This window comes from Gemmatimonadaceae bacterium (genome assembly GCA_035606695.1).
GTDB lineage: Bacteria > Gemmatimonadota > Gemmatimonadetes > Gemmatimonadales > Gemmatimonadaceae > JAQBQB01.
This window is the reverse complement of the sequence record DATNEW010000009.1, coordinates 173,015-218,532: the sequence shown is the minus strand read 5'-3', so window position 1 is coordinate 218,532 and position 45,518 is coordinate 173,015. Positions and strand designations below refer to the sequence as shown.

The 45,518-nt window shown below is 63.5% G+C and carries 36 protein-coding genes and 1 tRNA gene (1 of these 37 cut by a window edge); 27 read left to right on the top strand and 10 right to left on the bottom strand.

Annotated features, from left to right (window positions below; translation table 11 throughout):
* Positions 1-422: 422 nt before the first annotated feature.
* The 7 genes from VN706_03375 to VN706_03345 all read left to right on the top strand — a co-directional run bounded on the left by VN706_03375 (position 423) and on the right by VN706_03345 (position 6,352).
* Positions 423-1,196: a lipoate--protein ligase family protein gene (locus VN706_03375; protein HXT14640.1), complete on the top strand. Its 774-nt coding sequence runs from the start codon at positions 423-425 to the stop codon at positions 1,194-1,196.
* A gap of 55 nt (positions 1,197-1,251) precedes the next feature.
* The gene (locus tag VN706_03370) at positions 1,252-2,940 is read left to right on the top strand and encodes a peptide ABC transporter substrate-binding protein (protein ID HXT14639.1); all 1,689 of its coding nucleotides are present in this window, start codon (positions 1,252-1,254) and stop codon (positions 2,938-2,940) included.
* Positions 2,856-3,929 carry an ABC transporter permease gene (locus VN706_03365; GenBank protein HXT14638.1) on the top strand — a complete coding sequence of 358 codons (1,074 nt, stop codon included), beginning with the start codon at positions 2,856-2,858 and terminating at the stop codon, positions 3,927-3,929. Before VN706_03370 ends, VN706_03365 begins: the two co-directional genes overlap by 85 nt.
* A gap of 3 nt (positions 3,930-3,932) precedes the next feature.
* Positions 3,933-4,814, top strand: coding sequence for an ABC transporter permease (locus VN706_03360; protein HXT14637.1), 882 nt, complete (start codon positions 3,933-3,935; stop codon positions 4,812-4,814).
* Between the two features lie 166 nt (positions 4,815-4,980).
* On the top strand, positions 4,981-5,424 hold the full coding sequence (locus VN706_03355; GenBank protein HXT14636.1) for an ATP-binding cassette domain-containing protein: 444 nt from the start codon (positions 4,981-4,983) through the stop codon (positions 5,422-5,424).
* A 435-nt stretch (positions 5,425-5,859) separates the two neighbouring features.
* Positions 5,860-6,081, top strand: coding sequence for a helix-turn-helix transcriptional regulator (locus tag VN706_03350; protein HXT14635.1), 222 nt, complete (start codon positions 5,860-5,862; stop codon positions 6,079-6,081).
* A gap of 199 nt (positions 6,082-6,280) precedes the next feature.
* Positions 6,281-6,352 (top strand) — tRNA-Ser (locus tag VN706_03345).
* Between the two features lie 761 nt (positions 6,353-7,113).
* On the opposite strand, the gene VN706_03340 is transcribed toward VN706_03345, so the two are convergent.
* The gene (locus tag VN706_03340) at positions 7,114-8,550 is read right to left on the bottom strand and encodes a UvrD-helicase domain-containing protein (protein ID HXT14634.1); all 1,437 of its coding nucleotides are present in this window, start codon (positions 8,548-8,550) and stop codon (positions 7,114-7,116) included.
* A complete protein-coding gene (locus VN706_03335) occupies positions 8,543-10,114 on the bottom strand; it encodes an AAA family ATPase (protein ID HXT14633.1) in 1,572 nt (523 codons plus the stop codon). The genes VN706_03340 and VN706_03335 overlap by 8 nt, the downstream gene beginning before the upstream one ends.
* A gap of 461 nt (positions 10,115-10,575) precedes the next feature.
* Here VN706_03335 and VN706_03330 point away from each other — a divergent pair, with 461 nt between their 5' ends.
* The 3 genes from VN706_03330 to VN706_03320 are packed head-to-tail and all read left to right on the top strand — an operon-like array spanning position 10,576 to position 14,263.
* Complete coding sequence (locus VN706_03330; GenBank protein ID HXT14632.1) at positions 10,576-11,580, top strand: ABC transporter ATP-binding protein; 1,005 nt, start codon at positions 10,576-10,578, stop codon at positions 11,578-11,580.
* A complete protein-coding gene (locus VN706_03325; GenBank protein ID HXT14631.1) occupies positions 11,577-12,653 on the top strand; it encodes a dipeptide ABC transporter ATP-binding protein in 1,077 nt (358 codons plus the stop codon). The genes VN706_03330 and VN706_03325 overlap by 4 nt, the downstream gene beginning before the upstream one ends.
* A gap of 26 nt (positions 12,654-12,679) precedes the next feature.
* A complete protein-coding gene (locus tag VN706_03320; protein ID HXT14630.1) occupies positions 12,680-14,263 on the top strand; it encodes a peptide MFS transporter in 1,584 nt (527 codons plus the stop codon).
* A gap of 77 nt (positions 14,264-14,340) precedes the next feature.
* On the opposite strand, the gene VN706_03315 is transcribed toward VN706_03320, so the two are convergent.
* Together VN706_03315 and VN706_03310 are read right to left on the bottom strand one after the other, a co-directional pair.
* Positions 14,341-16,029: a hypothetical protein gene (locus VN706_03315; GenBank protein HXT14629.1), complete on the bottom strand. Its 1,689-nt coding sequence runs from the start codon at positions 16,027-16,029 to the stop codon at positions 14,341-14,343.
* Positions 16,030-16,063: 34 nt separating this feature from the next.
* Entirely contained in the window at positions 16,064-16,615 is a 552-nt protein-coding gene (locus tag VN706_03310) for a hypothetical protein (protein ID HXT14628.1), read from the bottom strand.
* 90 nt (positions 16,616-16,705) lie between these two features.
* Here VN706_03310 and VN706_03305 point away from each other — a divergent pair, with 90 nt between their 5' ends.
* The gene (locus VN706_03305; GenBank protein ID HXT14627.1) at positions 16,706-17,437 is read left to right on the top strand and encodes a gamma-glutamyl-gamma-aminobutyrate hydrolase family protein; all 732 of its coding nucleotides are present in this window, start codon (positions 16,706-16,708) and stop codon (positions 17,435-17,437) included.
* A 24-nt stretch (positions 17,438-17,461) separates the two neighbouring features.
* On the opposite strand, the gene VN706_03300 is transcribed toward VN706_03305, so the two are convergent.
* A complete protein-coding gene (locus VN706_03300) occupies positions 17,462-18,190 on the bottom strand; it encodes a hypothetical protein (GenBank protein HXT14626.1) in 729 nt (242 codons plus the stop codon).
* Between the two features lie 237 nt (positions 18,191-18,427).
* On the opposite strand from VN706_03300, the gene VN706_03295 reads away from it, so the two are divergent.
* The 3 genes from VN706_03295 (at position 18,428) to VN706_03285 (ending at position 21,047) form a co-directional block, all read left to right on the top strand.
* Positions 18,428-19,174, top strand: coding sequence for a glycosyltransferase family 2 protein (locus VN706_03295; protein HXT14625.1), 747 nt, complete (start codon positions 18,428-18,430; stop codon positions 19,172-19,174).
* The gene (locus tag VN706_03290) at positions 19,171-20,031 is read left to right on the top strand and encodes a DUF3108 domain-containing protein (GenBank protein ID HXT14624.1); all 861 of its coding nucleotides are present in this window, start codon (positions 19,171-19,173) and stop codon (positions 20,029-20,031) included. The genes VN706_03295 and VN706_03290 overlap by 4 nt, the downstream gene beginning before the upstream one ends.
* Positions 20,032-20,162: 131 nt before the next feature.
* Positions 20,163-21,047, top strand: coding sequence for a hypothetical protein (locus tag VN706_03285; protein ID HXT14623.1), 885 nt, complete (start codon positions 20,163-20,165; stop codon positions 21,045-21,047).
* Between the two features lie 63 nt (positions 21,048-21,110).
* On the opposite strand, the gene VN706_03280 is transcribed toward VN706_03285, so the two are convergent.
* Complete coding sequence (locus VN706_03280) at positions 21,111-21,335, bottom strand: hypothetical protein (protein ID HXT14622.1); 225 nt, start codon at positions 21,333-21,335, stop codon at positions 21,111-21,113.
* A gap of 62 nt (positions 21,336-21,397) precedes the next feature.
* Here VN706_03280 and VN706_03275 point away from each other — a divergent pair, with 62 nt between their 5' ends.
* From VN706_03275 to VN706_03255, 5 genes are all read left to right on the top strand, one after another.
* The gene (locus tag VN706_03275; protein HXT14621.1) at positions 21,398-22,387 is read left to right on the top strand and encodes an FAD-dependent oxidoreductase; all 990 of its coding nucleotides are present in this window, start codon (positions 21,398-21,400) and stop codon (positions 22,385-22,387) included.
* Positions 22,388-22,547: 160 nt separating this feature from the next.
* The gene (gene lipA / locus VN706_03270; GenBank protein ID HXT14620.1) at positions 22,548-23,456 is read left to right on the top strand and encodes a lipoyl synthase; all 909 of its coding nucleotides are present in this window, start codon (positions 22,548-22,550) and stop codon (positions 23,454-23,456) included.
* A 105-nt stretch (positions 23,457-23,561) separates the two neighbouring features.
* Positions 23,562-24,629, top strand: a complete 1,068-nt coding sequence (gene pdhA, locus VN706_03265) for a pyruvate dehydrogenase (acetyl-transferring) E1 component subunit alpha (protein HXT14619.1) — start codon at positions 23,562-23,564, stop codon at positions 24,627-24,629.
* A gap of 58 nt (positions 24,630-24,687) precedes the next feature.
* Positions 24,688-25,668 carry a pyruvate dehydrogenase complex E1 component subunit beta gene (locus VN706_03260; GenBank protein ID HXT14618.1) on the top strand — a complete coding sequence of 327 codons (981 nt, stop codon included), beginning with the start codon at positions 24,688-24,690 and terminating at the stop codon, positions 25,666-25,668.
* A 92-nt stretch (positions 25,669-25,760) separates the two neighbouring features.
* Entirely contained in the window at positions 25,761-27,104 is a 1,344-nt protein-coding gene (locus VN706_03255) for a dihydrolipoamide acetyltransferase family protein (GenBank protein ID HXT14617.1), read from the top strand.
* Positions 27,105-27,227: 123 nt separating this feature from the next.
* Here the strand turns inward: VN706_03255 and VN706_03250 are convergent, their stop codons facing one another.
* A complete protein-coding gene (locus VN706_03250; GenBank protein ID HXT14616.1) occupies positions 27,228-28,022 on the bottom strand; it encodes a carboxypeptidase regulatory-like domain-containing protein in 795 nt (264 codons plus the stop codon).
* 219 nt (positions 28,023-28,241) lie between these two features.
* Between VN706_03250 and lpdA the strand changes: the two genes are divergently transcribed.
* The 3 genes from lpdA to VN706_03235 all read left to right on the top strand — a co-directional run bounded on the left by lpdA (position 28,242) and on the right by VN706_03235 (position 30,921).
* Positions 28,242-29,645, top strand: a complete 1,404-nt coding sequence (lpdA, locus tag VN706_03245) for a dihydrolipoyl dehydrogenase (GenBank protein HXT14615.1) — start codon at positions 28,242-28,244, stop codon at positions 29,643-29,645.
* Between the two features lie 51 nt (positions 29,646-29,696).
* Positions 29,697-30,407 (top strand): lipoyl(octanoyl) transferase LipB, encoded by a 711-nt coding sequence (lipB, locus tag VN706_03240; GenBank protein HXT14614.1) that lies wholly within the window; start codon positions 29,697-29,699, stop codon positions 30,405-30,407.
* Between the two features lie 100 nt (positions 30,408-30,507).
* Positions 30,508-30,921: a hypothetical protein gene (locus VN706_03235; protein ID HXT14613.1), complete on the top strand. Its 414-nt coding sequence runs from the start codon at positions 30,508-30,510 to the stop codon at positions 30,919-30,921.
* A gap of 169 nt (positions 30,922-31,090) precedes the next feature.
* Here the strand turns inward: VN706_03235 and VN706_03230 are convergent, their stop codons facing one another.
* A complete protein-coding gene (locus VN706_03230; protein ID HXT14612.1) occupies positions 31,091-34,237 on the bottom strand; it encodes an Ig-like domain-containing protein in 3,147 nt (1,048 codons plus the stop codon).
* A 709-nt stretch (positions 34,238-34,946) separates the two neighbouring features.
* Between VN706_03230 and VN706_03225 the strand changes: the two genes are divergently transcribed.
* Positions 34,947-37,076: an ATP-dependent helicase gene (locus VN706_03225; GenBank protein ID HXT14611.1), complete on the top strand. Its 2,130-nt coding sequence runs from the start codon at positions 34,947-34,949 to the stop codon at positions 37,074-37,076.
* 29 nt (positions 37,077-37,105) lie between these two features.
* Here the strand turns inward: VN706_03225 and VN706_03220 are convergent, their stop codons facing one another.
* On the bottom strand, positions 37,106-37,480 hold the full coding sequence (locus VN706_03220) for a YciI family protein (GenBank protein HXT14610.1): 375 nt from the start codon (positions 37,478-37,480) through the stop codon (positions 37,106-37,108).
* A gap of 40 nt (positions 37,481-37,520) precedes the next feature.
* Positions 37,521-38,648 carry an aminopeptidase gene (locus tag VN706_03215; protein ID HXT14609.1) on the bottom strand — a complete coding sequence of 376 codons (1,128 nt, stop codon included), beginning with the start codon at positions 38,646-38,648 and terminating at the stop codon, positions 37,521-37,523.
* 155 nt (positions 38,649-38,803) lie between these two features.
* Here VN706_03215 and dnaE point away from each other — a divergent pair, with 155 nt between their 5' ends.
* The 4 genes from dnaE to VN706_03195 form a co-directional block, all read left to right on the top strand.
* Entirely contained in the window at positions 38,804-42,292 is a 3,489-nt protein-coding gene (gene dnaE, locus VN706_03210; protein ID HXT14608.1) for a DNA polymerase III subunit alpha, read from the top strand.
* A 1-nt stretch (position 42,293) separates the two neighbouring features.
* On the top strand, positions 42,294-43,262 hold the full coding sequence (locus tag VN706_03205; protein HXT14607.1) for an acetyl-CoA carboxylase carboxyltransferase subunit alpha: 969 nt from the start codon (positions 42,294-42,296) through the stop codon (positions 43,260-43,262).
* A 79-nt stretch (positions 43,263-43,341) separates the two neighbouring features.
* Positions 43,342-44,529: a regulatory iron-sulfur-containing complex subunit RicT gene (ricT, locus tag VN706_03200; protein ID HXT14606.1), complete on the top strand. Its 1,188-nt coding sequence runs from the start codon at positions 43,342-43,344 to the stop codon at positions 44,527-44,529.
* Positions 44,530-45,518 carry the 5' portion of a methionine--tRNA ligase gene (locus VN706_03195; GenBank protein HXT14605.1) on the top strand. The gene runs 562 nt beyond the window's last position, so 989 of the gene's 1,551 nt are visible here — the first part of the coding sequence; the start codon lies at positions 44,530-44,532; the stop codon falls past the right edge of the window. It begins immediately after the preceding gene.

Sequence of the window (45,518 nt, the reverse complement as noted above, 5' to 3'; positions counted from 1 at the left end):
CGCGTATCAGACGGGGCGATCACATCTCGTCACGGCCGATGCGAGTGGGCAGGAGCGCACGAGTGTCGTCGAGTTCGTTGTCATCTGGAAAAGACAGCCGGGGGGAGGGCTGAGGATGACGATGGATCTCTATTGATGGAACGGCGAACCGAAACGGCGAACCGAAACGGCGAACCGAAACGGCGAACCGAAACGGCGAACCGAGACGGCGAACCGAGACGGCGAACCGAAACAGCGAATGAAAACGACGACAGAAGACGAGCGGGCGAGTGGTAGTCGGATACACATTTGTCATTCCGAGCCGAAGCGCAGCGCAGGCGAGGAATCTTTCGTCCCGATAGAGCGGCACGCCCCTCTACCGTGACAGCAGATTCCTCGCTCCGCTCGGAATGACACGCCTTTTCACCACGCCCCGCCCCCCCATGCCCCCCTGGCGCACCCTCCTCACTCCCCCGGCCACTGGCGCCGAGAATATGGCGCTCGATGAAGCGCTCATGGAACGCGCCCGCGAAACCGGAGAGTGGGTCCTTCGCATTTATGCCTGGTCCAGCCCGACCCTGTCGCTGGGGCGCAACCAGACCGCGCTCGGCCGCTATGACCTTGATGAGATTCGCCGCCGGAAGTACGACGTCGTCCGGCGGCCAACGGGAGGACGCGCCATCCTGCACCACCGCGAGATCACCTACAGCGTCACGGCGCCCGCGGCGCATGCCGGCGATCTTCGCGAGTCGTACGAACGCATCAACGCGCTTCTGATGCATGGCCTCCGCTCCCTCGGAGTCGGCGCCCAAGTCGCCGCGCCCGCCGCACGCGCCGCGGCACCAGGCATCGCTCCATGCTTCGATGCGCCATCGGCCGGCGAGTTGATGCTCGGCGGCCGCAAGCTGGCGGGCAGCGCACAATGGCGCGCCGACGATGCGCTGCTGCAGCACGGCTCGATTCTGCTGGAGGACGACCAGAGCGACTTGGCGGCGCTGACGACCGGAGCGCATCGTGACATTCCGGCACCGGCCACCTTGAGAGAGGCCATGGGCCGCGTGCCGTCGTCGTCTGAGGTCGCCGCCGCGCTCGAGATGAGCGTTCGCGCCCTCGAGGACCTGCACGTGACACCCCTTGCCGTCGACGACGCACTCCGTGCCCGAGCCGTGGCTCTCGTCGTCCGATACTTAGACGAAGGCTGGACCTGGCGACGCTAGTTGGATTGGGTCGTCCAACGAACTCGCACTCCTCCCACCGTTCCAACCAACGCCCATGCGCACACACGCTCTGCTGCTCACCACTTCGGTTGTCGCTCTCGCCGCATGCTCTGCATGCTCGTCGAAGGAATCCGCGACGGGTGGCTCCGCGGGCGCGTACGGCGGCACCTTCATCTACGCCCAGATTGGCGACGTCTCGGACGCGTTTCCGCCATACATCGAAGACCAGAACGGCCGCATGGTCGCCGATCTCGTCTTCGACCGCCTCGCGCAAATCAACGCGACCCTGGGGACGGTCGGAGACAAGGCATTCGACCCGCGTCTCGCGAAGAGTTGGGACTGGGCCAAGGATTCGATGTCGATCGCGTTTCATCTCGATCCTCGCGCCCGGTGGCACGACGGGAAGCCGGTGACCGCGTCCGACGTGAAGTATTCGTTCAAGGTCCACAGCGATCCAAAGGCCGGCGCCGTGACGGTTCCCTTGTTGACCAACATCGACTCGGTGCAGGTGCGCGACTCGGCGACCGCCGTCGTGTGGTACAAGAAGCACACGCCGACGGAATTTTACGACTTCGTGTATCAAATCATGATCCTGCCCGAGCACGTCTACGGTTCGATTCCGCTCGAGCAGCTGCATACGTCGCCACAAACGAAACAGCTCGTGGGAAGCGGCCGGTTTCGGTTAGCGAAGTGGCAGCCGGGCGTCCGAATGGATCTCGTCGCCGACACCGCGAACTATCGCGGTCGTCCGAAGCTCGATCGCATCGTCATCACGCCCATCGCGGACGCGAACGCGGGCATGGCGCAGGTCCTGACCGGCCAATCGGATTTCATGCAGGCGTTTCCGGTGGACCAGTCGGATAAGCTCGACAGCAGCAAGGTCGCGCGGCGGATCGATTTCCCCACGATCGGCTACGCGTGGCTCGGCTTCAATCTCTTCCCGCCGAAGGCCAAGAGCGGAACCAATACTTTCTTCGGCGATGTTCGCGTGCGCCGCGCGCTCTCGATGGCCGTCGACCGGAAAGCGATGTTGAACAACGTCTTTGGTCCGTCCGCGACCAACATCGGATACGGGCCGTTCCCGGCCGCGGTCGCATACGCCGATTCAAATCTCAAACTACCGCCGTTCGACGCGGCGGCGGCGAGCGCGCTGCTCGATTCGGCGGGATGGCGCATGGGCCCGAATGGCCTTCGCGTGAAGAACGGCGTGCCATTAAAGTTTACTATACTGTCGACGACGACGAGCCTCTTCCGGAGGCGCTACTCGGTGCTGCTCCAGGACGCGCTCAAGCGCATCGGGGCGCAGGCCGACATCGACGCCGTGGACGCGGGAACGTTCATCAGCCGGCTCAACGGCGGCGACTTCGATGCGGTACTCGGAACGTTCAATCCGGATCCGGACGTCGGCGGCGCGTTGCAGTCGTGGGGCACGAAGTCGATCGGCAGCAGCAACTGGATGCACTACTCCAATCGCACGGTGGATGCGCTGCTCGACAGCGCGTCGGCGTCGTTCGACCCGGCCAAGTCGAAGTCGTATTCGTCGCGCGCGTTTCAGCAAATCGCTGACGATGCCCCCGCCATCTGGTTGTACGACGTCACCTTGATCAACGGTATGAACCGCCGGATCGAGCCCGCGAGACCAATCAGCCCAATCGGCTGGTGGCTGAATCTGTCGGATTGGTCGATTCCGGCCGACAAGCGCATCGATCGCGATCGAATCGGGCTGTCGCAGCCGAACCCGTAAAACCCGTAACGCCCCTGAAACCGCACTCCCTGCGGCGGCAGCTCGCCGCGCGGTTGCTCCAGTCGCTGATCGTCGTGTTCCTCGTCACGACGATCAGCTTCTTCGTCATCCGCTCCGCGCCGGGCGATCCTTTCTCGTACGAGTCGAGCAACATCTCGCTCGCCGTGCGCAACCATTGGCGCGACCAGTTCGGCTACAACCGGCCGCTCGTCGAGCAATACGCGCGTTACGTGATCAGCGTGCTGCACGGCCAGTTCGGCTACTCGTTCGGCATGCGGTCGTCCGTCGCCGAGGCATTGTCCATCGCCGTTCCCCGCACGCTGCTGCTCACCATGCTGTCGCTCGGCTTGAGCTTCGCGATCGGCATGCTCGTCGGCGCCGTGCAAGCCGCGCGGCGCGGCAGCTGGTTCGATCGCATCTCGAGCGGTGTGCTCGTTGTCTTCTACTCCCTGCCGGACTTCTGGGGAGCGCTGATGGCGCTCCTCATCTTCACCTTCTGGTGGCCGGTGCTGCCGAGCGGCGGCATCGTCGACGCGATGCACGATTTCATGTCGCCGAGTCAGGCGGCGTGGGACCGCATTAGACATCTCATATTGCCCGTCGGCTCGCTCACGCTGCTCACCGTCGCCGCGATCGCGCGCTACCAGCGTTCGGCCATGCTCGAGATTCTGCCGTCGGACTACATTCGCACGGCGCGGGCGAAAGGAGTTCCGGAACGCACCATCCTCATGCGCCACGCGCTCCGCACCGCGCTGACGCCGATGATCACGCTCGCCGGACTGTTCTTCCCCGCCCTGCTCGGCGGCGCGGTGTTCGTCGAGAAGGTGTTCGGCTGGCCCGGCATGGGCTTGCTCGCCACGGGCGCGATCGCCGGACGCGACTACGATCTCGTGACCGCGACCGTGATCGTCGGATCGGTGATGGTGGTCATCGGAAACCTCGCGGCCGATCTGCTGCAAATGGCGATCGATCCGCGGGTGCGGGAGTAGCGCGTGGGCAACGACCGCTCTCGATGGCATCGGCTGTTCACGCATCGCTCGGCGCGATGGGCGCTCGCGGTCATCGCGCTGCTCATCGTCGCCGCGATCGTCGGCCCGATGCTCGTGCCGTACCCGTGCAACGCGCAGCTCGACATCATTCGGATGAAGAACCAGCCGCCGTCGTGGTCGCACTGGCTCGGCACCGATCAATACAGCCGCGATCTGTTCGCGCGCGTGCTGTGCGGCGCGCGCATCTCGCTCGCGGTCTCCGTGCTCGCGGTGATTCTTTCGATCACACTTGGCACCGCGGTTGGCGTCACGGCCGGCTATCTCGGCGGCCGTGTCGATACCGTGCTGATGCGGCTGCTCGACGCATTCCTCTCCATTCCGCGCGTGTTGCTGCTGGTCGCCGTGCTCACGCTATTCACCCCCGTGCCGCTGACGGGGCTGATCCTTCTGCTCGGCGCGACGGGCTGGTTCGGCGTCTCGCGACTCGTGCGCGCCGAGACATTGGCGACGCGCGGCGAGCCGTACGTGGAGGCGGCGCGGGCGCTTGGCGCGTCGAATCGCGAGATCATTCTGCGTCACGTGCTGCCGAACGTGTTGTCGCCGGTGATCGTCGCCGCGACGCTCGGTGTCGGCAACGTCATCACGCTGGAAGCAGGATTGTCGTTTCTGGGCGTCGGCGCGCACGAGCCGACGGCGAGCTGGGGCTCGATCTTTCTCGACGCGGTCGACTTCTACGCGGGGAACTGGTGGGCGGTGTTCTTCCCGGGCGTCGCGATCGTGGTGACGGTGCTGGCGTTCAACGTGCTCGGCGACGCCTTGCGCGACGTCCTCGATCCTCGGCAGGTTCACGTGGCCCGGGCGTTGCCGAATGCCAAGGAAGCGTGAAGCACGGTTATCGATTGTCATCCCGAGCAAGCGGAGTGAGTCGAGGGACCCCCGTCCCGACGGAGGAGCCGTATGCAATGCTCCGCTGAGAAGGGGGTCCCTCGACTCCGGCGCTCCGCGCCTTCGCTCGAGATGACACCCGGGCGCCAAATGAGTAAAGGAGATCATGCCTGACCCGCTGCTGAGCGTTCGCGATCTGCGCACCTATTTCTACACGGAAGGCGGGGTCGCCAAATCGGTGGACGGCGTCAGCTTCGACATCGGCGCGGCCGAAACGGTCGGGCTCGTCGGCGAGTCCGGGTGCGGCAAGTCCGTGACCGCCCTCTCGCTGATGCGCCTGGTTCGACCGCCTGGCCGGATCGAGCCCGGAAGCAAGATGGAGTTCGGCGGCGAGGATCTGACCACGATCAGCGAAAAGGCCATGCGCGCCATTCGCGGCGAGCGGATCGCGATGGTGTTTCAGGAAAAGATTGTCGGACCATACGGAAAGGTTGGATCGAGTAATCCGGGAACCCACACGCCGAGAGTTGCGATGGCGTCGGATTGCTCACAGGAACAACATCCGCGGTTCGCTACCCTCGTGACGAGCCTTTCTTCCGTCTCGGCTTGACGATCTTGGGCGGCATTATCAGGTCGACGTCCGCGACGGCAATGGAATCCACCGTCGCGTTTGAGACGGCTCGGTTCGCCAACTCTCGCGATAGCCGTCGTGCGAACGCCTTGGCCATTACGCGCATGTAATTCTCGAAGAGCGCGCTCTCGTCTTCTAGCGAGCGTTTGCGTGATATTCTCGCCATAGCTCGGTCGAAATGCTCTCGCGTATAGCCCGACCCGCGTTCTGGCAGGGAGTCGCGGGTTACGATGTGACCTCGGGAACGATGCGAGTGACACACGAGTGTAGTTGGTCGCCCCGACTGCGCCTAACCCTGACGTATGCATGGCGTCAGAGCTGCGGTGTTCTCATGGCACCGCGGCGCATGCTATTTAAAGAGTGTCTATCTATTGACTGTAGATCAATAAATAGCGTTCACTGAGCGTTCTGTCCATGGCTCAGTTACAGGCGAAGCTCGGTCGAACCATACAGAGGTTGCGAAAGGACGCGGGATATTCTCAGGAGTCCTTCGCCGACGAGGTCGGGGTTCACCGCACATACATGGGTGCGGTGGAGCGAGGCGAGAAGAACATCAGCCTCCGCAACATCGAGCGAATCGCGGACGCACTGAAAATCAGGACGAGTGAGTTGCTTAGGCGCGCCGAAAACGCGTAACGCAATAACTCGCGGAAATTCCGTCGTCAGCAGATCCCGCAAGTGTCTGACAACTTCTTTCCAGGCAACGCCTTAGCGTGCTGCGTCGCGACGATGAGATACGCTTGCGCTAAGTGGAATATCCGAGTACTTTCCCGTTTGCAGGTTGAGGCTCGCGGCTGGTTCCGGGCTAGCATCCGGAGTAGTGATCGGTCGCAGGCCGCTCGTGGTGTAATGGACAGCACGCTAGGCTGCTACCCCTGAGGTCCGGGTTCGAATCCCGGCGAGCGGACACCTCAATCGCGCAAGAAAGCCGCCTTCTGGGCGGCTTTCGCGTTTAGTAGCGTTTGGCTGCAGCTCAGCCTACTAACGGACCGCACCGGCTCACATTTGTGCCAGGCACACCGTAAGTCCACAGCCGGGCACTGTTCCATGAGTGCATCTTGCCTAGAAACACGTGGGTGTTTTCTGGGCTTTACTCCTTGTTTCGCAGGCCTTTTGAGGCACTTTCGACCGTTTTCACTAACTGAGGTCGAGCGCTCAAAAATGTGTGATGAGGGGCACAGGTCTGTGGATATCTTGACTTTAGGCAATAATTGACGAAACTTTCGAGCACGGGGTAGCAGCCGTTCGCGGAAATATCTGCGAAAAAGTCATACACCACGAAATGGGCTCTCAGAAATGAGGGCCCATTTTGCTAATTTGGCGCTGAGTTTAAACGCTGAATTCTCTTCTTTTTCACCTGAATTGCACTCATTCACCTGAATTGCACTCATTCACCTGAATTGCACTCATTCACCTGAATTGCACTCATTCACCTGAGTTGCACTCATTCACCTGAGTTGCACTCATTCACCTGAGTTGCACTCATTCACCTGAGTTGCACTCATTTACCTGAGTTGCACTCATTTACCTGAGTTGCACTCATTTACCTGAGTTGCACTCATTTACCTGAGTTGCACTCATTTACCTGAGTTGCCCGAATTCCGCTGATTAACGCGTGCGAAGTTAAGTAAGGCTCGAGCAAGGGAATCAGCGGCCTGATCGAGAACATCACGCGGGCGGATTCAACATCGGATCGGTCCCGAGAATCGTGACGGACCGCGAGCCGCGCGTCAGAGCGACGTAGAGTTCTTTCCGTGAAAGTGAATTCGCGTCGAGAACAATGCCGTGGTCAAATTCCAGACCTTTGACCAGCAAGGTCGTTCCGATTAGCCAACGCCCTCCACGTCGTCCGCTATGGCGAAACTCGGTCTGGTACGCATCAACCGCTTCCGAGAGCGACAAGTTTGGATACAGCGCGTGTTTGCGAAGTACGCCGAGCATACGGTAGTACAAATCGCCGCGCGTTAGCTCGACACCATCTACTCGCCTGATCGATTGCAATAGGTCTGAAATCGAAGTTGGATCAGATTTTTCGAGGACGGCATTTGCCGCCATCGCGATCGAAGGATTGCGTGTATTGCGCTTAATCTCTACGCGCCGACCGTTCTTGGTTGCTTGCGGCAAGACGCGGTCGATCGATGTCATGCATTTGCTCGCGAAGCCCAGGACTTCACTCAATCGGTCATTATCGGTTTTGGCGGATTGGATCTTTCTAGCGCCTGCCCGTAGGGTGCGGCCTTCAATTTCTTCAATAGAAGTGAAGCTCCCCGAAATCGCGCGGGCCAGCTTGTGGCATTTCTCTTTGTAGGCAGGCGCTCCCGCATGAATTGCGATCGCGCTCTGCCGTCTGTCTCCGGAGAAGAAGCGGCAGGCATTCGCCTGTGCGAGAAACAGAGCTGTCGAAGTATCGGCTGCTTTGAATCGAACCCCCCTCGGGAGTTTTCCACCCAAATTGATCGATCCACCGTCCTCGAGTGCGTTCCGCACAGTAATTAGCCAGCCACCAATTTCGGGCCGGTTAACGCGAATCCACCGATGCGGCGTGTTGAGATCGCCGAATCGCCTGAATTTTGATTCTACGTCACGCGCCCAATCAACCGCGTCATCATCGAAGTCGAAGATCGCCTGCAACGGATCGCCCAGAATGCGACAAGGCAGGTGCGTCGCGAGAGCCATTACTAGTTCATGCTGCTCTGCAGAACAGTCTTGATATTCGTCGATGTATAGTCCGGCGTAGGATGCGCGCAGAATCCGCCGAGCGAAGTCGTATTTGAGGAGACGCGAGCACGCTCGATACAGGTCATTCCATTCTCGATTGTTCTCGGGGTGATCGGTCGACCAACCGGACCGATTCCGAAAAGAGAGCGAGAGCCTCAGCGACCAGCTTGCAATCGTATCAACTCGGAACAATCGGGATGGCACCGCTGCTTCGCGCAGTTTCCGCCGAATCGCATTGACTCCGGCGAACGTGTGCGTAAGCACTAGTTGCCGTTCGTCGCTATACGAGATGGCTTCGGCAATCAAATGCGTTTTGCCAAAGCCGGCAGGTGCCTTGACGTAGCCTGTTTCGCCCGTCGCTGCCAACTCCTGCGCCAGACTAACCACGATCGATCCACGCCCGAAGCTGCGTGAGCTTCAATATGAAATCCTTGTCCTTTATCGCGTCGTCCTCGAAATACGTGGAAATGGCCGCGACCCATCGTTCAGCATTGCTTTGACGTTTAAACCAGTCGCTCACCTTCGCCGCTTTTGCGATCGCGGCGCGTAACTTGGGCGATTCCGACCACGCAGCACGATTTCGGTTGAACTCGCCGTCGAATTGTGTGGCCGTCTGGCTTAAACGAACCTCGACGTCGCCAAGGATCTCGCACGCGACATCAAACGATGCAAGAACGCCGGGCCAGGTCAAATCTTGAATGACCGCTTCCTCGATAGAACGACCGTCCGACCAGACGACAACTTCAACACCCACCTCTCGCAGCTCTTTGACGTCGTTCGCGGAGAATTGAGTTGGTGCGTCTGAATCTGCGATGACGCAAACCGCATAGCCAAGTCTTATGAGGTCGCCAGCGATTCCTTTGACCTTGTTGGCGGTCTTCGCATCGAAGCATGAAACGCCCTGATACGCGAGTGGCTCTCGGCCTCTGGCCATCCAATACTCATCTAGGCCTCTGAGAAAGCCTGCCTCAGTCGCGCCTTCACAGACGACGATGCGTGGACACAGGAACGATTCCGCGCTTTGCCTAATCCTCCCTTGAATTGACTCAGCCACCGATGGCTGCTTGGCTGAAATAACGTCCGTCTTTCCCTCTACATGATGTACGATTTGTAGGTCTTCGACCTTCAATTCCCTCAGCACCACGGGAGAATGAGTGGTCAAGAAATACTGACCGTGTTCGTCTTTGCAGAGGTGATTTAAAAGCCGCGCGATTCGCTGGGGTTCGAGCCCAGATTCAATTTCATCGATCAACGTGATGTGCGGCTTAGAGACTACTTGTTGCCGCAGGCCGGTGATCAGCATTCTCCGTGAGCCGAGGCCGAGTTGGCGAACCGGTACTGCGCCATCGTGGATGGCTAGACCGCCCAACCGAACATTGAGCCCATCAGAGTCCAAATCGGCTTTGTATGTTGTGGCGACTCGAACGCCGAGCAGCTTCGCTGTCTTTTCAGCTTGCGATGCTACTTCATCGAATTTTTTTAGTGCCGACTCACGCTGTGCGGCCATCGAAGTCCGAGCGGCTCGTGCAGCCTCCGCCAAGGAGGCCTGAATATTCTCCCCGTCTGTGAGTTGACTTAGCAGCGAACCGCGGGACCAAGTCAGATCTCGATCTGCCGCGGAGCCGATGAACGTCACTGTTGCCTTGGCACGATCCGTCGGTTTGAAGCGAACTCCATCATCCTTCTCACCTTTTACGACGTGCCACGCGGGTTCCAAGTCGTCCGTAACTGAGAGTCGAATGCGGAGGGCGTCTTCAAGTTCATCCCCAGGATCGTCTTCCACCTGGAGCGTTTCTTTATTCCAACCGCACAATTGATGACCGTAGTTATTCAAATCTCGAAAGCTTTCTGGTAAGTCAGTGATGACAACTTCGATTTTCACCTTCCGCTTCGGATCGCAGCCGTGAAAATCAGAGTCGTTAAAGCTCAAGTTCCACTGCGGGTGGAACACTCGGCGTATCGCTTCGAGTATCGTGGACTTCGTAGAATCGCCTTTCCCGATTAGACAGAAAATCCGTCTGTCAGGCAATGACCAATCCAGCTCGCAAATTCCGCGAAAATTTCTGATCGAGAGTTGGCGAATTCGCATTCTGTTCTTGTTGCGAGGCGATTGCGGATACTGCCGCACGAGGGCGACAGGCGCGGCTATCAATTCCGCGATGGAGGGTGTGAGCAATATTTGAAAACACTAACGCTCACGCAAGCACGGAGCAGCTAAATTCGGCTTGCGAGGGCAAACCGGAGCCGCGACGCCATTTCTGGGTGTCAACGCACCTCTGCAGCCCGGCCTCAGGTCCAGGTACGTGCTAGCACAACTGGTGCAACGTCCGCCCAAGGCCCCAGATTTAAACGTCGCCAACAAGCCTGAGCGTACAGTTGACACAGCCTCCGCCCACGACTGACCTCCTCCGAGTGGAAGATCTTCGGACCTACTTCTACACAGAGGCCGGAGTTGCACGGGCGGTGGACGGCGTTTCGTTTGAAATCGGTGCGGGCGAGAACGTCGCCCTGGTTGGCGAGTCTGGTTGCGGCAAAAGCGTGACGGCATTCTCTCTTGTCCGCTTAATACGGCCTCCTGGAAGGATCGAACGCGGCAGTCATATCTTCTTCAAAGGAAAGGACTTACTGGAACTTTCTGAAAAGGAGATGCGATCCTACAGGGGAAGCGAGCTGGGCTTTGTATTCCAGGAGCCGATGACCGCGCTCAATCCCGTGTTCAAGATCGGCGATCAGATCGCCGAAGTCGTGCGCGTGCACCACGGTGGCTCGAAGCAGGAGGCGCGCAATCGTGCGGTGAAGATGCTCGAGACCGTCGGTATCCCGTCGCCGGAGCAGCGCGCCGGCGAATATCCGCATCAGTTGTCGGGCGGCATGCGTCAGCGCGTCGTCATCGCCATGGCGCTCGTGATGAACCCGTCGCTCGTCATTGCCGACGAGCCGACGACCGCGCTCGACGTCACCATCCAGGCGCAGATCCTCGAGCTCCTGCGCGAGCTGCAGCAAAAGTTCGGCACCTCCATTCTGCTGATCACGCACGACCTTGGCGTCGTGGCCGAAACGGTGTCTCGCGTGATCGTCATGTACGGCGGCGAGATCGTCGAAGAGGCGCCGGTGCGCGAGCTGTTCGCCGCGGCGCATCATCCGTACACCGAGGGTCTCCTCAACGCGATGCCGCAGGTCGGACAGGAGCGCGAACGTCTCGCGACGATTCCGGGCTCCGTTCCGCCGCCGACCGCGTGGCCCAAGGGCTGTCGCTTTCACGACCGTTGCCCGTACGCGTGGAATCGGTGTCTCGAGGAGCATCCGCCGCTGTATCAGATCGGTGCCGGGCACGTGTCGCGCTGTCATCTGGCCGTCGAGCCCGAGCGCCGCGCCGACAAGCACGAGCCGCTCGTCGTGCAGCAGGCAACCGCATGACGGCGGACGCGACGACGCCGCTGCTCAGCGTGCGCGACCTCAAGAAGCATTTTCCTATTAAAAAAGGATTATTTGGGAAGTCTAATGGCGCCGTGCGCGCCGTGGACGGCGTCTCGTTCGACGTCAACGCCGCCGAAACGCTGGGCCTGGTCGGCGAGTCCGGCTGCGGCAAGTCGACGACGGGACGCATGATCCTGCGCCTCATCGAGCCGACGTCGGGCTCGGTGCAGTTCGACGGCGTCGAGCTGACGCAGCTCGGGGCCCGCGAGATGCGCAAGTTCCGGCGGCGCATCCAGGTCATCTTCCAGGATCCGTTCTCGTCGCTCAATCCGCGCATGACGGTCGGCGCGATCGTTCGCGAAGGCCTGACGATTCACAAGCTGGCGGAAGGCGCAGCCGCGGACGCGCGCGTCCGGCAATTGCTCGACGAAGTCGGGCTTCGCGCCGAATACGTCAATCGATATCCGCACGAATTCTCGGGCGGCCAGCGCCAGCGCATCGGGATCGCGCGCGCGCTGGCGGTGGAACCGAACTTCATCGTCTGCGACGAGCCGGTGTCGGCGCTCGACGTGTCGGTGCAGGCGCAGGTGATCAACCTGCTGCAGGATCTTCAGCGCGAGCGCGGGCTGGCGTACCTCTTCATCGCGCACGATCTGTCCGTCGTCGAGCACATCGCCGATCGCGTCGCGGTGATGTACCTGGGCAAGATCGTGGAGCTCGCGACGTCGGTGGATCTCTATCGCGAGCCGCTCATGCCGTACACGCAGGCACTGCTGTCCGCGGTACCGATTGCCGATCCCACGGTGAAGAAGTCGCGCGTCGTGTTGCATGGCGACGTGCCGTCACCGGCCAATCCGCCGTCGGGCTGCGTGTTTCATCCGCGTTGCCAACATCCCGCCAAGGACGAGGCGTGCGCGGCGATCGTTCCGCCCCTGGAAGAAAAAGCGCCGGGCCACTGGGTGGCATGCATCAAACAACCGCCCACGAGTGTAGAGTGGGGCGTGCAGAAGGCGGCGGGTGGAACGAATCCGCCGACGAGGTATTTGCCAGTCATCGCAACGCATTCCTCCTAACGCCCGAACCGAGCGACCAGCCCACCATGGCGACCCCGAAATCTGTTTTCGATCAGCCGAGTGCCGCTACCGTGACGCACGACGAGCCGCCGCCGAATCTCGATCCCGTGATCGCGGATCGAAGATTCTTCGGTCACCCGCGCGGGTTGTCGACGCTGTTCTTCACCGAGATGTGGGAGCGGTTCTCGTTCTACGGGATCCGCCCGCTGCTCGTGCTGTTCATGACTGCCGCGCTCACCGGCGGCGGCTTCGGCTTCGATCGCAGCACCGCGTCGTCGATCGTGGGCATCTACGCAGCGTGCGTGTACCTGGCGTCACTTCCCGGCGGCTGGATCGCCGACCGCTGGCTCGGACTTCAGCGCTCGATCTTCTGGGGCGGTGTTCTGATCGCGCTCGGCCATCTGTCGATCGGATTGTCCGCCGCATTCGCCCGGCCCGCATTCTTTCTCGGCCTCATTCTGATCGTGCTCGGCACGGGCTTGCTCAAGCCGAATGTGTCGGCAATTGTGGGCGATCTGTATCCCGAAGGCGGATCGCGGCGTGACGCGGCATTCTCGATCTTCTACATGGGCATCAACACCGGCGCGTTCATCGCGCCGCTGATCACCGGGTTTCTCGGCGAACAAGTGGGTTGGCATTGGGGCTTTGGCGCCGCCGGCGTCGGCATGCTGATCGGCGTGATCTGGTTCAAGATCCGCTCGGGGCCGACGCTGGGCAGCATCGGGCGCGAACCTTCGGTGCAGGATCCCGCGTCGCGCGCCCGAGTCCGGAACATCGTGGTCGTCGCGCTCGCGGCGTTCGCGGTTTTCGTTGCGGTCGCGATGGCCGGCATGATTCACATCAACGCCGTGTGGGTCGCGCAGCGAATGACCGTGGCGATCGTCACGCTCGCGGTCCTCTACTTCGCGTATTTGTTCATGTTCGGCGGCCTGCGCGGAGACGACAAGAAGCGCGTCGTCGTGATCCTCGTGCTGTTCATCTTCTCGGCGATTTTCTGGTCGGCGTTCGAGCAGGCACCGACGTCGCTCAATCTGTTCGCGCGCGACTACACCGACCGCGTCGTCTTCGGCTGGCAGATGCCGACGTCCTGGATGCAGGCCGCGAATTCGATTTTCGTGATCGCGCTCGCGCCCGTGTTCGCGTGGATCTGGGAAGCGATGGGCCGGCGCAATCTCAATCCGTCGAGTCCCGCCAAATTCGCCTTCGGTCTTCTGGCAACTGGTGTCGGCTTCCTCGTCATGCTCGCGGCGGCGCACCTCGTGATCAAAGGCGGCGGCAACGTGCGCGTGTCGCCGTGGTGGCTCGTCGGCAGCTATCTGTTTCAGACGATCGGCGAGCTCTCATTGAGCCCGGTCGGATTGAGCTCGATGACGAAGCTCGCGCCGGCGAAGTTCGCCGGTCAGATGATGGGCGTGTGGTTCATGGCGACGTCGCTCGGCGAGATCATCGCGGGCCTGGTCGGCGGCCACATCGATCCGGAAAAGCTGAACGAAATGCCCGCGCTGTTTCAGCAAACCGCGGTGTCGTTGATTGTCGCCGCCGTGATCTGCGCGCTGCTCGCCGTCCCCATTCGCCGCATGATGCGCGATGTGAAGGAAACCGCGCAGTAACGCGAGCGCACTTTGCTCTTACCATCCGCACGAAGCGCCGGCCTCACCATCGGCCGCGACGCGTTCCGCGCCGCCTTCTATGGCCACCGGAAAACACTCGACGGCACGGTACGCTCCCGCGTCGCCCCGATGTCCGACGGCTCCGCCAGAAAGAACGACGTCTTGTCCGTGTTCGACACCCGCAGCTCGAACCGGTGGCCGAAGGGCTCCGGATTCACCGCGTACGCGAGATCGATCCGCCACATGCGCGGCGAGCGCGGCGGCACGTTGCCGAGCAGGCTGACACCAACCGACGCGTGCACCGGCGTGTTGACGCCGAACGGAATGTCGCCCGCCCACAGGCGGCCAACGTCGCTGAACGCGCCAACGCCAAGGTCGCCAAGTCCGAATGGCCGGCCGATGAACGTGCGGTTCTCGAATCGCGCGACGAATCGCTGGCCGCCCGGCGTGTTCGACGATGCGTAACCGCGCAGCCCGCCGTCCGGATCGCTCAGCGTGAGGTTGAACGGAATGCGCTGCCGCCATCCGCCGCTGAACTCGAGCGACAGCGTCGTGGTGTTCGCCCGAAATTTCAGATATTCGATCGCGCGGCTGCTGGCGAGAATGCCGTCCCACGACTGCGCGTCGTTGCTGTGGCGCGCCTCCGCCTGCGCCTGAAAGCGCAATGCGTTGTTTCTTCCCACCGCGCCGATGTAGAGATCGCTCGCCATGAAGATGTCGTCATCGCGCGAGCCGAGCACCGAGAGGCTGCGCCCGAAAACGGAGCCGAGCTGAAAGCCGATCGGCAAATCCTGCGTGGCCGTGAGCGCGTCGAAGCCGATGACCGGCCTGAATCCGATGTCGCGTACGCCCCACAGCAGATTGACGCGCGCGATGCGATGATCGATGTAGCGATTGAGCAGGGACGTGTCCGGATCGGGCGCGAATCCCTGGTTGGTCACCAACACTTGCGTCGCGCCGGGCCGGTCGTCGTCGCCGGAGATCGATGCACCGAACAAGCTCAGTCGTCCCGGAGGCCCCAACCGCACGATGCCGCCGACGTCGAAGAAATTTCGGCTCAGGCGAATCGCGTGACTCGAGTTGATGTCGTTCGCGTACTGCACGTAGTCATCGTCGCCTCCGGCGCGCGCGCGCCAGGCGACGCGCTGAATGTCGGTGTAGAACGGATGCGACGCCTCACTCGTCCAGTTCGATCCGAGCGGCGTCACGTGCCCCTCGGTCGCGAAGATGTACGGGTGTCCGAATAACTGATTGTCGACGAGACGGCCGCCGTAGCCGTTTCGAAACGCCCCGCCGTCGCGCCAGTCGCCGGCGAGATAGATCCCTTCGCCACTCAGATTCGCTTCACCGACACGAATGAATCGCAGATGCGGATTGCCGGCGCTCGCGGCGCCGCCGAGCACCAGCGCGATTTCGTCGTTCGTGCGCACGTCGAGAATGACACCGCCGTCGGGCGCGCGCTCCGCCTGAACCGACGCTTCCGCGATGAACGGCTGCGCGCGAAGAATGCGCTCCGATTCGGCGCGGCGCAGCTCGTCGCACGCGTCGCCGGGGCGCAGCAGCAGGAATCGACGGATGACTTCGATGTGCGTCGTCGTGTGCAGCGCCGTCACGATCTTCTCGAGACCGGGCACTCGCCGGATCATGGCGGCGGTCGGCGCCGCCGTGTGAATCACGACGTCGTCGATGCGTTGTCCCGCGCACGCCACTCGGGTGGAATCCTGCGCGTGAAGCTCGCCCACACCGAGCAGCAGGGACAGGGACATGCACGCACCGCACGCCCAGTATGCGGTCCGAATGCTACTTCCCCATCCGCCGCTTCAGCTCTTCGAGCTTGCGGGCGGCTTCCGATTCCATGTCCGCGCGCGCGCGTGCCCGCCCCAGGGAATCGATTTCGTCGCGTAACGCGGCTGGATCGTCGCTCGGCTCTGCGTCCGGCGCTGGAGCCACCGAGCGCACGTCGGCACCCGACATCACCGCCTTGAGCTCGGCCGTCATCTGCGCGACGTCGCGTTCGGCGAGCGACACCTCCGCCTGCTGCGCCGACACTTTTTGACGAAGCACGTCGGCGCGCTCGGTGTGCATCTTCTCGTAGTTCGTCGCGATCTCGACCGTTTCGCGATCGTTGATGCCTTCCGCGAGCTGTTTGCGGCGGCGCACCGTCTCGAGCTCGCGCTCCTCGGCGGCAAGGCGTTGGCGCGTCTTCTCCAGGCCGTCGCGCATTTCGCCCAAGCCGACTCGAGCCTGCACGAGCGTGTCTTTCATGCGCGACGCGATCGCCCGGCGCTCCTCGGGCTTCGTCGCGCGGGCAAGCAAATCGTCGAACGATTGACGAAAACCGTCGAACACCATGACTCGCGGTGGCTGGGATGGCAGAGACGGTGTACGATACAGATCGCGGCGACGCTCACGCAACCACGACCCGAGGTTCTCTCCGCTCGCATGCCGTACGCCCCGTTCGTCATCGTCACCGCGACTACGGAGATCATCCGCGGCGTGCCGCGCGTGCGCGTCAACGAGGCATACACCAATGCGCTCGCGTCGTTCGGGCTCGTGCCGGTGGTGCTCCCGCCAATGAGCGCCGCCGTCGCGTCGGCCGCGCTCACCGACGTCGCCGGACTCGTGCTCACGGGCGGCGAGGACATCGATCCGAGGTACTTCGGTGAAACGCCGCATCCGAAGACTGGCGAGCCGCACCACGCCCGCGATTCGTACGAGCTCGCGCTCGCACGGCGAGCGTACGAACTGCGCGTGCCGACGCTCGCCATTTGCCGCGGCGTTCAGGTCATGAACGTCGCGCTCGGCGGCTCGCTCGTGCAGGACATTCCATCGCAGCGCGAGACGACGATCGATCACGATCCCGAAGGCAAGCGCGCCGAACGCGTGCACGGAGTCGAGATCGAGTCCGATTCGCGGCTCGCCGCGATCGTCGGCGCGACGACGATCGCCGTGAATTCATCGCATCATCAGGCGCTGGCACAGGTGGCGCCGCCGCTGCTCACGACGGCGCGTAGCACCGACGGCGTGATCGAAGCGGTCGAAGCCAACGATCCCGCGTGGTGGATGATCGGCGTGCAGTGGCATCCCGAAGAGTTGATGGCCACTCCCGAGGTTTGGGATCGCCGCCTCTTCGACGCGTTTGCAGAGGAAGTGCGCGAGACCAGCCGGGATTAGCGCTGGGCGATGGGCGACGGGCGCTTACGTCAACCGCCACCGCGACTCATCCCGCACCTGCCGCATCAACCGCTCCGGCGTGTTCACCGCGGGAAAAAAGAGCGCATCGCTCACGCCGTTCAACGCCTGACGCAGTAACCCGAATCGTTCCGCGGCGTTCGAATAGAGCGTGGTGAGACCGTGCTCCTCGGCGAGTTGATGATCCGCCGCGAGCTGAAAGCCGCGCCGTCCCATCTCCTCGTAATACTCGAGATCCGGTCCGCCGCGCCGCCACCGGCGGTGCTCGATGTAATCCGGAAAAATTCCGCTCAGCCACAACGCGTAGTTGCCGAGGTGTGTACGCACCAGAAAGCTGCGTCGCGCGTCGGGATCGTCGAGATCGGCGGCGAGCTGCGCCAGCGCGTGATAGACCTCGTCGTCGCTGTCGGCGACGCGATGCGCGCGATCGCGAAATCCGAAGTGGATCAGCACCGCGCTGACGTAGTCGGCGAGTCCGCGGTCGTCTTCGCCCATGCGTCGGAGCGTGTGGCGAATGAGCACGTACGCGAACAGCGGAAATGACGCGTGCGCGCCGCGCGGATCGCGCAGCATGGCGCCGGGAAGCCGAGGATCGTCGAGGATCGCGTTGATCCCTTCGTCGGCAAGGCGCGACTCGAGCTGCTCGAGTGGCTCACCACATTCCGCGGCGAGCAGCCGCGCCGCGAGTTGGGCGTCGTTGCGCGTCAAGCGATGACGTGTGTCGGCGAGAATCATCTCTCTCCTCCAGTCACAGGACCATACACCGCATAGGCAACTTCGATGCTGCTGAGGCGGCAAGGAGTCCGTTGAAAATCGGCAGCACACCGCCGCCGGGACTGCCAAACCGCATATCCTTCTAACCCTTAGTATCGGTCGCTGCACGAACGACAGTGGCCCTTTGGGGTAGCACCAGGGGCCGGGCCGGTGTGGGCCAGGGTGGTTCGGACCGTGGCATGTCCCTAGCTTTCAAGCGTGCTGTACATCTGTCTCCCCGCGTACAACGAAGCCGAAACGATCGGCGTCCTGCTCTGGCGCATCCGCAAGGTGTTCCAGGAGTATTCGCGCGAGTACGAGATCATCGTATTCAACGACGGCAGCACCGACGCGACCCTGGAGACGCTCGAGCCATACGGTGAAGTCCTTCCATTGACGATCGTCGGCGGCCCGGAGCACGTCGGGTACGCCCGCGCTCTCGATGGGCTGTGCCGCACCGTCTCGAGCCGCACTCGGTATCCGCGCCGCGACGCGATGATCACCATGCAGGCCGACTTCACGGATCAACCCCAGCACCTGCCGGAGCTGATCAAGCGGTTCGAGGGTGGCGCCGATCTCGTGGTCGCCGAGCGAACCGTTCCGGCCGCGACGCCGGCGCCCGTTCGGCGGTTGCATTGGATTTCGCGATGGGCCGCCCGGACCGCGGGCGTCGCCGGCGTCGCCGATCCGTTTGGCTCGCTCCGGCTCTATCGCATTTCGCTCATTCGCGATCTTGTAAAAGCCGCCGGCGACGCTCCGATCGTGCACGGGCAGGGCTGGGCGGCCAATCTCGATCTGCTTCGCCATGCCGCGCCGCTCGCGCGCCGCATGGAGACGGTCGCACTCGAACCGCGCTACGACGTGCGCGGACGGGAGACACGCATTCGTCCGTGGGCGGACGGTCTGGCGCTGTTCCGCGGGCGTCGCGTGCCCGCGGCCCCTGCTTCGCCGAGACCGGCGCAATGATCGCGCGCGTGCGCGCCGTGGCCGCCACCGCGCTGATCACCTTCGCGGCGGCGGCGCTGACGGTCGCGCGGGAGATGCCTGCGCAACAGCCTGCGCAACAGCCCACGCAGCAAGGCGCGCAGCAACCCGCGGCCCAGGACGGCGAGCGAATCCGCCCGCCGTTCGGCGTCGGCGAGCGCATGGAGTACGACGTCCGCTTCGGGCATCTCCACGTCGGCAATGGCGACATGGAAGTCCTGCCGATGGACACGGTGCGCGGCCAGGAGACGTGGCACACCCTGTTTCATCTCAGTGGCGGCTATCTCTTCTACAAGGTGAATGACCGCTACGAGGATTGGTTCGCGGTGAATTCGCTCGCGTCGCTGCGCTACCACCAGGACATCGACGAGGGCAGCTACGAGCCGAAGCGCCACTACGAGATCTTTCCCGACCGGCTCGAGTTCATCGAATACAACAAAGAGGGCGTCGCGAAGCCGCCGCGTGCGAGCGTAGCGCATCCGCTCGACGAAGGCTCGTTCCTCTACTATCTGCGCACCGTGCCGCTGCGGATCGGCATGGACACGACGTTCAACGACTACTTCATGGCGGAGCGCAATCCAGTGCGCTTCCGCGTTCTTCGCCGTGATACGATCGAAGTACCCGCCGGCCGTTTCGCGGCGATCGTCGTCCAGCCCATCTTCGAGTCGAAGCTGTTCTCCGAGGGCGGCCAGGCGCAGGTCTGGCTTTCCGACGACGAGAACCGCATCATGCTGCAGATGAAATCGAAAGTCAGCTTCGGTTCGCTGAATCTCTATCTCAAGAACTACCGGCCCTCACCCTCGTCGAGCGGACGGCTCAACCGAGTGGAAAAACGCTGAGCGATTCGCGAAATCGCGAACCGGCGCGTGAACCGGCGCGTGAGCCCGCGCGCGAACCGGCGCGTGAGCCCGCGCGCGAAGCGGACCTCTCCGCCATTCGCACCATTCCCGTCGCGCGGCGCCCCAACAAAGTGAGCGCCGCGGAATTCGCGCATCCTCCGCGCGATGACCACTCCTTTCACGCCTTCCTCGACGCGCTGCCCGACGTCCTCGTCGCGCGCGACTTTCGCGCCGTCGTGAACGCCGTCGTCGCCGCCGCGACGCGCGAGAAAGGCGTCGTCGCGATGCTCGGCGGACACGTGGTGAAGACGGGGCTCGCGCCGCTGCTCGTCGATCTCATGCGCCGCCGCGTGATCACGCACGTCGCGATGAACGGCTCCGCCGCCATTCACGATTACGAAATCGCGCGCTTCGGCGCGACCTCCGAAGACGTCGCGGCCGGTTTGCGCGACGGCACGTTCGGCATGGCCGACGAAACCGGCCGAGAGATGAACGATGCCTTCGTCGCCGGCATGGAGGCCGAGCGCGGCATGGGCGAGTCGCTCGGGCTCGCGCTCGACGCGCGAACCGATCTCGCGAACCCCGAGCTGTCGGTGCTTCTCTCCGCGTATCGGCTTGGCGTTCCCGCGACGGTGCACGCCGCGCTGGGCGCGGAGATCATCCATCAGCATCCGGCGGCGAACGGTGCGGCGATCGGCGACACGAGTCACCGCGATTTTCGCCGTCTCGCTGCGTCGCTCATGGACGTCGACGACGGCGGTGTAGTGCTGAATCTCGGCAGCGCCGTGATCATGCCCGAGGTGTTTCTCAAGGCGCTGACGATCGCGCGCAACTTGAACGAAGGGCGTCCGCAGAACTTCGTGTCGGTCGATCTCGATATGCAGCGGCACTATCGGCCGCGCGTGAACGTGGTGCAACGGCCGACGCTACAGAGCGGAAAAGGCTACGAGATCACGGGCCATCACGAGATCATGGTGCCGCTGCTGGTGTGGGCGGTGATAGACAAACTGTCATGATCGCAAAAAGGGCGGACGCCGTTTAGGCGTCCGCCCTTTTTGTATCGCCAAGTTGCCTATCTATTACGCCGCCGGCCCCGACCACCGCTCGCGCAGCCGGCGCGCCGTATCGGGACTCACCACGCGAATGATGAAGTAGAGCACGAGGCCCACCAGCGCGATCTTGAGCGCCAGCATCAACAGCACCATGAACAGCCCAAAGACGACGCCGAAAATTCCAAAAATGAACTTCAGCGCGATGAGACCGAGCACCGCAAACAGCCCGATCGAAAAGATTGTGCGCAACATGCTCGTGTCTCCAAAAGTCGAAGGTCGTGCTTTCCGACGATCCCTACGGTTTCGCTGACGCCATGGTTTCACCCACGGCGCGTCCTGTTTCAGACGTCCTTGTAATCGGCGACGGACTGATCGGTCTGTCAACTGCGCTCGCGCTGGGACGAGCCGGCGTACGCACGGTGGTCATAGGCAAACGCCGCACCGGTGCGGCCTCATCCGCGGCCGCGGGTCTCCTCGTTCCGAGCATCGGCACGCTGCCGAGCGCGGTGCAGTCGTTCTTCGCGGCAAGCCTGGCGGCGTATCCGGCGTTCCTTGCGAGTCTCGCCGACGTCGACCCGGCGTTGCGTCTGATCGAAGGCATATTCGAGCGAAGCGAGGACGGCGGCGATCGTATGCATCCACACGACGCCGCCGTCGACAACGTGCGCCTGCTCGCGGCGGTCGCGGCGGCGGTGGGTGCGACGCCGATAATCGCACGCGTCGAGGATGCCGTATCGTCGGTGGATATCGGCACCGGGTCCGCTCGCGTCATCACCGCCTCTGGCGCACGATACTCCGCCGCTCGCGTCATCCTTGCGGCAGGCGCCTGGGCGCCTCAGCTGGCGGGCCTGCCGCGCCCGCTGCCCGTGCGCCCGCTCAAGGGACAAATGCTCGCGCTTGGCGCTTGCCCGTTGACTCACTCGATCATGGGTGACGACGCGTACCTGGTCCCTCGCGGCAACGAAACGCTCGTCGGCGCAACGGTGGAGGAGGCAGGCTTCGACACGACCATCGATCCGCGGGCGATCGACGCCCTCCACCGCGCCGCTGTCGCCCTCGTACCGGCACTACGCGATGCACAGGTTACGCGCACGTGGTCCGGCATCCGTCCCGCTACCCCCGACATGCTCCCGGTGCTCGGTCCCGAGCCGCTCGCGCCAACGCTGATCTACGCGTGCGGACACTCGAAGAACGGCATCCTGCTCGCTCCGGCAACAGCGTCCGCCCTGGCCGATGTCGTGCAGCAGAGACCTTCGGCGCACGATCTGACGCCGTTCCGCGCCGACCGCTGGGAGCCAATTTAGTAGCAGAAATACACTAACTATTTACCATAATTTTAGACGGTTATCCGATGCTACCCTGCCCTGTCCGGCACAGGTAGATTACGCCGTCTCAACAGCTTCCGCGCTCCGGTCGCCGCAGGTTTGGGTTCCGGCGCGCCGGCACTCTCTCGTTTTGAGCTCAATGGGCGAGACCCTTTATCAGATATCTGGCCGTCACCGCGTCGAGCCCCTGCCCGAACGCAAGCCGTCGTGGCTCAAGGTGCGCGCCCCGGGCGGTTCCAACTACCTCCAGATCAAGCAGCTCATGCGCGAGCTCGAGCTGCACACGGTCTGCGAGGAGGCGCACTGCCCGAACGTCGGCGAATGCTGGGAGCACGGCACCGCGACGTTCATGATTCTGGGCGACGTGTGCACGCGCAATTGTGCGTACTGCGCCGTCGCGCACGGCCGGCCGCCGAAGTACGACGTCGCGGAACCGTCGCGCGTCGCCGACGCGATCGGCACGATGAACCTGCGCCACGCGGTCATCACCTCGGTCGATCGCGATGATCTGCCGGACTACGGCGCGTACATCTTCGCCGAGACGATCCGTCAGATCAAACAGCGGTTGCCCGATTGCTCCGTGGAAGTGCTCGTGCCCGATTTTCAGGGCAGCGAGGACTCGATCCGGACGGTCCTCGAGGCCGCGCCGGACATTTACAATCACAACACGGAAACGGTGCCGCGCCTCTACAAGCGCTGCCGTCCCGGCGGCCGCTACGAGCGCGTGATGCAGATCTTTCGCACCGCCAAGCGCGTCGCGCCCGACATTCCGACGAAGAGCGGCATCATTCTCGGAATGGGCGAGACGCTCGAGGAAGTGGAGGCAGTGATGCGCGATCTGCGCGACGTCGACGTGGACATTCTCACGCTCGGCCAGTATTTGCGACCGTCCGATTCTCACATCAAGCTCGATCGATATGTCACGCCGGATGAGTTCCGCGCGCTGAAGGAGTACGGCATGGCGATCGGCTACAAGCACGTGGAATCCGGCCCGCTCGTTCGCTCCAGCTATCACGCGTGGGAGCAGGTGCAGGCGGCAGGAGTTTGAGGGGCGTATAGGCGCGTGGGCGTATGGGCGTATGACCTGCCCGACGCCGTCCCGCCCATACGCCCATACGCCCATACGCCCATACGCCCATACGCCCATACGCCCATGCGCCGATACGCCCATACGCCCATTCTCATGGCTACCAAAAAGAAATCAGACAATTCTAAAAATTCGAACGCCGAACAAAATCTGACCCTGCTGCGGTCCATGCTGTTGCAGCGCCGCTTCGAGGAGCGGTGTGCCGAGGCGTACGCGCTCGGGAAGATTGGCGGCTTCTGCCACCTGTACATCGGCCAGGAAGCGGTGAGCACGGGGGCCGAGGCGGTGCTCAGGCCCGACGACTACATCATCACGACGTATCGCGATCACGGGCAGGCGCTTGCGCGCGGCATGAACCCGCGCGCCGTGATGTCGGAGTTGTTCGGACGCATCGACGGCTGCGCGCGCGGCAAGGGCGGCTCGATGCACATGTTCGACAAGAGTCTCAACTTTCTCGGCGGACACGGCATCGTCGGCGCGCACGTACCGCTCGCGACTGGCGTCGGCTTCGCGATCAAGTATCGCGGCGGCGACCAGGTGTGCGTGTGTTTCATGGGTGAGTCGGTGGTCAACACCGGCGCGTTTCATGAAGCGCTGAACATGGCGGGCCTGTGGAAGCTGCCGGTCGTGTACGTGATCGAGAACAATCGGTACGGCATGGGCACGGCGCTCGAGCGCGCGTCGGCGATTCACGACATCTACGAGCGCGGCGCCGCGTACAACATGCCGCGCGCGCAGTGCGACGGGCAGGATGTGTTCGCGGTGCGCGACGCGATGAAGGAAGCGGTCGATCGCGCGCGGACGGAGTCGCTGCCCACGCTGCTCGAGGTGCGCACCTATCGCTTCATGGGCCACTCGATGTCGGACGCCGTGAGCGGCACGTATCGCTCGAAGGCGGAGCTCGACGAGTACATGAAGCGGGATCCGATCGCGCTCCTGCGCGCGCACATGCACGAGAACAACGAGCTGACGGATGAGCAGCTTCACAAGCTCGACGACGAGATGAAGGCCGTGGTGCAGGACGCCTGGGACTTCGCCGATCAGAGCCCCGAACCGCCGCTCGAGGCGTTGTTCGAGGACGTGCTCGTGGATACCACCAGTGACGCGACAGCGGAAGCCGTCGCCGCGGATTAGAAACCCGGAACTCCGACAGTAGGCGCGAAGCGCCGAAGGGAGGAGCAATCAACGGAAAATGCCAGTAATCACTTACAGAGATGCTCTGAACCAGGCGCTGCGCGAAGAGATGCAGCGCGACGACCGCGTGTTCCTGATGGGCGAGGAAGTCGCCGTCTACCAGGGCGCATACAAGGTCTCGAAAGGCTTGCTTCAGGAGTTCGGCGAGATGCGCGTCGTCGACACGCCGATCACCGAGCTGGGATTCGCCGGCGTCGGCGTCGGCGCGGCGATGGTCGGCTTGCGGCCCGTCATCGAGTTCATGACGTGGAATTTCGGCGTGCTCGCGCTCGACCAGGTGCTCAACTCCGCGGCCAAGCTGCTGTACATGTCGGGCGGCCAGTACAACATCCCCATGGTGTTTCGCGGACCGAATGGCGCCGCGCTGCAGCTGTCGGCGCAGCACTCGCAGGCGTTCGAGTCGTGGCTGTCGTACATCCCCGGCCTCAAGGTGTTGACACCGGGCACTCCGTACGATGCGAAAGGCCTGCTCAAGAGCGCCATTCGCGACGACAATCCGGTCTGCTTCCTCGAAGGGGAGATGCTGTACAACACCAAGGGCGAGGTGCCCGAGGAGGAATATCTCATTCCGATCGGCAAGGCGGACTTGAAGCGCGAAGGCGACGCCTGCTCGATCATCACGAACGGCAAGATGGTGCTCGTCGCGATGCAGGTGGCCGATCAGCTCGCGAAGGACGGCATCCACGTCGACGTGGTCGACCTGCGCACCGTGCGCCCGATGGACGTCGACGCCATCCGCACCTCGGTCGAGAAGACGAACCGCGCGGTGGTTCTCGAAGAAGGCTGGGAGTTGTGCGGCATCGGCTCGCAGGTAGTCGATTACATCCAGCGCGAATGCTTCGACATGCTCGACGCGCCGGTCATTCGCGTGCATCAGGCCGACGTTCCCATGCCGTACGCCAAGAATCTCGAGCGCGCGGCCAAGCCTGACGCCGCGAAAACGATCGCCGCCGTGCGCAAGGTTATGTACCTCGATTAGGCGTCGAGGCGTCGAGGCGTCGGGGCGTATGACGATCCTTACGCCGCGACGCCCCGACGCCTCGACGCCCCGACGCCCATTCTAGAATACTTATGGCTACCAAGATCTTTATGGAGGCGCTCTCGCCCACGATGGAAGAAGGGCGCCTCGTCAAATGGCTCAAGAACGAAGGGGACACCGTGAAGAGCGGCGAGCCCCTGGCCGAGGTCGAGACCGACAAGGCGATCATGGAGCTCGTGGCGCGCGGTGACGGCGTGCTGCGCAAGCGCCTCGTCGGCGAGGGAGATTCGCGGCCGGTCGGCACGCTCGTCGGCGTGATCGCCGCGGCGGACGAAAACATCGATGCGCTCGTCGCGAGCGCCGGCAGCGCCGGCGCGGCGGCGGGCGACGGTGCGGCGAAGCCGGCCGAGCAGGTCGTGGCAAAGACGCAGGAGAGCGCGGGTGCGTCGTCGGTGCCGCAGACCGCGTCGCAATCGCAGGGCGAAGCATCAGCTCCGCCGCAGCAGAAAGCCGCGGCTGGCGCGGCCCCACCGCAGCCGCAGGCCGGCGCGCAGCAGACCGCTTCGGCAGGAAATGGCGGCCAGGTTCGCTCGTCCCCGCTCGCGCGCCGTCTCGCTTCCGAGCGCGGCCTCGATCTCTCGAGCATGCAGGGGTCAGGTCCCGGTGGCCGCATCGTCAAGCGCGACGTCGAGTCGGCGCAGGCCACGCCGTCGTTCGCCCATCGCCCATCGCCCGTCGCCCATCGCGCCGCCGGCGACTTCGAAGACATCGCGCTCACGCAGATCCGAAAGACCATCGCGAAGCGTCTGTCCGAGTCCATCGGCCCGATCCCGACGTTCTATCTCACCGCGGAATTCGATCTCACGCGCGTCACCGAGATGCGCGCCGCGATGGCCGAGATGGGCGATCAATTCAAGGTGTCGGTGAACGATGTCTTGATGAAGGCGGTGGCGACCGCGCTCGCGCAGCATCCCGAAGTGAACGCGCATTGGCTCGGCGACAAGATTCGCCAGCACAACCGCGTGCATCTCGGCATGGCGGTGGCGACGAACGACGGACTGATCGTGCCCGTGATTTTCGACGCCGATCGGAAGCGCATGAGCGAGATCTCGGCAGAGGCGAAGGAGCTCGCGAAGAAGGCGCGCGAACGGAAGCTCAAGCCCGAGGAGTACACGGGATCGACGTTCTCGATTTCGAATCTCGGCATGTTCGGGATCGATCAGTTCACGGCGATCATCAACCCGCCGGAGGTCGCGATCCTGGCGATCGGATCAGCGACCGACGTCATGGTGCCGACCGACGACGGATTCACGGTCGAGAAGCGCGTGCGTGTGACGATGAGCTGCGATCACCGCGCCGTGGACGGCGCGGTCGGCGCCGTGTTCCTGCAGACGCTCCGGCGGTTGATTGAGAATCCGTTGATGCTTGTTTATTAGGCGTATGGGCGTGTGGGCGTATGGGCGTATGGGCGTATGGGCGTATGGAAAACGGAAGGGCGACGGAGAATTCCGTCGCCCTCGTTGTTTCGCCCATGCGCCCATGCGCCCATACGCCCGCTCTTAGTCCGGCGGCTTGCGCGGATCACGCGTCCACACGACGATCGCAGCGCAAATACCCTTGCCGTTCTTGTCCAGCTCGGGCGGAATTTCCGAGATACCGGAGTAGACCTCGACCGCCTCGATGTCTTCGGCGATGAAGTCGTCCATCGTGCCGCTGTACGGCATGTTGTGGATGAAGAGCTGCGGAATGCAGTTCCTCGCGCCCGCGCCGCGCGTCATGATCACCTGACTCAGTCCGTTTCGCAGCGGCTGAATCCGGACGCCCGCGACCATGCGAATGACGTCGACGCCCGTGCGCGCGCCGTGTTTCAGGATCTCGTCGCGCGTGATGAAGGTGCCGCGTCCCGCGTTCGACCGGCGGCGTTCGAATTGATCGAGCCAGTGCGTTTTGTCGGTCGTGTCGGAGACCGCGACCGTGGGGAGCGCCTGCGCCGTCGCGGTGAGATTGAAGCGCGCGCGTTGAATGCGGCCGGGTTTGAGCACGGCGGTGAACGTCGCTGCCTCGAAGCCGATTCGGCGAACCGCGAAGGTGACCGTTCCGGGCACGAGCCCGTTGATGCGGAAATCGCCGCTGTCGCCGGTGATGGCGTGCACGCGGTCTGATTTGAGCAGCGTGATCTCGGCGCCGGGCAGTCCGACGCCGGTACTGTCGGTGACCTTGCCGATCAGCGTCGTGGGACGAATCGACGCCGCCGAATCTAGGCGCGCCGAGTCGGGCTTTTGCGCGTGCAGCATGGGGGCGGCCAGCAGAAACGCCGCGGCGTACCCGGCACGGACGACTCGTGGAATCGTCATGGCCCTGCCTCGAGGTTGGGTGGGGGTGCACCAAGATACAGGCGGGGACGCGCTGGAGTAGCGCCCCCTTTCCAAACCCCGGTATCTTTGGGCGTCGTCACGTCTTAGTCACACTCGTTCAAATCGCTTTCGGTCACTTGGCACTTTCTATGACTTTTTTGGTCGTTTCTCGACACGGCGCCCTGCTCCGTTCGCCCCTCCGCTCGGAATTCCGCATCCATGGCCTCCTTTGACGTCATTTTCCTCGGCGGCGGCCCCGCCGGATATGTGGGCGCCATTCGGTGCGCTCAACTCGGGCTTTCGACGGCGGTCGTCGAGCGCGAGGGGCTTGGGGGCACCTGCGTTCTGTGGGGATGCATTCCGGCCAAGGCGCTCCTGGAAGCGGCATCGATCGCCAATCGGTTGAAGCATGCCGCAGAATTCGGTGTCACGCCGGGCGACGTCAAGTTGGACTATGGGGTCGCCATGAAGCGTTCGCGCGGCGTCAGCACGCAGAATTCGAAAGGGGTGGAGTTCCTGTTCAAGAAGAACAAGATCACCTACATCAAGGGCACCGGCCGACTCACGGCCAAGAACGGCGTCACCGTCAAAACCGCGGACGGCAAGGAAGAAAAACACGACGCGAAGAAAGCCGTGGTCGTGTCGACCGGTTCCCGCGTGCGCGGGCTGCCGCAGGCGGGACTCGAGTTGAACAAGACAACGATCATCTCGTCCGACGAAGCGCTGATCCTCGAGAAGGCACCAACGTCGATCATCATCGTTGGCGCGGGCGCCGTCGGTTGCGAGTTCGCCGACGTGTTCAACGCGTTCGGTTCGCAGGTCACGTTGATCGACGTGATGCCGAACATCCTGCCGCTCGAGGATCTGGATGCTTCGAAGGAAGTGGAGCGCGCGTTCAAGAAGCGCGGCATCGCCACGCTGACGAGCGCCAAGATCTCGAACGTGAAGGCCGCGAAGGACGGCGTCTCGATGACGGTCGAAGCCGGCGGCGAGAAAAAGGAGTACAAGGCGGACATCGTGCTGGTCGCCGCGGGACGTGCGCCGAACACCGAGGACCTGGGCCTCAAGGAAGCGGGGGTGCAACTCACCGACCGCGGCTTCATCAAGATCAACGAACGCATGGAGACGATGGCAAAGGGCATCTATGCGATCGGCGACGTCGCGGGACCGCCGATGCTTGCCCACAAGGGCGAACGCGAGGGCATTGTGCTCGCGGAGCTGCTCGCCGGCAAGCATACGCACGGCATGGATTACAACAACATCCCCAACGCGACCTATTGCCATCCCGAAGTGGCGTCGATCGGCATGACCGAGCAGCAGTGCAAGGACAAGAAGCTCGATTATAAAGTTGGAAAGTTCCCCTTCTCCGCTAACGGCAGAGCGCGCACGTCGGGCGAGACGGAAGGCTTCGTGAAGATCATTCGCGACGCGAAGTACGGCGAGATTCTCGGCGCGCACATCGTGGGCGCGCACGCCACCGAGCTGATTCACGAATTGGTCGTGGCGCGCACGAATGAGTTCACCGTCGAGGAAGTCGATCTCGCCATCCACGCGCACCCGACGCTCTCGGAAGCGATCGCCGAAGCGGCGCTCGATTCGCTGGGCAAGATGATTCATGCCTAGCGGTGGGCGATGCGCGGTGGGCGGTGGACGGCGGGCGGTGCGTAAACTGCGATGAATGAGCTTTGGATCGAACGTCTAGGGATGATGCCGTACGCCCGCGCCCTCGAGTATCAGCGCGAGGTGGCGCGGGCGCGCATCTCGGGAGCGATTCCCGAGGACGTCCTGCTGCTCGTCGAGCACCCTCCCGTCGTGACCCTCGGCCGCTCGGCGAAGGACCAGCATCTGCTCGCGAGTCCGGCGTTGCTCGCGAGACGCGGTATCGAGCTGTTCGAGGTCGAACGCGGCGGCGACGTCACATTTCATGGGCCGGGACAGCTCGTGGGTTACCCGATCATCGATCTCAAACGCCACAAGAAGGACCTGCATTGGTATTTGCGGCAAGTCGAAGAGGCGCTGATCGTCGCGCTCGCGGAGCTCGGCATCGAGGCGGGGAGAAACGCGGGGCTTACGGGCGTGTGGACTGGGGGTGCGGCGCGAAAGATCGCATCGATCGGCGTGCACGCGCGTGATTGGGTCACGTGGCATGGGTTCGCGCTCAACGTCGCGACCGATCTGAGCTATTTCGGTCTCATGGTTCCGTGCGGTATTGAGGCGGTGACAATGACGTCCGTGGCCGCTGAGCTCGCACCGTGCGCGGTGGAGATGCCCGACGTCGAGGCGGCGGTCATTCGCGCCTTCGGAAGGGTATTCCAGTTGACGCCACACGCCGTTGCGTTGCGTGACAAGGCAGAGAGCTTCGACGTGGTATCCAAGCCGGCCTAGCGGGCATATAGGTCGAAACTTGCTAACTTTCTCCGATCCGAGGCGGCCTCCGGCCGCCTCTTTCCCGCGCGAGTCAAAGACCAGTCAATTGGAGATAGGAATGGACCACGTTTCTGTCAGACGAAGGGGATGGATGTTCGCGGCGCTGTCGGCCGTATCGGTGCTCGCTGCGTGTGAGGACAAGCGGGTGAAGGCCGTGGATACGGGCATCAGCCGCGATTCCGCGGTGTCGATCCTGGCGCACGACATGAAGCCCGATGCCCCGCCGGATTCATTGCCGAACGTATACTCGCGCGCGCAGTACCTGATCAGCGGTAAGACGTACGAGGTGTTGTACTTCGACCCGAGCAACAAGAAGGCACCGCCGGTGAATGCGGTTCGTGGCAAAACGGATACGATTCCGCTGCGGAAGCTGACGCCGATCGTGCTCTTGAACAACAAGGTGGTCGGCAAGGGCTGGGACTACTGGGATAGCCTGGCGACGGCGAACAAGATCGCATTGCCGCCGAAGTAATGTGGTCTTGATGTCGTAGGACGTTGGAACGAACGAGGCGTGGAGCAAATGCTCCGCGCCTTTTTTGTGTTCTCGTATTTCGTGCGGGCGCAAAAAAACTGGGCCCCGCCTTTCGGCGGAGCCCAGTTCACTACGTGCTGCTATTTCGTGCTGTACTTCCGACCGTCGATTACGGGTTGGCGATACCGATCGTGTGGATCGGGGTCGCGACCGCGTCACCGTTCGAATTGATACCGATGACGATGTAATCGATGCCCGCGGCGTTGACGGTCAAGCTGCGGCCGGTCGGCGCTTCAGGCGACGCCGGGGTAACTGCCGGCGGATCGAAGGTGAACGTGTACTGGATCGTACGTGCGCCGCCGCCTTCAATCGGATTGCCGGCAACGGCGTTGCCCGCGAAGACGAATGCGTCGGTGGTACCCTGAGCGCGGTACCAGACCTGAACGACCGAGAACGGATTGACGAACGTGCCGGTCGCACCGCTGGCCGTAGCCGTGATGGTCGTGGCCGTCGCGGCGCTCGGAGCAGCGCCACCCGTGCAGCCAGCCTTCGGGCAGTTGCTGATCGTCGACGGGCTGATCGTGGCGTCAAAGCCGCCCGTGAACGTGCGGGTCACGGTGCTGCTCGAGAACACCGTGTTGGTACCGGTGATCTGGGTCGGAATTGCACCCTGCGCCGTGCTGAGCGGCTCGGTCACACCGGTGCTCCAGTTGTTCGCCGCGTCAGACGCGAAGAACGAGATGGAGGCGGCGTTCGGCGAAGCCGTTGCGGACGGCGGCGTGTTGCCACCGGCAGAGACGAACAGCGTCTTGATGAAGTTCGAGACCGACGGATTCGTCGCCGTCAGCAAGCGCGTCAGGACGTTGTCGAAGGGCTTGCCCATCGAGCTATCCGGCGTGTACTGCAGCGTGATACCACCCGTCGGGCCAGAGGCCGGAACGTTGTTGCTACCACCCGCCGAGTAGTTCACGCGAGCGATCGCCGAGGTGATGTCGCCAGCAGCGTTGACGCTCGTGCCGCTCGTGCCGCTCGCCGGCAGCGAGTCGGTGACGCCGACCGGGAAGGCAACCGTCGCGTTACCGGCGATCGTGCCCGGCATGTCGACGTTCTGAATGACCGGAGCCTGGCCGTCGACGTAGATCGAGGCGCGGAAGATCGTGCCCACGTTGCCCGCCTGGTCGGTCGGGGCGACGATGGTGCGGATCAAGCCGATCGCGTTACCCGACGGAATCTCGACGCCGGTTGGCGACGGAAGCGGCGTGAAGGGAACCGCGGTGCAAGCACCAACCTGCGTGCCGTTCGCGGCGAATACCGGGACGTTGAACTGGCCGAACGTCGACGTGCCAGCGCCACCGGCGTTGAAGCGGCCGATCAAGCACGGCGAGCCGTCCGTGGGGATATAACCCAGAACCAGCGTTTCACCCGGGCGAGCCGCGTTCGCGTTGTTCGAGTACACCTTGTTCTCGAAGTTCGAGAGCGTGGAGGACGACGTGCTCGCGCCCGTCTGACGGCTCTGCGCGACCAGGATGCTGTTGCCGCCGGCAAACGTGCCGAGGCCCGAACCAGCGTCCGAGATCGTGAAGAAGAAGCCACCGGGGGTGGCCGCCGTCTTGAACGTCGACGAATCAGCCGTACCCGACGTGAACACGCTGCTCGGGATCGACGTATCGACGCCGAACGACGTGGTGGCCGACGTATCGGTGTTGCCGAGCACGTCCGCCGTGAGCATGCGGAAGATCTCGCCCGTGCCGGTGTTCGTATCGTTGATACCGGTCGGGCTCGTGACGTTCTTCCACGACGTGCTGGTCTTGCTCGTGCCGGCCGGGGCCGCCTGGAAGGTAACAGTCACCTTGTCGACGCCGCCGTTATCAAAGTTGCAGGTCACCGGGTTGGTCGTGCCGTTGTTACCTGCGCAGGCCGGACCGTTCGCGAGCAGCGTACCAGCGTTCGGGCCGATGAAGCCCGCGGCCGAATCCGCGACGAAGCGGAAGCTGCCGTTGACGAAGCCGGTGCTACCGGTGTTCTGCAGCGTGTTGTTCTTGACGGCGAGAGAGCCAGCCAACGGCTTCTGCGTGTCGAGACGGAACGGGCTCGTGGCGCTGAACAGGTTCTGCGGCGCGCCCGCGCTGACCGAGGTCTGCGAGCAGAGCACGGTGCAGGGGTTGGTGCCGCCGACGAACGCGTTCTGGAACGAGTTGCCGTTATTGTCGATCGCCGAGATGACGATCTTGTTCTGCGAGTTCGCGTCGGTGATGCCGTCGATATCGAGCGGATCGCCGCTGTTGGCCGTGCCGCCCGAGTTGTCATCATTGAAGGTCGCCGAGAACGCACCGGCAGTCGCCGTCGTGACGTTCGTGGTCTTTCCTTCATATGTGATGTTCACCGAGGCAACATTACGGCCGGCGGTGAAGAAGACCGGAATCACCTTGATCGTCACGCTGCCACCATGCCACGCGAGACCATTGAGGTCGGTCTGCGTCGCGGTGGACGTCACGGAGCCCGCGAGCACGTCCGCGTTGGCGAGCGTCAGCTGCTGAGCCGACGAAGCCACCGTCGTGCCGGTCGTCGTTATCGCCTTCGCCTTGAGCTGGCACTGGCCGTTGCGGAACCGGGCGCCCGTGGTGCTGTCAAACGCCGCCGTGTTGAAGCTGAGGGTCACCGGCGCCGAAGCCGCTTCCGCGACCGGGGCAACGTTACCGCTCGAAAGCGTCTGCTTCGCGACGATGGTGTCGCTCGACGCCGGGAAGTTGCCCGCGGCGTTGCAGTTCAACAGGAGGTCGACTTCGGAAAGCTTCTGCGCGCCCGGATCAACGTTCAGCGTCACGTCGAGCTGACCCGTCACCGCGGCCAGATTCGCCGGGACCGAGCTGCACACGCCGGTCGAGCAGTTGGTGCTGTTGATCGTCGAGATCGTTACCGTCGCAAGCGCGCCTTGGCCAGGCCCGCCATTGACCGTGATCGCGGCCGCACCCTGCACCGCGTTGTTGGCATTCGACTTCGCGATAACCGTGGCATTACCAGCGGCGACCGCCGTCACCGTGCCGTTCGCGTCAACCGTGGCGACCGCCGTATTCGACGACGACCACGTGACCGTACGAACCGTGACGCCCGCGCCCGCGTCCACCGACGCAGCGAGGGTCACCTTATCACCGACATTCATGGTCACCGCCGGCGGCGAGACCGTGACCTGGTGCACAACGGAATCAACCGCCGGCAACGTGGTCTGAGCGGGCGGAACCGTGACCTTGTCGCCACAGGCAGTGATGCCGGCGATGGTCAGGAGCCCCACCAAAGTAGAACGAACTACGCGTTGCATCTTACCCCCTTGGTAAGTGATGCGAGGTGAAAACAGGTACGACAACCAACAATGGACATCATGCCACGTACGCCTGGACTTCCTGGGCTACGACTGCAGTGAAGCTTGGAAACCGCAGACCGCTCGGGGACCGTGGCCCTCCCCGTAAAAAACTGGCCAGCACAAAACGGCATGGCGAGAATACCGCAAGCAACCCAAGATAGGCCTTGGGCTCAATGGGGTCAAGCAGAGCGCCCCATTTGGGTTTGCGGTCTCGCACGCTGCATTGTCTGTATTGCGTCGCTGAATCGAATACGGCCGGCGTCGGCCTTCGTGCTCCCTTTCCTACACCCACACCCACCGTGGACGGCGACGCTCACCAGCGGTCGTACAACCTAGCACCGACCCGCCATCCACTCCAGTGCGCGGCGTCACGCCAAAACCGTGCGCGTTTCCCCGCCACCCATCGACTCTCCCGCCGCGTCAGCTTCACCAGCTCGTATCTGATTCAAGACGCAGCGGTCCGAGCAACGCCGATAAGACGCAGCACCCCGACACGCGTAACAACGCGCTTTAGGGTCCTTCTATAACTAGCTTCCAACGAACGACTTAGTCAGCAATTTCAGGGGGGACGATCGTCCCATCCGGCCGCGCACGCCTCATTTCGCACCACAATGGGCCGCTTCCAGTCCCCCCTCCCCGAACGCGCCCCGAACCTATATTGTCGCGCATGGCGGACGTCTCCCTCCCACCCGACTCCATCAACCCCATCCCGCGCCTCTACCCAGCGCGAGAACGCCTCGTCGACGGCCCAACCCGCGACCTCGCCCGAGAGCTCAACGCCGAACAAGGCGCCGCCGCCACCCACACCGAGGGACCGCTCCTCATCATCGCCGGCGCCGGCACCGGCAAGACACGAACACTCGTCTACCGCGTCGCGCACCTCATCGACCTGGGCGTCGCTCCCGAGCGCATTCTCCTGCTCACGTTCACGCGCCGCGCCGCCCACGAGATGCTGAGCCGCGCCGAACGCCTCGTCGGCTCCGCCTCCACCCGCGTCCAGGGCGGAACATTCCACGCGACCGGTCACCGCCTCCTCCGCCAGTTCGGCCCCGAAGCGGGCCTGCCGCGCGACTTCTCCATCATGGACCAGGGCGACGCCGAAGATCTCATGCAGCTCGCCCGCGCCAACCTGGGCTACGGCAAACACGAGAAGCGCTTCCCCAAAAAGGAGTCATTACACTATATATATTCACGACATCTGAACACCGAACTGCCGGTCGAGACCATCCTCGAACAGGAATTTCCCCAATTCCTGGACTTCGGCCGCGACATCGTCCGCATCTTCGCCGAGTACACGAGCCGCAAGTCGGAACGGAACCTGGTCGACTACGACGACCTCCTCCTCTTCTGGGCCCTCATGCTCGAGCAGTCCGAGTCGCTCGCCCAGCGCATCGCCGGCCTCCACGACCACATCCTGGTCGACGAGTATCAGGACACGAACCTCCTCCAGGCACGCATTCTCCGCGGCATGTGCCGCGGACACGCCAACATCACGGTCGTCGGGGACGACGCGCAGAGCATATACTCGTTCCGCGGCGCCAGCTTCCGGAACATCCTGGATTTTCCCAGGCATTTCCCCGACACGACGATCGTCGCGCTCGAGCAGAACTATCGCTCCACGCAGCCGATCCTCGACGTCACCAACACGCTCATCTCGCGCGCACTCGAGCGATTCACCAAGAATCTCTGGACCATGCGCTCGGGCGGCGAGGCGCCCTGGCTCGTCACCACCCGCGACGAGCAGGGACAAACCCGCTTCGTCGTCGATCGCATTCTCGAGCTACACGAGGAAGGCACGCCGCTGCGCGAAATCGCCGTGCTCGTGCGCGCCGGCTACATGTCGGCCGATCTCGAGATCGAGCTCGCCAACCGCAAGATCCCCTTCGAGAAGTGGGGCGGCATCAAGTTCCTCGAGGCCGCGCACGTCAAAGACGTGCTCGCGTTCCTCCGCGTGCTCGAGAACCCGCGCGACGAAGTGAGCTGGTATCGCATTCTCATGCTCATGCCGGGCATCGGCGACAAGACGGCGCGCGACATGATGGAATCCATGGCGGCGCGGGCCTGGGATCCGGACGCGTTCACGCACTTCGTGCCGCCGGCGCGCGCGCGCGACGCGCACCGCGGTCTGTCCGACCTGCTTCGCCGGCTGCGCGCGATTCGTCGGGCCGAAGACGACGAGAGCGACGCGGGCGGCGTCGGCCCCGAGATCGACGAGATTCGCGCCCTCTACGACAAGGTGCTCGCCGAGCGCTACGATCGGGCGGAGCCGCGGCTGGCGGACCTCGACCAGCTGCGGGTGATCGCGGCGGGCTATCCCAATCGTTCGACCTTCCTCGCCGCGATCGCGCTCGAGCCGCCGTCCAACACGCAAGACCTCGGGAGCGGCGCCGACAGCGACGAGGACGCGCTCGTCATCAGCACGGTGCACAGCGCCAAGGGAAAGGAATGGGACGCGGTCTTCGTCCTCTGGGCCGTCGACGGCTGGTTTCCCTCCTCCCGCTCACTCGGCGACGAAGATCAGCTCGAGGAAGAACGCCGCCTGATGTATGTCGCCATGACGCGCGCGCGCAATCATCTCGCGGTGACGTACCCGCTCAACGTGTACGCCACGCGGCGCGGCCAGGACTACTCGATGGATCAGCTGTCGCGTTTTCTCGATCGCGGCGTGCGCGAGAAGATGCAGCGGGTCGTTCCGCAGGAGCCGGCGTCCACAACCCCGGCCGCGGCGGAGCTACCGCCGCAGCAGGAGCCGGCGATCGATCTCCGCGCGCTGCTGAAGGGGCGGTTCTCGTCGTGAGCGGGACGTTGAACGGCCCGCGCACCACGTCATTGCGATCCCGGCATCCCGGTCTGTAACGGCCGCAACTCGCACTCGACGTCCATACCCGGCGCGTGAATGCGGTGCAACTCGACAAACTCTCGCGCCAGCTCGATCGCTTCTTCGTCGGAGTCGCACTCGGCGAGGGTGTAGCCGCCGATGATCTCCTTCGATTCGGTGAACGGTCCGTCGATCACGTTGATCTTACCGTTCCGCAGCTGGAATTTCTTGCCGCGCCTCGTCGACATGAGGCCCGCGGCCTCGACGAACTTGCCACTTTTCATATGCGGGACGACGAACTCCCCCATCGCCTTCATGAGCTCGGGCGTCGGCGTCTTGCCGTAGTAATCCTCGGTGTGCTTGATGAACATCATGTAGCGCATGGCGAGAGCTCCGTGGTGTCGTGGAAATTCTGTGCTTGCACTAAGGCGACGAACGGGCCGCTGTGTTTTCGACAACGCCGCTGCGCAGCGCGCCGAACGGATCGTTCGGGCGCGACTTCGCCAGCTCGATGACGCGCAGCACCGTGCGGCGCAAATCACCGTGCTCGCGCGCCCACAGCGCGTCGAACAGATCGAGATCCGTATCGTAGATGCGATGCGCCAAGAGCGCCGCGTTGTCCAGCCGCACGCGTTCGAGCGCGCGGGGGCTGATCGTGCGAAACTGGGGGCCGAGCGAGTCGACCAGCTCGCGGCGGGCGGCCGTGTAGAGAGAATCGCGCGCGGTCAATCGCGCGAGCGAGTCGTTCGGGTGCACCTTGAAGGCCGAATCGACGCGATGGTAGAGCAGCGCCCAGAAGCGCGCGAGCAGCTTTTCGTCGGACCAGCGGGCGTCCGCTTCGTCGGCCGCCGCCGCGGCCCCGCGCGTACGAAAGAACCAGGCCGATCCGCGCGCGCCGACGAAATTTGCAAAAGACTCATTAAAAATTGCTGAACCGGGCGCGTAGTACGTGTTGTGCGTCAGCTCGTGCACCACGGTGTTCGCCAGCTCAAGGCTGTCGGCGTGCAACGACGTCGACAGGAGCGGATCGTTGAACCAGCCCAGCGTGCTGAACGCCGGCGACGGGCGCAGATAGACGTCGAATCCCCGTGCGTCGAGCTGCTTCGCGCCGTCCTTCGCGGCGTTGAAATCGAAGTAGCCCTTGTAGGGCACCCGGCCCACGATCGGGAACCACCACGTGTAGGGCTCGAGGCGGTCGCGATATGCCCCCGACAGCACGAGAACCAGCGTGTCGTGCTCGAGCGCGGAGTAGGTCGTGAAGCTTTGCTTCGCCTGAAGGCCGATCGAATCGGCGGCGAAAGCGCGCGCCGCAAGCACCAGCCGCAACTTCGCGGCGACGGCCGGCGGCGTTCGCGAATCGGCGATGATCCGGGAGATGGGCCGGCGGTGCGCGAGGATGTGTCCCTCCTCCCACGCGGCGCGAACGAGATAGCGCCCGGTGGGCGCCAGCGCGAGGTACGCCACGGCGAGCACGACGACCCCCAGGACCACGCGGCGGATCCACCGCCACGGAACGCGCCGAACGCCGCTAATGCGTTGAATTCGCGACACTTATGAGTAGTCTCATTCCTGCGTTTTGCATTGACCTCGGGGGTTCGGACGCTATCTTCAGCAATTGTTCCTCGCTTCGGCGCTTCGCTGGCGCTGCGCTGACGCTGCGCTGGCGCTTCGCACCTCCGCTCGGAATTCCGCATCTAGAATTTGGGATGTCCTTCGTTCATCTGCACTGCCACTCGGAATACTCGCTCCTCGACGGCGCGAACCGGATCGACGACCTGATCCGCCGCGCGCAGGAGCTGGAGCAGCCCGCCCTGGCGATCACCGATCACGGTAATCTCCACGCGGCCTGGGAGTTCCAGGAAAAGGCGAAGAAAGCGAAGGTCAAGCCGATCATCGGCATGGAAGCGTACGTCGCTCCCGGCGATCGCCGCACCCGCGCGCGTCCGACGCCCGGCGCCAAGCCGTACTACCACCTGGTCCTGCTCGCCCGCGATATCGTGGGCTACAAGAATCTCGTCAAGCTGTCGTCGCTCGCCTACACCGAAGGTTTCTACTCCAAGCCGCGCGTCGACCGCGAGCTGCTGGCCCGATACAGCGAAGGCATCATCGTCTCGTCGGCATGTCTGGCCGGCGAGATCGCGCAGCATCTCATGGACGAGAACGTGGATGCGGCGCGCGAAGCCGCATCGTGGTACGCGAACGTCTTCAAGGACCGGTATTACCTCGAGGTCCAGGCGCACGAGTCGGACGGTCAGTCGAAGCTCAATCAGCGCGTGTTCAAGCTCGCTGAGGATTTGAACCTGCCCGTGATCGCGACGAACGACGCGCATTTTCTGCGCGCCGAAGATCACGACTCGCACGACGTGCTGCTGTGCATCGGATTGGGGAAGGATCGCAGCGACGCCGACCGGATGCGCTACGACCGCGGCCTCTACTTCAAGAGCGCGCCGGAGATCGCGGGCCACTTCAAGGGGCGGCCGGACGTTCTCGAGAACACGCTCAAGATCGCCGACGAGATCAACGTCGAATTCGGCAAAAAGTACAACGTGCCGGCATTCCCGCTCCCGGCGGGTGTGGCGACGGAAAACGATTTGTTGATGGCGCTGGCCGTCTCTGGCGCGAAAGAGCGGTACGGTGATCCGCTGCCGGCGCACGTCCAGGAGCGGCTCGACTACGAGCTCGGCGTCATCACGAAGACGGGCTATGCGGGGTATTTCCTCATCGTCGCCGACTTCATCAAGGCGGCGCGCGATCGCGGCATTCCGGTGGGGCCGGGCCGCGGCTCGGCGGCGGGGTCGTTAGTAGCTTACTCATTAAAAATCACGAACGTCTGTCCGCTCGAGTACGATCTGCTCTTCGAGCGCTTTCTGAATCCGGAGCGCGTGTCGATGCCCGACGTCGACGTCGACTTCTGCTTCGAGCGGCGCGGCGAGGTCATCGAGTACGTGCGGCAGAAGTACGGCAAGGAGTCCGTCTGCCAGATCGTGACGTTCGGGACGATGAAATCGCGCGCCGCGATCAAGGACGTGGGCCGCACGCTCGGCTTCACGCCCGCCGAGACGGATGCGCTGGCGAAGCTCATCCCCAACGCGCCGAACTTCTCGCTCACGGTGGCCGAAGCGATCGAGCAGATCGCCGACGTCGCCAGGTTGTACAAGACCGACGACCGCTATCGCCAGCTGCTCGATTACGCCAAGTCGCTGGAAGGATTGTCGCGGCACACCGGCGTGCACGCGGCCGGCGTCGTCATCGCGCCGGGACCGGTCGACGACTACGTGCCCGTGTGCACGCAGTCGTCCAAGGGCGCGGGCTCGGGCGATGATGATTCTGTGATCGTGAGCCAGTACGACATGAACTGCCTGGAGCACGCAGGCATGTTGAAGATGGACTTCCTGGGGCTCACGACGCTCACCGTGATTCACGATGCGCTCGTGTCCGTCGAGCAGCGCACCGGCAAGTCGATCGACATCGACGCGATCCCGTTCGACGACGCCGCGGTGTATCAGATGCTTCGCGCCGGCCGCACGACGGGCGTGTTCCAGTTCGAATCGCCGCTTGCGACCGATCTCTTGCGCGGGATGCGCTGCGACCGCTTCGACGATCTCGTCGCCTCGAACGCGTTGATGCGCCCCGGCCCGCTCGATTCCGGCATGCACAAGGTGTATCAGCGCCGAAAGCGCGGCGAAGAGTCGGTGACGTATGCGCTGCCGGAGCTCGAGCCGATTCTCGAAACGACCTACGGCGTCATCACCTATCAGGAGCAGGTGATGCGCATCGCGCAGGTGCTGGCAGGCATTTCGCTCGCCGAAGCCGACGTGCTGCGCAAAGCCGTCGGCAAGAAGGACGCGGATCTCATCAAGCTCGAGCTGGGCAAGTTCGTCGAGAAGTCCGTGGCGCGCGGCTTCGACCGGCGCATCATCGAAGAACTGTCGGGCCAGATCGAGACGTTCGGCCGCTACGGCTTCAACAAGTCGCACGCCGTCGCGTATTCGGTCGTCTCATATCAAACCGCGTGGCTCAAGGCGCACTATCCCGCCGAGTTCATGGCGGCGATCCTGTCGTCGTCGATCGGCGACACGGATTCGGTCGTCAAGTTCATCAACGAAGCGCGCGAAGTCGGCATCGAGGTGCTGGCGCCGGACGTGAACGAGTCGGGCTACAAGTTTACCGTGATTGGCGAGAAGCGCATTCGCTTTGGCCTGGGCGCCATTCGCAACGTCGGCCGTTCGGCGATCGATTCGATTTTGAACGCGCGGAAGGACGGGCCGTTCAAATCGTTCTACGATTTCTGTGATCGCGTTGACCTCCGCGCCTGTAACAAGCGCGTCTTCGAAGCGTTGATCGCCGCGGGCGCACTCGACAACCTGGGCGGGCATCGCGCGCAGTTTTGGGCGGTGCTCGACACGGCACTGCAGGAAGCCTCGCTCAAGCAGCAGGAAGCCGCGGTCGGCCAGTTTTCGTTGCTCGGCGGCGCGGACGAGGCCGGAACAGTCGCCGCGCCTCGCATCTTGCCGAACGTGTCGCCCTGGTCTGATTCCGAGCGACTGACGCGCGAAAAGGAGATTCTCGGCTTCTATATCTCCGGTCACCCGCTGGAGCCGTTTCGTCTCGAATGCGAACTGTTCGCGACGCACACCGTGTCTCAATTGGGGAAGTGGTCAGATCAACCGATCGCGCTCGGCGTAGTAGTAACCGCCATCAAGAAACAGATCAGTAAGCGGTCTGGAGCGGAGTTCGCGCGGTTGACAGTCGAGGATTTTTCGGGATCTTCTGAAGTATTGGTCTTTCCCGAAGCGTGGACGATGCTGGGCGACCGGGTGAAGACCGACGTTCCTGTCTTGCTGAAGGGCAGTTATTCGCGGCGCGATCAGGACGTGGAAAACCCCACGTTCATCGTCGAATCACTGACGCCGTTCGTCGAACTGCGGTTGACGGGGCAGGTGGCGGTGGCGATCGATCTCCAGTCGGGGAGCACGCTGACGCCGGAGGTCATGCAGGACGTGCGCGCGGTGGTCGAGACGCATTCGCTGGCGTCGCCGTCGTCGCCGCCGCTGGAAGTTCAATGGACCGATGGAAGCGGGACACGCGCCCGGTTGCGGTCGCGTTCGTTACGAATCGCGGCTTCGCAGGCCGCGTTGAGCGATCTGCGCGCGTTGCTGGGCGTGGATCGCGTTCGCCTCGTTCGCGGGAGCTGATGTGGGGACTTCAGTCACGCTGGAGTTCGAGAAACCGATCGCGGAATTAGAGCGGCAGATCGACGAGCTGAAACGGCTCGCCGGCGATCAGCAGCTCGACGTCGACAACGAGATCGCGCCGCTGCAGCAGAAGCTGGCCGATCTTCGGGTCGAGATCTACAAGAACCTCACGCCGTGGCAGCGCGTGCAGGTCGCGCGCAGCACCAAGCGGCCGTTCACGCTGGACTACATCCAGCTCGCGTTCACGGACTTCATCGAGCTGCACGGCGACCGTGCGTTCCGTGAAGACGCGGCGATCGTCGGCGGTTGGGCGCGTCTGGAAGGCGAGACGGTGATGGTCATCGGCCAGCAGCGCGGCCGCGACACGAAGGAAATTCTCAAGCGCAACTTCGGCATGCCGCACCCCGAGGGCTATCGGAAAGCGCTGCGGCTGATGAAGCTCGCCGAGAAATTCCACGTACCGGTCATCACGTTCATCGACACGATGGGCGCCTGGGCAGGTCTCGGCGCCGAGGAGCGGGGGCAGTCGGAAGCGATCGCGCGCAATCTGTTCGAGATGAGCCGCCTCGAGGTGCCGATCATCGCCACCGTGATCGGCGAAGGTGGATCGGGCGGCGCGCTGGCGCTGGGCGTGTCGGACCGTACCAACATGCTCGAGAACGCGGTGTATTCCGTGATCACCGTGGAAGGCTGCGCGTCCATTCTGTGGAAGGACGGCAAAAGCCAGGAGTTGCGCGAGAAAGCGGCGTCGGCGCTGCGCATCACCGCGCAGGATCTCCAGGAGCTGCGGGTGGTCGACGAGATCATCCCCGAGCCGCCCGGCGGCGCCCATGCCAATCACGAGGCGACCGCGCAGGCGGTGCACGACACACTCGTGAAACAGCTCGAGGACTTGCGGCGCTACAAACCCGACAAGCTGGTGCGGCGACGCCGGGATAAATTTCTGAAAATGGGACAGTATCTGGAGTAGGTCCGAGGTCGAACGTCTTGGGTCCTCGGTGTGATCGTTCATTCTCCTCAGACCTCAGACCGTAGACCTCGCACCTCGTATGCCCCATCTCATCGAAGTCGCGTTCAAGGGCAACCGAAAGGATTTTTATCTCTGGGATCCTGACGAGCCGCCGCCGCTCAAGGCCGCGGTGATCGTCGACGCCGATCGCGGAGAGGATCTCGGATTCGTCCACGCACTCGGCGACCTGGCCGAGAAGCGGAACGCCGGCACGCCGCACGGTTACGGATCCGCCGGCACGTCCAAGAAGGCGCGGCGCCTGGCGAGCGGCGACGACGTCAAGCGCGCGAACGAGCTTCGCACCGAAGATGAAGATGCGCGCCGCCGCGCCATGGAGCGTGTGCGCGCGAACGCCTTGATGATGAAGCTGTCCGACGCGGAGTGGCAGTGGGACCGCAAGAAGCTCACGCTGTATTTCACGGCCGAGAAGCGCGTGGATTTCCGCGCGCTGGTGCGCGAGCTCGCGTCGATGTTTCGGACGCGCATCGAGCTGAAGCAGATCGGCGTGCGCGACGAAGCGAAACGTCTCGACGGCATCGGCCGATGCGGACGGCAGTACTGCTCGGCGTCGTGGCTGCCGGAGCTGCGGCCGGTGAATCTCGGCGTCGCGAAGGACCAGCGGTTGTCGCTCAATCCGTCGCAGATTTCCGGCGCGTGCGGGCGGCTCATGTGCTGCCTCAGGTACGAGCACGAATTCTACGTGCAGAGCCGCAAGCGGTTCCCGAAGGAAGGGCGTGTCGTGAAGACGAAGCGCGGCGACGAAAAGGTCATCGCGAACGACATTTTCCGCGAGCGTATCACGCTGCGCGGCGAAGACGGCGAGGTGCGCTTGCTCACGCTCGCCGAGCTGCACGAGGAAGCGAACGACGCCGGCGCGCCGCTGCCTGTCGCGCCGGTGACGGCGTTTGCGCCGGTGGCGACATCGGACTCCGAGTCGGACGACATGCCGATCGAGGACGTGCCGGAATCAGAGATGTCAGACGTGGCGGTGGACGAGGAGACCGTCGAGTCCCAGGCCGAGGCCGAAGGAGTCGAGGGCGAGGGCGGCGAGGCCGGGGGCGAATCGCGCGAACGGCGTCCGCATCGCCGGCGCGGACGTCGCGGCGGACGACGCAATCGGTCGGGAAATCGTGGGGCGCGCGGCGATGATGGCGCGGCGTCACCTGATGCCGAGAGCGGAGAGAGCAGAGATAACGGAAATAACGGGAATAACGGCGGAGCAAGCTGAGTGGCGAAGTACTTTCTGACGACCGCGATCGACTACGCCAACGGCGATCCGCACATTGGCCACGCATACGAGAAGATCGGCGCGGATGCCATTGCGCGATACCGACGCATGCGTGGCGACGACGTGCACTTTCTGTCCGGGCTCGACGAGCACGGGCAGAAAGTCGCGCAGGCGGCCGCCGAGCGTGGCGTGTCGCCCCAGAACTTCGTCGACGAGATCGCGGAACGGTTCACGACCATGTGGCAGCGACTGTCGATCTCGTACGACCAGTTCGTTCGAACGACGGCCGCACCGCACAAGCGCGGCGTGCGCGCGTTGATCGAACGCATCCACGAGCGCCATCCCGACGATTTTTATGAGAAGTCGTATGAAGGGTGGTATTGCGTCGGCTGCGAGCTGTTCAAGCGCGACGACGAGATCGTCGACGGCAAGTGCGTGCTGCACCCGACGCGCGATCTACAGTGGACCACCGAACGCAACTGGTTTTTTCGACTCACGCGCTATGAGAGTTTCATAAAGGACTTGCTGGCCACGCGCCCGCGCTTCCTGGAGCCCACGACGCGCCGGAACGAAATCCTCGCCCTGCTCGACCAGGGACTCGAGGACATTTCCATCACGCGATCGCGTCTCTCGTGGGCGATTCCCTTCCCGATCAAGCTCCCGAACGGCGAGGAGCAGGGCACGTGGGTGTGGTTCGATGCGCTGCCGAACTACCTGACGGCGACCGGCTTTCCCGACGATGGCTACGAACGGCTGTGGCCCGCTGACCTGCACGTCATCGGCAAGGACATCACCCGGCTGCACTGTGTGATCTGGCCGGCGATGCTGCACGCGGCGGGCGTGTCTCTGCCCGATCGCGTGTGGGCGCATGGCTTCGTCAACTTGTCGGGCGAACGCTTCAGCAAGTCGGCGGGCGTGCGGCTCGATCTGAACGAGGCGGTGGATTTTCGCGGGGCCGACGCGCTGCGCTACTTCCTGCTGCGTGAAGT

Bases quoted from the DNA above. Each gene is read 5' to 3' on its own strand.
- VN706_03280 (HXT14622.1), bottom strand. From the start codon at position 21,335: ATGTTGCGCACAATCTTTTCGATCGGGCTGTTTGCGGTGCTCGGTCTC.
- VN706_03320 (HXT14630.1), top strand. From the start codon at position 12,680: ATGGCGACCCCGAAATCTGTTTTCGATCAGCCGAGTGCCGCTACCGTG.
- dnaE (HXT14608.1), top strand. From the start codon at position 38,804: ATGTCCTTCGTTCATCTGCACTGCCACTCGGAATACTCGCTCCTCGAC.
- lipA (HXT14620.1), top strand. From the start codon at position 22,548: ATGGGCGAGACCCTTTATCAGATATCTGGCCGTCACCGCGTCGAGCCC.
- VN706_03315 (HXT14629.1), bottom strand. From the start codon at position 16,029: ATGTCCCTGTCCCTGCTGCTCGGTGTGGGCGAGCTTCACGCGCAGGAT.
- lipB (HXT14614.1), top strand. From the start codon at position 29,697: ATGAATGAGCTTTGGATCGAACGTCTAGGGATGATGCCGTACGCCCGC.
- VN706_03220 (HXT14610.1), bottom strand. From the start codon at position 37,480: ATGCGCTACATGATGTTCATCAAGCACACCGAGGATTACTACGGCAAG.
- VN706_03230 (HXT14612.1), bottom strand. From the start codon at position 34,237: ATGCAACGCGTAGTTCGTTCTACTTTGGTGGGGCTCCTGACCATCGCC.
- VN706_03325 (HXT14631.1), top strand. From the start codon at position 11,577: ATGACGGCGGACGCGACGACGCCGCTGCTCAGCGTGCGCGACCTCAAG.
- VN706_03255 (HXT14617.1), top strand. From the start codon at position 25,761: ATGGCTACCAAGATCTTTATGGAGGCGCTCTCGCCCACGATGGAAGAA.
- VN706_03225 (HXT14611.1), top strand. From the start codon at position 34,947: ATGGCGGACGTCTCCCTCCCACCCGACTCCATCAACCCCATCCCGCGC.
- VN706_03260 (HXT14618.1), top strand. From the start codon at position 24,688: ATGCCAGTAATCACTTACAGAGATGCTCTGAACCAGGCGCTGCGCGAA.
- ricT (HXT14606.1), top strand. From the start codon at position 43,342: ATGCCCCATCTCATCGAAGTCGCGTTCAAGGGCAACCGAAAGGATTTT.
- VN706_03235 (HXT14613.1), top strand. From the start codon at position 30,508: ATGGACCACGTTTCTGTCAGACGAAGGGGATGGATGTTCGCGGCGCTG.
- VN706_03370 (HXT14639.1), top strand. From the start codon at position 1,252: ATGCGCACACACGCTCTGCTGCTCACCACTTCGGTTGTCGCTCTCGCC.
- VN706_03300 (HXT14626.1), bottom strand. From the start codon at position 18,190: ATGATTCTCGCCGACACACGTCATCGCTTGACGCGCAACGACGCCCAA.
- VN706_03350 (HXT14635.1), top strand. From the start codon at position 5,860: ATGGCTCAGTTACAGGCGAAGCTCGGTCGAACCATACAGAGGTTGCGA.
- VN706_03305 (HXT14627.1), top strand. From the start codon at position 16,706: ATGCCGTACGCCCCGTTCGTCATCGTCACCGCGACTACGGAGATCATC.
- VN706_03375 (HXT14640.1), top strand. From the start codon at position 423: ATGCCCCCCTGGCGCACCCTCCTCACTCCCCCGGCCACTGGCGCCGAG.
- VN706_03275 (HXT14621.1), top strand. From the start codon at position 21,398: ATGGTTTCACCCACGGCGCGTCCTGTTTCAGACGTCCTTGTAATCGGC.
- lpdA (HXT14615.1), top strand. From the start codon at position 28,242: ATGGCCTCCTTTGACGTCATTTTCCTCGGCGGCGGCCCCGCCGGATAT.
- VN706_03250 (HXT14616.1), bottom strand. From the start codon at position 28,022: ATGACGATTCCACGAGTCGTCCGTGCCGGGTACGCCGCGGCGTTTCTG.
- VN706_03290 (HXT14624.1), top strand. From the start codon at position 19,171: ATGATCGCGCGCGTGCGCGCCGTGGCCGCCACCGCGCTGATCACCTTC.
- VN706_03310 (HXT14628.1), bottom strand. From the start codon at position 16,615: ATGGTGTTCGACGGTTTTCGTCAATCGTTCGACGATTTGCTTGCCCGC.
- pdhA (HXT14619.1), top strand. From the start codon at position 23,562: ATGCGCCGATACGCCCATACGCCCATTCTCATGGCTACCAAAAAGAAA.
- VN706_03355 (HXT14636.1), top strand. From the start codon at position 4,981: ATGCCTGACCCGCTGCTGAGCGTTCGCGATCTGCGCACCTATTTCTAC.